The organism is Phenylobacterium sp. (assembly GCF_041913825.1).
Classification (GTDB): Bacteria; Pseudomonadota; Alphaproteobacteria; order Caulobacterales; family Caulobacteraceae; genus Phenylobacterium.
The window spans coordinates 110694-164874 of sequence record NZ_JAYSEO010000001.1 but is presented as its reverse complement, the minus strand read 5'-3'; the positions used below and the strand labels follow the sequence as shown (position 1 = coordinate 164874).

The 54181-nt window shown below is 70.7% G+C and carries 53 protein-coding genes and 1 tRNA gene (2 of these 54 only partly in view); 23 read left to right on the top strand and 31 right to left on the bottom strand.

Annotation, left to right across the window (positions count from 1 at the left end; translation table 11 throughout):
• A protein-coding gene (locus ACE3Q8_RS00790) for an Hsp20 family protein (protein ID WP_374468006.1) crosses the window boundary here: on the top strand, positions 1 to 194 show its 3' portion. 226 nt of this gene lie to the left of the window's left edge; only the last 194 of its 420 coding nucleotides appear in the window; its start codon lies beyond the left edge, outside the window; its stop codon occupies positions 192 to 194.
• Between the two features lie 98 nt (positions 195 to 292).
• On the top strand, positions 293 to 550 hold the full coding sequence (locus ACE3Q8_RS00785; protein ID WP_374468004.1) for a DUF1150 family protein: 258 nt from the start codon (positions 293 to 295) through the stop codon (positions 548 to 550).
• Positions 551 to 634: 84 nt separating this feature from the next.
• Here the strand turns inward: ACE3Q8_RS00785 and ptsN are convergent, their stop codons facing one another.
• The 5 genes from ptsN to ACE3Q8_RS00760 form a co-directional block, all read right to left on the bottom strand.
• Complete coding sequence (gene ptsN / locus ACE3Q8_RS00780; protein ID WP_374468002.1) at positions 635 to 1111, bottom strand: PTS IIA-like nitrogen regulatory protein PtsN; 477 nt, start codon at positions 1109 to 1111, stop codon at positions 635 to 637.
• A gap of 71 nt (positions 1112 to 1182) precedes the next feature.
• The gene (gene hpf / locus ACE3Q8_RS00775) at positions 1183 to 1803 is read right to left on the bottom strand and encodes a ribosome hibernation-promoting factor, HPF/YfiA family (protein WP_374468001.1); all 621 of its coding nucleotides are present in this window, start codon (positions 1801 to 1803) and stop codon (positions 1183 to 1185) included.
• A 31-nt stretch (positions 1804 to 1834) separates the two neighbouring features.
• Positions 1835 to 2458 (bottom strand): exopolysaccharide biosynthesis protein, encoded by a 624-nt coding sequence (locus ACE3Q8_RS00770; protein WP_374467999.1) that lies wholly within the window; start codon positions 2456 to 2458, stop codon positions 1835 to 1837.
• A 79-nt stretch (positions 2459 to 2537) separates the two neighbouring features.
• Positions 2538 to 4046, bottom strand: coding sequence for an RNA polymerase factor sigma-54 (gene rpoN / locus ACE3Q8_RS00765; RefSeq protein WP_374467997.1), 1509 nt, complete (start codon positions 4044 to 4046; stop codon positions 2538 to 2540).
• Between the two features lie 91 nt (positions 4047 to 4137).
• Positions 4138 to 4875 carry a glutathione S-transferase family protein gene (locus tag ACE3Q8_RS00760; RefSeq protein ID WP_374467995.1) on the bottom strand — a complete coding sequence of 246 codons (738 nt, stop codon included), beginning with the start codon at positions 4873 to 4875 and terminating at the stop codon, positions 4138 to 4140.
• A gap of 89 nt (positions 4876 to 4964) precedes the next feature.
• On the opposite strand from ACE3Q8_RS00760, the gene ACE3Q8_RS00755 reads away from it, so the two are divergent.
• Positions 4965 to 5699: a helix-turn-helix transcriptional regulator gene (locus tag ACE3Q8_RS00755; protein ID WP_374467993.1), complete on the top strand. Its 735-nt coding sequence runs from the start codon at positions 4965 to 4967 to the stop codon at positions 5697 to 5699.
• Positions 5700 to 5705: 6 nt separating this feature from the next.
• Here the strand turns inward: ACE3Q8_RS00755 and lptB are convergent, their stop codons facing one another.
• From lptB to ACE3Q8_RS00730, 5 genes are all read right to left on the bottom strand, one after another.
• The gene (gene lptB, locus ACE3Q8_RS00750) at positions 5706 to 6452 is read right to left on the bottom strand and encodes an LPS export ABC transporter ATP-binding protein (RefSeq protein ID WP_374468172.1); all 747 of its coding nucleotides are present in this window, start codon (positions 6450 to 6452) and stop codon (positions 5706 to 5708) included.
• 27 nt (positions 6453 to 6479) lie between these two features.
• Entirely contained in the window at positions 6480 to 7031 is a 552-nt protein-coding gene (locus tag ACE3Q8_RS00745) for an LptA/OstA family protein (protein ID WP_374467991.1), read from the bottom strand.
• Between the two features lie 10 nt (positions 7032 to 7041).
• Positions 7042 to 7665, bottom strand: coding sequence for an LPS export ABC transporter periplasmic protein LptC (lptC, locus tag ACE3Q8_RS00740; protein WP_374467989.1), 624 nt, complete (start codon positions 7663 to 7665; stop codon positions 7042 to 7044).
• A 9-nt stretch (positions 7666 to 7674) separates the two neighbouring features.
• Positions 7675 to 8292, bottom strand: coding sequence for a ribonuclease D (locus ACE3Q8_RS00735; RefSeq protein ID WP_374467987.1), 618 nt, complete (start codon positions 8290 to 8292; stop codon positions 7675 to 7677).
• Between the two features lie 47 nt (positions 8293 to 8339).
• Positions 8340 to 8425, bottom strand: a tRNA-Leu gene (locus ACE3Q8_RS00730).
• Positions 8426 to 8577: 152 nt separating this feature from the next.
• Here ACE3Q8_RS00730 and ACE3Q8_RS00725 point away from each other — a divergent pair.
• Positions 8578 to 9552: a complex I NDUFA9 subunit family protein gene (locus tag ACE3Q8_RS00725; protein WP_374467985.1), complete on the top strand. Its 975-nt coding sequence runs from the start codon at positions 8578 to 8580 to the stop codon at positions 9550 to 9552.
• Here the strand turns inward: ACE3Q8_RS00725 and ACE3Q8_RS00720 are convergent.
• Positions 9549 to 10352 (bottom strand): undecaprenyl-diphosphate phosphatase, encoded by an 804-nt coding sequence (locus tag ACE3Q8_RS00720; protein ID WP_374467983.1) that lies wholly within the window; start codon positions 10350 to 10352, stop codon positions 9549 to 9551. The genes ACE3Q8_RS00725 and ACE3Q8_RS00720 overlap by 4 nt on opposite strands.
• A 213-nt stretch (positions 10353 to 10565) precedes the next feature.
• Between ACE3Q8_RS00720 and ACE3Q8_RS00715 the strand changes: the two genes are divergently transcribed.
• The gene (locus tag ACE3Q8_RS00715) at positions 10566 to 12014 is read left to right on the top strand and encodes an NAD(P)-dependent oxidoreductase (RefSeq protein ID WP_374467981.1); all 1449 of its coding nucleotides are present in this window, start codon (positions 10566 to 10568) and stop codon (positions 12012 to 12014) included.
• A gap of 5 nt (positions 12015 to 12019) precedes the next feature.
• Positions 12020 to 16564 (top strand): glutamate synthase large subunit, encoded by a 4545-nt coding sequence (gltB, locus tag ACE3Q8_RS00710; RefSeq protein ID WP_374467979.1) that lies wholly within the window; start codon positions 12020 to 12022, stop codon positions 16562 to 16564.
• Here gltB and ACE3Q8_RS00705 read toward each other — a convergent pair.
• Positions 16561 to 17724, bottom strand: a complete 1164-nt coding sequence (locus tag ACE3Q8_RS00705) for a citrate synthase (protein WP_374467977.1) — start codon at positions 17722 to 17724, stop codon at positions 16561 to 16563. The genes gltB and ACE3Q8_RS00705 overlap by 4 nt on opposite strands.
• An 81-nt stretch (positions 17725 to 17805) precedes the next feature.
• On the opposite strand from ACE3Q8_RS00705, the gene ACE3Q8_RS00700 reads away from it, so the two are divergent.
• The 4 genes from ACE3Q8_RS00700 (at position 17806) to queG (ending at position 21805) form a co-directional block, all read left to right on the top strand.
• Complete coding sequence (locus ACE3Q8_RS00700) at positions 17806 to 18885, top strand: citrate synthase/methylcitrate synthase (RefSeq protein WP_374467975.1); 1080 nt, start codon at positions 17806 to 17808, stop codon at positions 18883 to 18885.
• A gap of 82 nt (positions 18886 to 18967) precedes the next feature.
• On the top strand, positions 18968 to 19900 hold the full coding sequence (locus ACE3Q8_RS00695) for a cation diffusion facilitator family transporter (protein WP_374467973.1): 933 nt from the start codon (positions 18968 to 18970) through the stop codon (positions 19898 to 19900).
• An 83-nt stretch (positions 19901 to 19983) separates the two neighbouring features.
• Positions 19984 to 20670: a glutathione S-transferase family protein gene (locus ACE3Q8_RS00690; RefSeq protein WP_374467971.1), complete on the top strand. Its 687-nt coding sequence runs from the start codon at positions 19984 to 19986 to the stop codon at positions 20668 to 20670.
• Complete coding sequence (queG, locus tag ACE3Q8_RS00685; protein WP_374467969.1) at positions 20651 to 21805, top strand: tRNA epoxyqueuosine(34) reductase QueG; 1155 nt, start codon at positions 20651 to 20653, stop codon at positions 21803 to 21805. Before ACE3Q8_RS00690 ends, queG begins: the two co-directional genes overlap by 20 nt.
• Here the strand turns inward: queG and ACE3Q8_RS00680 are convergent.
• Positions 21786 to 22829: a hypothetical protein gene (locus ACE3Q8_RS00680; protein ID WP_374467967.1), complete on the bottom strand. Its 1044-nt coding sequence runs from the start codon at positions 22827 to 22829 to the stop codon at positions 21786 to 21788. The two genes, queG and ACE3Q8_RS00680, sit on opposite strands and share 20 nt — an antisense overlap.
• Positions 22829 to 23383 carry a dTDP-4-dehydrorhamnose 3,5-epimerase gene (gene rfbC / locus ACE3Q8_RS00675; protein WP_374467965.1) on the bottom strand — a complete coding sequence of 185 codons (555 nt, stop codon included), beginning with the start codon at positions 23381 to 23383 and terminating at the stop codon, positions 22829 to 22831. Before rfbC ends, ACE3Q8_RS00680 begins: the two co-directional genes overlap by 1 nt.
• A 32-nt stretch (positions 23384 to 23415) precedes the next feature.
• Between rfbC and ACE3Q8_RS00670 the strand changes: the two genes are divergently transcribed.
• Complete coding sequence (locus ACE3Q8_RS00670; protein WP_374467963.1) at positions 23416 to 24447, top strand: glycosyltransferase family 2 protein; 1032 nt, start codon at positions 23416 to 23418, stop codon at positions 24445 to 24447.
• On the opposite strand, the gene argE is transcribed toward ACE3Q8_RS00670, so the two are convergent.
• The 3 genes from argE to ACE3Q8_RS00655 all read right to left on the bottom strand — a co-directional run bounded on the left by argE (position 24410) and on the right by ACE3Q8_RS00655 (position 27366).
• Complete coding sequence (argE, locus tag ACE3Q8_RS00665) at positions 24410 to 25579, bottom strand: acetylornithine deacetylase (protein ID WP_374467961.1); 1170 nt, start codon at positions 25577 to 25579, stop codon at positions 24410 to 24412. The two genes, ACE3Q8_RS00670 and argE, sit on opposite strands and share 38 nt — an antisense overlap.
• Before the next feature lie 85 nt (positions 25580 to 25664).
• Complete coding sequence (locus ACE3Q8_RS00660; protein ID WP_374467959.1) at positions 25665 to 26156, bottom strand: FKBP-type peptidyl-prolyl cis-trans isomerase; 492 nt, start codon at positions 26154 to 26156, stop codon at positions 25665 to 25667.
• Between the two features lies 1 nt (position 26157).
• Entirely contained in the window at positions 26158 to 27366 is a 1209-nt protein-coding gene (locus tag ACE3Q8_RS00655) for a threonine ammonia-lyase (RefSeq protein WP_374467958.1), read from the bottom strand.
• A 148-nt stretch (positions 27367 to 27514) separates the two neighbouring features.
• Here ACE3Q8_RS00655 and ACE3Q8_RS00650 point away from each other — a divergent pair, with 148 nt between their 5' ends.
• Positions 27515 to 28048 carry a D-glycero-alpha-D-manno-heptose-1,7-bisphosphate 7-phosphatase gene (locus tag ACE3Q8_RS00650; protein ID WP_374467956.1) on the top strand — a complete coding sequence of 178 codons (534 nt, stop codon included), beginning with the start codon at positions 27515 to 27517 and terminating at the stop codon, positions 28046 to 28048.
• Here the strand turns inward: ACE3Q8_RS00650 and ACE3Q8_RS00645 are convergent.
• From ACE3Q8_RS00645 to ACE3Q8_RS00635, 3 genes are read right to left on the bottom strand one after another with little or no spacing between them, the layout of a single operon-like run.
• On the bottom strand, positions 28045 to 29667 hold the full coding sequence (locus ACE3Q8_RS00645) for a cisplatin damage response ATP-dependent DNA ligase (RefSeq protein WP_374467954.1): 1623 nt from the start codon (positions 29665 to 29667) through the stop codon (positions 28045 to 28047). The genes ACE3Q8_RS00650 and ACE3Q8_RS00645 overlap by 4 nt on opposite strands.
• Before the next feature lie 38 nt (positions 29668 to 29705).
• A complete protein-coding gene (locus ACE3Q8_RS00640; RefSeq protein ID WP_374467952.1) occupies positions 29706 to 29924 on the bottom strand; it encodes a hypothetical protein in 219 nt (72 codons plus the stop codon).
• Between the two features lie 44 nt (positions 29925 to 29968).
• Positions 29969 to 30988: a ligase-associated DNA damage response exonuclease gene (locus tag ACE3Q8_RS00635; protein WP_374467950.1), complete on the bottom strand. Its 1020-nt coding sequence runs from the start codon at positions 30986 to 30988 to the stop codon at positions 29969 to 29971.
• A gap of 345 nt (positions 30989 to 31333) precedes the next feature.
• On the opposite strand from ACE3Q8_RS00635, the gene ACE3Q8_RS00630 reads away from it, so the two are divergent.
• Both ACE3Q8_RS00630 and ACE3Q8_RS00625 read left to right on the top strand, forming a co-directional pair.
• Complete coding sequence (locus tag ACE3Q8_RS00630; RefSeq protein WP_374467949.1) at positions 31334 to 31771, top strand: PaaI family thioesterase; 438 nt, start codon at positions 31334 to 31336, stop codon at positions 31769 to 31771.
• The gene (locus ACE3Q8_RS00625) at positions 31768 to 32184 is read left to right on the top strand and encodes a PaaI family thioesterase (protein ID WP_374467947.1); all 417 of its coding nucleotides are present in this window, start codon (positions 31768 to 31770) and stop codon (positions 32182 to 32184) included. The genes ACE3Q8_RS00630 and ACE3Q8_RS00625 overlap by 4 nt, the downstream gene beginning before the upstream one ends.
• An 18-nt stretch (positions 32185 to 32202) precedes the next feature.
• Here the strand turns inward: ACE3Q8_RS00625 and phnD are convergent, their stop codons facing one another.
• Together phnD and ACE3Q8_RS00615 are read right to left on the bottom strand one after the other, a co-directional pair.
• Entirely contained in the window at positions 32203 to 33189 is a 987-nt protein-coding gene (phnD, locus tag ACE3Q8_RS00620) for a phosphate/phosphite/phosphonate ABC transporter substrate-binding protein (protein ID WP_374467945.1), read from the bottom strand.
• A gap of 71 nt (positions 33190 to 33260) precedes the next feature.
• Complete coding sequence (locus ACE3Q8_RS00615) at positions 33261 to 33641, bottom strand: hypothetical protein (protein ID WP_374467943.1); 381 nt, start codon at positions 33639 to 33641, stop codon at positions 33261 to 33263.
• A 110-nt stretch (positions 33642 to 33751) separates the two neighbouring features.
• On the opposite strand from ACE3Q8_RS00615, the gene ACE3Q8_RS00610 reads away from it, so the two are divergent.
• Positions 33752 to 35431, top strand: a complete 1680-nt coding sequence (locus ACE3Q8_RS00610; protein ID WP_374467941.1) for a lysine--tRNA ligase — start codon at positions 33752 to 33754, stop codon at positions 35429 to 35431.
• Between the two features lie 4 nt (positions 35432 to 35435).
• Here the strand turns inward: ACE3Q8_RS00610 and ACE3Q8_RS00605 are convergent, their stop codons facing one another.
• Positions 35436 to 35855 (bottom strand): MAPEG family protein, encoded by a 420-nt coding sequence (locus ACE3Q8_RS00605; RefSeq protein ID WP_374467939.1) that lies wholly within the window; start codon positions 35853 to 35855, stop codon positions 35436 to 35438.
• 130 nt (positions 35856 to 35985) lie between these two features.
• On the opposite strand from ACE3Q8_RS00605, the gene ACE3Q8_RS00600 reads away from it, so the two are divergent.
• From ACE3Q8_RS00600 to ACE3Q8_RS00585, 4 genes are all read left to right on the top strand, one after another.
• A complete protein-coding gene (locus ACE3Q8_RS00600; protein WP_374467937.1) occupies positions 35986 to 36465 on the top strand; it encodes a MerR family DNA-binding transcriptional regulator in 480 nt (159 codons plus the stop codon).
• Between the two features lie 47 nt (positions 36466 to 36512).
• Positions 36513 to 38300, top strand: coding sequence for an acyl-CoA dehydrogenase C-terminal domain-containing protein (locus tag ACE3Q8_RS00595; RefSeq protein ID WP_374467935.1), 1788 nt, complete (start codon positions 36513 to 36515; stop codon positions 38298 to 38300).
• Entirely contained in the window at positions 38300 to 38776 is a 477-nt protein-coding gene (locus tag ACE3Q8_RS00590; RefSeq protein ID WP_374467933.1) for an OsmC family protein, read from the top strand. The genes ACE3Q8_RS00595 and ACE3Q8_RS00590 overlap by 1 nt, the downstream gene beginning before the upstream one ends.
• A 64-nt stretch (positions 38777 to 38840) precedes the next feature.
• Positions 38841 to 39407, top strand: a complete 567-nt coding sequence (locus ACE3Q8_RS00585; protein ID WP_374467932.1) for a hypothetical protein — start codon at positions 38841 to 38843, stop codon at positions 39405 to 39407.
• Here the strand turns inward: ACE3Q8_RS00585 and ACE3Q8_RS00580 are convergent.
• The 3 genes from ACE3Q8_RS00580 to ACE3Q8_RS00570 all read right to left on the bottom strand — a co-directional run bounded on the left by ACE3Q8_RS00580 (position 39404) and on the right by ACE3Q8_RS00570 (position 42072).
• On the bottom strand, positions 39404 to 39835 hold the full coding sequence (locus ACE3Q8_RS00580; protein WP_374467930.1) for a very short patch repair endonuclease: 432 nt from the start codon (positions 39833 to 39835) through the stop codon (positions 39404 to 39406). The genes ACE3Q8_RS00585 and ACE3Q8_RS00580 overlap by 4 nt on opposite strands.
• Positions 39832 to 40821, bottom strand: a complete 990-nt coding sequence (cysK, locus tag ACE3Q8_RS00575; protein ID WP_374467928.1) for a cysteine synthase A — start codon at positions 40819 to 40821, stop codon at positions 39832 to 39834. The genes ACE3Q8_RS00580 and cysK overlap by 4 nt, the downstream gene beginning before the upstream one ends.
• A 114-nt stretch (positions 40822 to 40935) precedes the next feature.
• Positions 40936 to 42072, bottom strand: a complete 1137-nt coding sequence (locus ACE3Q8_RS00570) for a DNA cytosine methyltransferase (RefSeq protein ID WP_374467926.1) — start codon at positions 42070 to 42072, stop codon at positions 40936 to 40938.
• Positions 42073 to 42128: 56 nt separating this feature from the next.
• Between ACE3Q8_RS00570 and ACE3Q8_RS00565 the strand changes: the two genes are divergently transcribed.
• Positions 42129 to 42605, top strand: coding sequence for a COG3650 family protein (locus ACE3Q8_RS00565; RefSeq protein ID WP_374467924.1), 477 nt, complete (start codon positions 42129 to 42131; stop codon positions 42603 to 42605).
• A 2-nt stretch (positions 42606 to 42607) separates the two neighbouring features.
• On the opposite strand, the gene ACE3Q8_RS00560 is transcribed toward ACE3Q8_RS00565, so the two are convergent.
• Complete coding sequence (locus tag ACE3Q8_RS00560) at positions 42608 to 42766, bottom strand: hypothetical protein (RefSeq protein ID WP_374467922.1); 159 nt, start codon at positions 42764 to 42766, stop codon at positions 42608 to 42610.
• 165 nt (positions 42767 to 42931) lie between these two features.
• Here ACE3Q8_RS00560 and ACE3Q8_RS00555 point away from each other — a divergent pair, with 165 nt between their 5' ends.
• The 3 genes from ACE3Q8_RS00555 (at position 42932) to recQ (ending at position 47115) form a co-directional block, all read left to right on the top strand.
• Complete coding sequence (locus tag ACE3Q8_RS00555; RefSeq protein ID WP_374467921.1) at positions 42932 to 44671, top strand: amidohydrolase family protein; 1740 nt, start codon at positions 42932 to 42934, stop codon at positions 44669 to 44671.
• Positions 44672 to 44741: 70 nt separating this feature from the next.
• Positions 44742 to 45203 carry a BLUF domain-containing protein gene (locus tag ACE3Q8_RS00550; protein ID WP_374467919.1) on the top strand — a complete coding sequence of 154 codons (462 nt, stop codon included), beginning with the start codon at positions 44742 to 44744 and terminating at the stop codon, positions 45201 to 45203.
• Positions 45204 to 45255: 52 nt separating this feature from the next.
• The gene (gene recQ, locus ACE3Q8_RS00545; RefSeq protein WP_374467917.1) at positions 45256 to 47115 is read left to right on the top strand and encodes a DNA helicase RecQ; all 1860 of its coding nucleotides are present in this window, start codon (positions 45256 to 45258) and stop codon (positions 47113 to 47115) included.
• Between the two features lie 49 nt (positions 47116 to 47164).
• Here the strand turns inward: recQ and ACE3Q8_RS00540 are convergent, their stop codons facing one another.
• The 4 genes from ACE3Q8_RS00540 to ACE3Q8_RS00525 all read right to left on the bottom strand — a co-directional run.
• On the bottom strand, positions 47165 to 49387 hold the full coding sequence (locus ACE3Q8_RS00540) for a TonB-dependent receptor (protein WP_374467915.1): 2223 nt from the start codon (positions 49385 to 49387) through the stop codon (positions 47165 to 47167).
• Between the two features lie 159 nt (positions 49388 to 49546).
• A complete protein-coding gene (locus ACE3Q8_RS00535) occupies positions 49547 to 50950 on the bottom strand; it encodes an efflux transporter outer membrane subunit (protein WP_374467913.1) in 1404 nt (467 codons plus the stop codon).
• Positions 50951 to 50961: 11 nt separating this feature from the next.
• Positions 50962 to 54132: an efflux RND transporter permease subunit gene (locus ACE3Q8_RS00530; RefSeq protein ID WP_374467911.1), complete on the bottom strand. Its 3171-nt coding sequence runs from the start codon at positions 54130 to 54132 to the stop codon at positions 50962 to 50964.
• Positions 54133 to 54171: 39 nt separating this feature from the next.
• Positions 54172 to 54181, bottom strand: partial view of an efflux RND transporter periplasmic adaptor subunit gene (locus tag ACE3Q8_RS00525; RefSeq protein ID WP_374467909.1) — the 3' end only. Its footprint extends 1178 nt past the window's final position; 10 of the gene's 1188 nt are visible here — the last part of the coding sequence; its start codon lies beyond the right edge, outside the window; its stop codon occupies positions 54172 to 54174.

Genomic DNA, 54181 nt, shown 5'->3' with positions numbered 1-54181 from the left:
ACGGCGAGGGCAAGCCCGAGGAAGCCTACCTCCACCGCGGCATCGCCGCCCGGGGCTTCGCGAGGAGCTTCGTGCTGGCCGACGGCATGGTGGTGGACGGCGCGACCCTGGAGCACGGCCTGCTCCACATCGACCTGGCCCGGCCGGAGCCGGAAAAGCGGATCCATCAGATCCCCATCCGCACCGCCGGCTGAGCTTAACAAATGAGGCGCGGGTTCAATTTCCCGCCGAATGCGCCGTCGGAAGGCTGAACCGGCTTCCGCCCGACGCGTTGGAGTTTTCGGAGGTGGTCATGATGACACCGGTATTGACATCTGAAGCGTTTGCTGCTCTCGGCGCGCCGAACCTCGTTTATGTTCGGCCGGTCAAGGCGGCGGAGATCCTGGCCAGCGTCCCGAGCGCCAGCATCCAGGGGTTCGAGCTCGATCCCGACCAGACCCTGTATGCGGTGCACCGCGCCGACGGCGAACGACTCGCCGTCCTGACCGACCGCGAGTCCGCGGTGGCCGCGGCCCTCGCCCACGAGCTGGCGCCCGTCTCGGTCCACTAAGCCGTACGCGCAGATGTCCCTCCCCTCGTGGGGAGGGGCGAAGCCGGCGACGCGCGCCGGCTTTTTCATGTCTTGTGGGTCGGCCTAGGCGGCGGTGGAGCGTGGCGAGGCGCCGGGGTCCTGCACCAACAGGGCATGGATCGCATCCGCCGTGCCCGCCTGGCGAAGCTGTTCGCGCAGGTTGGCCTGGCGCAGCATCCGCGACACGCGCGCGAGCGCGCGCAGATGCTCGGCGCCGGCGTCCTTCGGCGCAAACAGGGCGAAGATGAGGTCCACCGGCTTGTCGTCGACCGACTCGAACTCCACCGGTTCATCGAGGCGCACGAACACGCCGCGCATGCGGTCGAGACCCTCGAGGCGGGCGTGCGGAGCGGCGACGCCATGCCCCACGCCGGTCGAGCCGGCCTGCTCGCGCTCCAACAGCGCCTCGAGCACCTCGCCGGCGTCGAGCTTGAGGTTACGGGCGGCGATGTCGGCCACGACCTTCAGCGCCTGGCGCTTGTTGGCCGCGCTCGCGCGCAGGGAGATCGCGTTGCGATCCAGGAGTTCGCCGATATGCATCTGTCTCTAGTACGCCCGTGACTCTCTTGCCGGTCCCTAGCGGACCGGCATGACGGAATGGCGAAGCGCCTTCAGGCCGCGCCGGTTCCGTCGCCGTCTCCGTTCCCGTTCCTCGTCCGCTCAGGATCGATCCAACCGATGTTCCCGTCCGGCCGGCGATATACCACCGACAGTCCGCCGTGGGCAGCGTTGCGGAACACGATTGTTTGAGATTCGGTCAGGTCCAGCTCCATCACCGCCATGGAAACGGTCATCGTCCGCACCGGCTTCTCGGTCTCGGCGATCACCATCGGCTCGGGGAACCCGGCGGCCGAATCGTCCTCCTCCTCGTCCTCGTCCTCGGTGGGGCGGATGACGAAGTAGGCGGCGGTCTCCGCCTGCTTGGCATGGGCGGCCAGGGAGTGGTCGGTCAGGCGGCGCTTATAGCGGCGGATCCGCTTGTCCATCTTCTCGAGCGCCACGTCGAACGCCATGTGCGCATCACCGCCCACGCCGTGGGTGGTGAGCTGCTGGCCTGACGCCAGGGTGACCGCGCAGTCGACCTTGAAGGACTGGCCCTCTCGACTGATCACCACATCGGCGCCGCCGCCGCGTTCGAAGTACTTCTCAATGCTGGTGGAGAGCTGGTCGGCGACTCGCGAGCGCAGGGCATCGCCGACATCGACGTGTTTGCCGGTGACTTGGACTTGCATGCCCCATCAACGCGCCCGTCGCGAGATGGTGTCAACCTTGCGAAAATAGTCCGAGCAACTGGTGGAATCCGCGGGTGAGCAGGCTGCCGGCCAGGACCAGAACGCTCACGCTGACGGCGGTCAGCGCATAGCCGAACAGGGCCAGCAGGCCGTCGCGCTGGACCAGCGCCAGCGAAAGCAGGCTGACCGCTGCGGCGGGCAGGATGTTGCCCAGCGGGATCGGCAGGATCAGCACCACGGCCAGCAGGAAGCAGACGAGACCGATCAGCCGCTCGCCGACGCCCACGAACAGGAACGAGAAGCGCGGCCGCGACACGGCCTCCACACGCTCGATCCAGGGCAGCACCCGCGGCAAGCCTTTCTGGAGGTCGGCCGTGGCGATCGCGCCGCGCCGGACCTTGGCCGGCAGCCATGGATGGCGGGCTCCGATGACAAGCTGCGGCGCCAGCAGCAGGAGCGGAAACCCGAAGATCGTCGTGCCGCCGGGCGGCAGCGGCAGGGTGCAGGCGAGCCCGAAGATCAGCAGCAGGCCGCCCAAGGCGCGCCCCCCGAATCGGTCCACGAGCTGGGCGACAGAAATCTGCGGCTCCTCGTGGTGGGCGAGGTCCTTCAGGATGTCGGACAGCGATTGCTGAGTCTCTGGACGGTCGGGCATTCGACCGATCCATCTGGGGCCTGAGGGTCACCGCGCCAAGGCGTTTTTCGGCAACAGTGCCCAGGGAATGTGACCCAGGTTACACTGCGTCCTTCAGCATGCGCCGGCGCTCGACGGACGAAGGGATACGCATGGCTTCGCGGTACTTCGCCACCGTGCGCCGGGCGATGTCCACGCCGGCCTCCTTCAGGATCTCGACGATGCGGTCGTCGGAGTGGACGTCGGCCTCGCTGGCCTCGGCGTCGATGAGCTGGCGGATGCGGTGGCGCACGCTTTCGGCGGAGTGCGCCTCGCCACCTTCCGTGGACTGAATGGCCGAGGTGAAGAAGAACTTCATCTCGAACACGCCGCGGGGCGTGGCGATGTACTTGTTGGACGTGACCCGGCTGACCGTCGATTCGTGCATGCCGATGGCGTCGGCGACGGTCTTCAGGTTCAGCGGGCGCAGGTGCTCCACACCGTAAGCCAGGAAAGCATCCTGCTGGCGCACGATCTCGGACGAGACCTTCAGGATCGTGCGCGCACGCTGGTCCAGGCTCTTCACCAGCCAGTTCGCCTGGGCGAGGCAGTCGGAAACGAACACCTTCTCCTGATCCGACCGTGCGGCGGCGGAGACCCGGGCGTGGTAGCGCTGGTCGACCAACAGCCTGGGCAGGGTGTCGGCGTTCAGCTCCACGTGCCAGAGGCCGCCGAGCCCCTCGCGCACGAACACATCGGGCGCCACCGGCTGCACCGGCTCGCTGCCGAAGGCCGCACCCGGCCGAGGCGTGAGCCCCTTCAGCTCGGCGACCATCTCGCGCAGATCCTCGTCGTCGACCCCACAGGCCTTCTTCAGCGCCGCCATGTCGCGGCGCGCCAGCAGCGGCAGGTTGTCGAGCAGGGCCGCCATGGCTGGGTCGAAGCGGTTGCGGTCCTTGAGCTGCAGCATCAGGCACTCGCGAACGTCGCGCGCCCCGACGCCGGTGGGCTCGAAGCCCTGGACGACGCCCAGCACCTGCTCCACCAGCGCCGGGTCGCAGCCGAGCCGGTCGGCGACCTCCCACAGCTCCGCCCGCAGGTAGCCGCCTTCGTCGATGGCGTCGATGAGCACGCTGGCGATCGCCGACTCCGCCGGCGTCAGGCCGGCCACCGAGAGCTGGTCGTAGAGGTGCTCGGCCAGGGTCTTTTCGCGGGCGAGGGCGCCCTCAAGGGCGTCGAGGTCGCCGTCGAAGCCCACGGGCCCGCCCTTGCCGGCCCGCGACCAGTCTATGGCCCCGCCGGCGTCCGCCGCCCCGGCGTCGGGCGCATCGCCAGTGGCGCGCTCGCCCGGCGAAACCTCGTCGTGGCTGACGTCCAGTTCGGCGCGGGCGCCGGCGTCGTCGATCCGGTCGGTGGCGTAGTCGGTGGTCGCCGCGTCGGCCGGCGGCTCCGATTCGCCGTCGCCTTCGCGGTCCTCGCGCTGGAGGAGCGGATTGCGCTCCAACTCGCCCTCGACATAGGCCTCGAGCTCGATGTTGGAGAGCTGCAACAGCTTGATGGCTTGCTGCAGCTGGGGCGTGATGACCAGCCCCTGCCCCTGCCGAATCTCGAGACGTGCGCCGAGCGCCACCGAAAAGCCCCCTCTGGCCTGTTTCTTGCTGGGGAGGCTACGGTGACGTTCCCAACCGATTGGTTAATTGCCGGCCGAATTCGTTAAGGCCTCAGGCCGCGAGCGCCGTCTCCGGTTCCGCCTTCCACGGGAACTCCGGGTAGAAGAGGCCCATCAGCCGGTCCGTGTAGGCCACGAGATTGCCGAACGCCCGCGCCTTCTCCTGCAGGGCGCAGGGGAAGAAGGGCGTGTAGAGCGCCGCCAGCATGCAGAAGGCCGTCGCATCCGTTCCGCACGGTCGGTCGCCGAACAGGAACGGCTTGTCGCCCAGGATCTCCGAAAGTGCGTCAAGGGACCGCAGGCCAAGCTCGACGATATCCTCCACGGCGTGGCGCCCGACCCCCTGGGCGTGCATCGCCGCCCGCACCTCGGCAAGCACCTCGGCGCGGATCGCCGCCTGCGCCTCGGGCGGCGCGTGGTCGAAGAAGTGGGCAGGGCCGCGCTCGAAGTTCTCGGGCGTGAGCCAGCGGAAGTAGCCGATCACCCAGCCGAGCTGGTTCTCCAGCATCCGCTCCACCGCCCAGGCCTCGGCCCGCTGACGCGCGGTGAGCCCCTCGTCGAAGTCGACCCCATAGGTGCGCTCCAGGTGCCAGCGGATGAAGGTGGAGTCCGCCACGCGCAGCTCGCCGTCGTCGAGGAACGGGATCTGGCCCGTCGGCGAGTCCTCCGGAACCGCGTCGCACGGCGCGTAGGGAAGGCCGGCCATCTTGAGCTGCACTTCCGTCTTGCCGACGTACGGGCTGACCTGCGGCAGGCCGAAGCCCGCCTGGGCGCCAAAGAGGGTGATCATTGCGGCTCTCCGTCCGTGCGAGTTGACACGGAGGAACAGTAGGGTCCCTCTGCTGCCAGCATTCTGTCAGCAGCTTGGCGGGAGGGACCATGCGACGGGCCGACCGGCTGTTTCAGATCATCCAGGTGCTCCGCCGCCACCGCGGCCCGGTGACGGCGGACGTCATCGCCGAGGAGCTGGAGACCTCGAAGCGGACCATCTACCGCGACATCGCGGACCTGATCGGCCAGCAGGTGCCGATCCGCGGCGAGGCGGGCGTGGGCTACGTGCTGGAAGGCGGCTACGACCTGCCGCCTTTGATGCTGACGCCCGATGAGGTGGAGGCGGCGGTGCTGGGCGCCCAGTGGGTGATGAGGCGCGGGGATCCGGAGCTGGCGCGGGCCGCCCAGGACCTGATCGCCAAGATCGCCGTGGCTGTGCCCGAGCGCCTTCGACCGCTGATCGTCGAGCCTGCGACCCGGGCCGCTCCCAACTGGAACGCCCTGCCCGACCGGCTGGACATGGCAAAGGCCAGACGCGCGATCCACTCCGGGTGCAAGATCCGGCTCGTCTACCGCGACGAGCAGGAGCGGGAGACCGAGCGCACCATCTGGCCGATCGCCGTGGGCTACCACGAGACGGTGCGGCTGCTCATCGCCTGGTGCGAGCTGAGAAACGACTTCCGCAGCTTCCGGACCGACCGTGTGGCGGAGGCCGCGTTTCTCGAGGACCGCTATCCCGAACGGCCGGCGTCGCTGCGCGCCCGCTACCGCAAGTACGCAGCGGCCGAGGCGGAGCGGATGAAGAAGGCCTGGTGCGAACGGGAGGCGCGAGAGGCGAGCTGAGCGGCCTCAGGCGTTGAAGTGGTCGCCCAGGTACACGCGGCGGACCTCGGGGTTGTCGACGATCTCGTCGGGGCTGCCTTCGAACAGCAGTTCGCCCGCGTGGATGATCGAGGCGCGGTCGATGATGTCCAACGTCTCGCGGACGTTGTGGTCGGTGATCAGGATGCCGATGCCGCGCGTCTTCAGATAGCTGATCACCTCGCGGATGTCGGCGATCGCCAGAGGATCGATGCCGGCGAACGGCTCGTCCAGCAGCATGAATGACGGCTCGGAGGCCAGCGCGCGGGCGATCTCCACCCGGCGCCGCTCGCCGCCCGACAGCGAGATCGCCGGCGCGTTCCGCAGGTGCTCGATGTGCAACTCCTCGAGGAGCTGGGTGACCATGGCGCGGGCCTTCTTGCGGTCGCGCTCGCGCAGCTCGACCACGGCCATCACATTGTCGGCCACGGTCATGCCGCGGAAGATCGAGGTCTCCTGCGGCAGGTAGCCGACGCCCATGCGCGCGCGCTGGTACATCGGCTGTGCGGTGATGTTCTCGCCGTCGAGGTAGATCGCGCCGTAGTCCGCCGGGATCAGGCCGGTGATCATGTAGAAGCAGGTGGTCTTGCCCGCGCCGTTCGGGCCGAGCAGGCCGGCGACCTCGCCGCGGGCGAGCCGCAGCGACACGCCCTTCACCACCGGCCGCCCGCGATAGGACTTGCCGATGTTGTCGACGACGAGGCCCTGCCCCGCCTGGACGGGCGCCGCCTGGATGCGTTCCTGCTTCAAGGCCGCCACCTGCTACCGACGCGCCTGGTCGTTGGTCTTCTTGCTCGGGTAGAACACCCCGCGCACGCGACCCTGGGCGTTCTTGCCGCTCGCCTGGCCCACCATGTTGCCTTCGCCGGTGCGCGTGTTGAACACCATCTTCGTGCCGCGCAGGACGTTCTGGCCCTGCACCGCGACCACGTCGCCGGTCATGGTCAGGGTCTCGGTGGCCGCCACGTAGACACCGTTGTTCGCCCGCACGCGCTGGTTGGGGGTCACGTAGTAGACCTGCCCCTCGGCTTCGAGCCGCTCCAGCTCGCCGCAGTTGGCGCCGGCCTGAGCGCCACCCGTGGCCGCGCCCTTGGCGTTGAAGATCCGCAGCACCTGCGCGCGCAGCCGCGAGTCGCCCTGCAGCGCCTCGGCGTTGCCGCGCCAGATGGCGGTGCAGGCGTTGTTCGTCACCTCGAGCTCGTCGGCGGTCATGTCGATGGGCGCGTCCGAGTTGCGGGCGAGCTGGGCCGTGGCCGGAGCCGCCGCCAGCGTCAGCGCCGCCGCCACGATCGGGAAAATGAGCTTCGTCCGCATGCCTGTCGCTCTACTTCGTCTGGAGGCGCGCACGCACGCCGCCCTTGAACACCATCCGCTCGCCTTTGCCGTAAACGGCATAGGACTTCGCGCTGATTTCTCCAAGCGACCCGGAGCCCTGAATGGGACCTGAACCGACGAGTTCCCCGGTCTTGGTGTCGAACAGCGACTCGGCCGTCTCGAAGGACTGCTGAGCACTTGAGATGCGCACGCCGCCGTTCAGTTCAAGCTTACGATTGCCTTCGTGATAGACGCCCGAGCCGCTGGAGATCCGCATCGGGTCCGGCCCTTCCTCGTCCAGCACCAACGCGGGGCGCTCCAGGATAACCCGCTGATAGTCCTTCTGGTCGCGCGTCGCCGAGACCGCGGTGATCACGAAGGCCCGGCCGCGGTCGTCGCGGCCGACGAAGCGCGGGTTCACCAGCCGGATGGGGGCATCGGGGTCGCTGGACGCCTCCGGCTTGGTGCGCAGCGCATTCCACGCCACCGAGCCGGCCATCGCCAGGAGGATGATCACGATCAGCGCCGGGACGCCGATCCGCAGCCAGCGCAGCGCGCGCGACCGCCGGCGCCAGCGGTCCGCCGTGGGGCGGTGGGCTGTGCCGTCCGCAGTGGGGAGGTCCGGCGCGGCCATGCCCGTTCCTTAGGAATGCGCGAAGATGTCGACGTCTTCCCAGCCCGCCACGTCCAGCAGCGCACGGTGCGGGAGGAAGTCGAAACAGGCGCGGGCGAGATGGTCGCGGCCCTCACGGACGAGCATCTCGTCCAAACGCGCACGCAGGCCGTGCAGGTGCAGCACGTCGCAGGCGGCGTAGTTGAGCTGGTCCTGGCTCAGCGCCGCCGCACCCCAGTCGGAGCTCTGCTGGGCCTTCGACAGATCGACGTTCAGGAGTTCGCGGACCACGTCCTTCAGGCCGTGCCGGTCGGTATAGGTGCGCGCGATCTTCGAGGCGATCTTGGTGCAATAGACCGGCGCGGTGACCACGCCGAGGTGCAGCCAGAACATGGCGATGTCGAAGCGGCCGAAATGGAACAGCTTCAGCACGCCGGGATCGGTCAGCACGCGCTTGAGATTGGGGCAGTCGTAGGTGGTCCGGTCGAGCTGGACCACGTGGGCGTCGCCCCCGCCGTCCGAGAGCTGGACGACGCACAGCGGGTCGCGGCCGAGCCGCAGCCCCATGGTCTCGGAATCGATGGCGACCACCGCCGCGCCGGCCAGGGCGTCGGCCGGCAGATCGCCCTTGTGCAGGTGAGTGGTCACTTAGCCTCAACTCCGACGCCGTTTGCCCCACCCCCGCTTTCAGAGGGTGGTGCCCAGGAGAGGACTCGAACCTCCACGGCTATTAACCACTGGTACCTGAAACCAGCGCGTCTACCAATTCCGCCACCTGGGCCCGGTCCGTCGGATCGGGAGGCGGCTACATAGGGCGCCCGGTACAGCCGGTCAACACGGCCTTTTCATCGATCTGGAGTCGCATTGCGGCGCGGGGCCGCATCGTCTATCGGCAGGCGCAGTTACGACGTCTCCAGAGAACGCGCGCGCGCCATGCAGAACCTTGTCACCGTCTTCGGCGGATCCGGCTTCGTCGGTAAGCACGCGGTGCGGCAGCTCGCCCGCGCCGGGTGGCGGATCCGCGTCGCGGTGCGCAACGTGAACCTCGGCTACAACATGCGCATGCTGGGCGACGTGGGCCAGATCGACCTCGTCCAGGCCAATGTTCGCAACGAGGCGTCCTGCCGGCGGGCCCTGGAGGGCGCGACCGCCGCCCTGAACCTGGTGGGCGTCGGCCGCGAGGCCGGTCGCCAGGGCTTCCAGGCGGTGCACGTCATGGGCGCCCGCAACGTGGCCGAGGCCGCCCGCGCCGAAGGGGTGACCCGGATCGTGCAGATGTCGGCGCTGGGCGCCGACGCCAACTCTGCGTCCAAGTACGCCCGCACCAAGGCCGAGGGTGAACTGGCGGTGCGCGAGATCTACCCCGACGCCGTGGTCGCCCGGCCGTCGATCGTGTTCGGGCCCGAGGACGACTTCTTCAACAACTTCGCGGGCATGATGACCATGCTGCCGGCCATGCCGCTGTTCGGCGGCGGCGCGACCCGCTTCCAGCCGGTGTTCGTGGGCGACGTGGCCAAGGCCTTGGCCAAGATGGTCACCCTCGAGGAATGCGCCGGCCAGACGTACGAGCTCGGCGGCCCGGCGGCCTTCACCTTCCGAGAGCTGATGCAGATGATCGCCGCCGAGACGGGCCGCAAGCCGCTGCTGCTGCCGCTGCCGCACGCCGCCGCCGGCGCGCTGGGTTCGGCGTTCGACCTCGTGCAGGGGCTGATGCAGCCGCCGATCACCTCCGACCAGGCCAAGCTGCTGAAGGTCGACAACGTCTGCTCCGGAGCCTACCCGGGCCTGGAGGAGCTGGGGATCACGCCGACGACGCTCGAAGCCGTGCTGCCCACCTACCTCTACCGGTACCGCAAGGGCGGCCAGTACGCCGACCTCGACGAGCGTGAGATGGCGGCGCTCCGCTAGGCAAGCCGCAGGGCGATCAGCCCGCCCACGCCGATCACGATCCGCAGCCAGCCGAACGGCGCGAACCCGCGCCGGGTGACGATCGCCAGCATCAGCTTGATGACCACCACCGCCACCAGGAAGGCGGTGACGAAGCCGATGGCCAGGAGGCCGAGATTGTCGCCGGCCAGGAGTTGGTCGCGGCTCTCGATGGCGTCGAGCACGAAGGCTCCCAGCATGGTGGGGATGGCCAGGAAGAAGGTGAACTCCGCCGCGGCGCGCTTCTCCACCCGGTTCAGCATGCCGCCGACGATGGTGGAGCCCGAGCGCGAGACGCCCGGGATCATCGCCAGCACCTGGAAGAGGCCGATGACGAAGGCGGTCTTGAGCGGAAGCTGATCCGGCTCGCTGTGGATCGGCGCGGGCGCCTTGCGGTCGATGAGCAGCAGCACGACGCCGCCGATGATCAACGAGACACACTGGACCACCGGGCTGTCGAACAGCACACCCTTGATGAAGTCGTGCAGCAGCAGGCCGAGCACGATCGAGGGGATGAAGGCCACGATCACGGAGAGGGCAAAGCGGCGGGACGCGGGATCGCTGGGCAGGGTGATGACCGCGCGCCAGAGCTTGCGGAAATAGAGCACCACGACAGCGAGGATCGCGCCCAACTGGATCATCACCGCGAAGGTGTTCCAGAACGGGTCCGTCAGGCCCATGCCGTGCTTGGCGAGCAGCATCATCCCCGTGGACGAGACCGGGATGAACTCCGTCAGCCCTTCGATGACGCCCAGGATGACGGCGTAGACCCAATCCGGCACGGCGAACTCCAACTGCTCAGGGGATGGCGCAAAGGGGCGGCACTATGGCGAAGAACAGGTTCATCTCAAAATTGGACCAGTTTCGCGTAAGATGCAGGCGCCTCGCGCCACCCCAGCGATCATCTGGAGAATCCTAGTCCAATGATTGTACCATGAGCTTTTCCACAGGCGCGCCGTCGCTTACATGGGCCGCACTGGAAGGAGGCCTCGCCCATGGCCGAGCGCATGCTGAAGTTCACCGTCACCCCCCGCTCCACCCCGGAGAAGCGGGATGCGGCGGCGCGCAAGGGCGACTTCCACGAAATCTACGCCGACTTCATCGACGCCAAGGCGTCCGAGCAGGCCGCGCGCTGCTCCCAATGCGGCGTGCCCTTCTGCCAGACCCACTGCCCGCTCCATAACAACATCCCCGACTGGCTGCGGATGACCGCCGAGGGCCGACTGCAGGAGGCCTACGCCCTGTCGCAAGCCACCAGCTCGATGCCGGAGGTCTGCGGCCGCATCTGCCCGCAGGACCGGCTCTGCGAAGGCAACTGCGTCATCGAGCAGTCGGGGCACGGCACGGTCACGATCGGCGCCGTCGAGCGCTACATCAACGACAAGGCCTGGGAAGAGGGCTGGGTCCGCCCGCTGGTCGCCGGCCCGGACCGCGGCCAGTCGGTCGCGGTCGTCGGCGCCGGGCCGGCCGGCCTCTCAGCCGCCGAGCTGCTGCGCGAGATGGGCTACGCCGTCACCGTCTACGACCGGCACGACCGGGCGGGCGGCCTGCTGACCTACGGCATCCCCGGCTTCAAGCTCGAGAAGTACGTGGTCGAGCGGCGCGTGCAGCGCCTGGCCGACGGCGGCATCGCGTTCCGGCTGGGCTTCGAGGTCGGTCGCGACGCCACGCTCGCCGAGCTGCGCGAGCGGCACGATGCGGTTCTGGTCGCCACGGGCGTCTACAAGGCCCGCGACCTGGAGGTCCCTGGCGCCGGCTCGATGGGCGTGGTTCCCGCCCTCGAATACCTGATCGCCGAGAACCGCTGGGACTTCGGCGACGAGGTCGAAGGCTTCAAGGACGGCCGGCTGCACGCCGCGGGCAAGCACGTGGTGGTGGTCGGCGGCGGCGACACGGCCATGGACTGCGTCCGCACCGCCGTCCGCCAGGGCGCGGCCTCGGTGACCTGCCTCTACCGCCGCGACCGGGCGAACATGCCGGGCTCGGTGCGGGAGGTGGCCCACGCCGAGGAGGAAGGCGTGATCTTCGAATGGCTGGCCGCGCCGCGCGCCGTCACCGGCGAGGCGCTGAAGGCCGCGGGCCTGCGCGCCGCGCGCATGCGCCTGGGGGCGCCCGACGCCACCGGCCGCCAGGCCCCGGAGGAGATCGAGGGCGCCGACTTCGAGCTCAAGGCCGATCTGGTCATCAAGGCGCTGGGCTTCGATCCCGAGGACCTGCCGGGGAACTTCCAGGCGCCGGACCTCGGCGTCACCCGCTGGGGGACGCTGAAGACGGACTTCCGCTCGATGATGACCTCGGTCCCCGGCGTGTTCGCCGCGGGCGACATCGTCCGTGGGGCCAGCCTCGTCGTCTGGGCGATCCGCGACGGCCGCGACGCCGCCCAGGCCATCCACCGCTACCTGACCGCCCACGCCAGCGCCGACGCGCTGATGGCCGCGGAGTGACCGCCATGCCCGACTACGTCGAACACTATCTCTCCGAGCGCCAGCGTCTCATCGACGCCAACGGCGGCTACGACATCACCGAGCAGCACGACGCCTGCGGCGTGGGCCTGGTGTGCGCCATCGACGGCAAGCCGCGGCGCGAGGTGGTCGAGCTGGCCATCCAGGCGCTGAAGGCGGTCTGGCACCGGGGCGCGGTGGGGGCCGACGGCATCACCGGCGACGGCGCCGGCGTGCTGGTCTCGGTGCCCCAGGACTTCTTCGCCGCCCACGTGGAGCGGATCGGCCACCAGGTGCGGCCGGGTCCCATCGCGGTGGGCCAGGTCTTCCTGCCGCGCACCGACCTGACCGCCCAGGAGACGGCCCGGACCATCGTCGAGGCGGAGGCCCTGCGGTTCGGCTTCTACATCTACGGCTGGCGCCAGGTGCCGGTGGACACCTCGGTGATCGGCAAGGACGCCAACGCCACCCGGCCCGAGATCGAGCAGATCATGCTCTCCCCGCCCAAGGGGCTGGAGGGCGAGGCGCTGGAGCGCGCTCTGTTCCTCTGCCGCAAGCGGATCGAGAAGCAGGTGGCCGCCGCCAACATCCAGCACTTCTACCTGTGCTCCCTGTCGGCCCGCTCGCTGATCTACAAGGGCATGTTCCTGGCCGAGCACATCGACCAGTTCTACCCGGACCTCACCGACCCGCGCTTCAAGGCGGCGGTGGCGATCTTCCACCAGCGCTATTCCACCAACACCTTCCCGGAGTGGCGGCTCGCGCAGCCGTTCCGGATGCTGGCGCACAACGGCGAGATCAACACGCTGAAGGGCAACCGCAACTGGATGCGGAGCCACGAGATCCGCATGGCGGCCAACGCCTTCGGCGACTATCAGGACGACGTGAAGCCGGTGATCCAGCCGGGCGGCTCGGACAGCGCGGCGCTGGACAACACCTTCGAGGTGCTGGTGCGCGCCGGGCGCGACGCGCCGATGGCCAAGACCCTGCTGATCCCGGAGGCCTGGAACGCTCGCAACGACGACCAGATCAAGCCGGCGCACAAGGCGCTCTACGCCTACGCCAACGCAGTGATGGAGCCCTGGGACGGGCCCGCCGCGGTCTGCGCCACCGACGGCCGCTGGGTCATCGCCGGCAAGGACCGCAACGGCCTGCGCCCGCTGCGCGTCGCCGAGACCGCCGACGGCCTGCTGATCGTCGGCTCCGAGGCCGGCATGGGCCGGGTCGAGGAGACCCGTATCGTGCGCAAGTCGCACATCGCGCCGGGCCGCATGCTCGCCGTCGACCTCGCCGAAGGGAAACTCTACCGCGAGGAGGAGATCATCGACCGCCTCGCCGCCCAGCACCCCTACGACCGCTGGCTCGGCAACATGGTGGAGCTCGAGGAGCGGATCGGGCCCGGCGAGGAGCCGCGCCTGTTCGGCCGCGAGGAGCTCGTCCGCCGGCAGGCCGCCGCCGGCATGAGCCTGGAGGATCTCGAGCTGATCCTCGCGCCCATGGTCGAGGAGGCCAAGGAGGCGGTGGGCTCGATGGGCGACGACACGCCGCTCGCGGTGCTGTCGAACGAGTACCGGCCGCTCAGCCACTTCTTCCGGCAGAACTTCAGCCAGGTGACCAACCCGCCGATCGACTCGCTGCGCGAGACGGCGGTGATGAGCCTGAAGACCCGGTTCAAGAACCTCGGCAACATCCTGGCCGAGGACGAGACCCAGACCGACGTGTTCGTGCTGGACAGCCCCGTCCTCACCACCGGCATGTACGCCCGCCTGGTCGACTCGATCGGCGAGAAGAACGTGGCCGTGGTCGACTGCACCATGCCGCTGCCGGCCGGCGAGTCCCGGGCGGGCGACGCGCTGCGGGCCAACCTCGAACGGATCCGCATGGAGGCCGAGGACGCGGCCCTGCGCGGCTGCTCGACGATCGTGCTCTCCGACACCGCGACCGGACCGGACCGGGTGGCCCTGCCGATGATCCTGGCGACCGGCGGCGTCCACGCCTGGCTGGTCGCCAAGGGCCTGCGCAGCTATGTCTCGATCGTCGTCCGCTCGGCCGAGTGCCTGGACACCCACTACTTCGCGGTCCTGGTGGGCGTCGGCGCCACCGCGGTGAACGCCTACCTCGCCCAGGAGAGCTTCCTGGATCGCCAGGAGCGCGGGCTCACCGGCGAGCTGTCGCTGCGCGAGCTGTGCCTGAACTTCAAGAAGGCCATCGAGGGCGGCCTCCTCAAGATCATCGCCAAGATGGGCATCTCGGTGATCTCGTCCTACCGGGGCGGGCTGAACTTCGAGGCCGTGGGCCTGTCGCGCTCGCTGGTCGCCGAGTTCTTCCCGGGGATGCCGTCGCGCATCTCCGGCATCGGGCTCGCGGGCCTGGAGGCCAAGGCGGTCGAGCTGCACCGCCGGGCCTGGAACCCCGCGGCGCTCAGCCTGCCGGTTGGCGGCTTCTACAAGGCGCGCCGCGCCGGCGAGGCCCACGCCTTCGAGGCGCGGATGATCCACACCCTGCAGACCGCCTGCGACCGCGGCGACTACCAGGTCTACAAGCGCTTCTCGGACGGCATGCGGAAGATGCCGATCATCCAGTTGCGCGACCTGCTGGCCATCCGCACGGAGGACGCCAAGCCGGTGGGCCTGGACGCGGTCGAGAGCGTCAACGAAATCCGCAAGCGCTTCGTCACGCCCGGCATGAGCCTGGGGGCGCTCAGCCCCGAAGCGCACGGCGTGCTGAACATCGCCATGAACCGGATCGGGGCCAAGAGCGTCTCGGGCGAAGGCGGCGAGGACCGGGCGCGCTACCGGCCGCTGCCGAACGGCGACAACCCGAACTCGGCGGTGAAGCAGATCGCGTCCGGCCGGTTCGGCGTGACCGCCGAGTACCTGAACCAGTGCCGCGAGATCGAGATCAAGGTCAGCCAGGGCGCCAAGCCCGGTGAGGGCGGCCAGTTGCCCGGCTTCAAGGTGACCGAGCTGATCGCCAAGCTGCGCCACGCCACGCCCGGCGTGATGCTGATCAGCCCGCCGCCGCACCACGACATCTACTCGATCGAGGACCTCGCCCAGCTCATCTACGACCTGAAGCAGATCAACCCCGACGCCAAGGTCACCGTGAAGCTGGTGGCCATGACCGGCATCGGCGCGATCGCGGCGGGCGTGGCCAAGGCCAAGGCGGACGTGATCCTGATCTCCGGCAACGTCGGCGGCACGGGCGCCTCGCCCCAGACCTCCATCAAGTACGCCGGCGGGCCGTGGGAGATGGGTCTCAGCGAGGCCAACCAGGTGCTGACGCTGAACAACCTGCGCCACTCGGTGAAGCTGCGCACGGACGGCGGCATCCGCACCGGCCGCGACGTGGTGATCGCCGCCATGCTGGGGGCCGAGGAGTTCGGCATCGGCACGGCCAGCCTGATCGCCATGGGCTGCATCATGGTGCGGCAGTGCCACTCCAACACCTGCCCTGTGGGGGTCTGCACCCAGGACGAGGGGCTGCGGGCCAAGTTCACCGGCAGCCCGGAGAAGGTGATCAACCTCTTCACCTTCATCGCCGAGGAGGTCCGCGAGATCCTCGCCCTGCTGGGGGCCCGCTCCCTGCAGGAGATCGTCGGCCGCACCGACCTGCTGATGCAGGTGAGCCGCGGCGGCGAGCACCTGGACGACCTCGACCTCAACCCGCTGCTGGTCCGCGCCGATCCCGGCGACCACAAGCCCTACTGCACGGTGGAGGGCCGCAACGAGGTGCCCGACACCCTCGACGCCCAGATCGTGCGCGACGCGGGGCCCGTGTTCGAGCGCGGCGAGAAGATGCAGCTCACCTACACCGTCGCCTCGACCCAGCGGTCGATCGGCACCCGCACCAGCTCGCACATCGTGCGCAAGTTCGGGATGGACGGTCTGGCGGCGGGCCACCTGACCGTGCAGCTCAAGGGCTCGGCCGGCCAGAGCCTCGGGGCCTTCGCGGTCCAGGGCCTGCGGATCGAGCTGACCGGCGAGGCGAACGACTATGTGGGCAAGGGGCTGTCCGGGGCGACCATCGCCATCCGGCCTTCCCCGCACCTTCCGGCGCCCGAGAAGAACGCCATCATCGGCAACACGGTGCTCTACGGCGCCACGTCCGGGCGGCTGTTCGCGGCGGGCCTGGCAGGCGAGCGGTTCGCCGTTCGCAACTCCGGCGCCACCGCCGTGGTGGAGGGCGTGGGCGCCAACGGCTGCGAGTACATGACCGGCGGCACGGCGGTGATCCTGGGACCCGTCGGGTTCAACTTCGCGGCCGGCATGACCGGCGGGATGGCCTTCGTGTACGACGCCGACGACAGCTTCCAGCTCTCGCTGAACCGCGAGAGCGTGGTGACCTGCCGGATCGGCAACCCGCACTGGGAAGCCGTGCTGCGCGGCCTGGTCGAGGAGCATGCCCGGGAGACCGGGTCCCGGCTCGCCCAGGAGCTGCTGCGCGACTGGGGTCGGGCGGTGGAGCGCTTCTGGCAAGTCTGCCCGAAGGAGATGGTCGGCCGTCTCGACCACGGCCTCGAGGCCGAAGAGGCCGTCCACCTCCGGGCCTAGGCGAACTCCGGGTCGGGACCGACGTAGCGGGCGCGCGGGCGGATCAGCGCGTCCGTCTGCCCCTGCTCGATCGCGTGCGCGATCCAGCCGGCGCAGCGGGCGACGGCGAACAGGGCGAACGGCGCGTCCGCCGGCAGCCGCAGGGCCTCGCAGATCGCGACCAAGGCGAAGTCGATGTTCGGCGCCTGGCCCGTGACCGCGCGCACGGCCTCGGCGAGCGCCGCAAACCCGGCCGGCGGCTGGAAGCGCGCCAGGAGGGCGGCGGCGCGGGGATCGTCCTCGGGATAGAGCGGGTGTCCGAAACCCGGCAGAGCGCGGTCCTCCACGAGGCGGTTGGCGATCGCCTGGCGGGGCCCCTGCTGCGCCGCTTCGGCGGCGAAGGTGCGCACGGCGGCCGTGGCGCCGCCGTGCCGCGGCCCGGAGAGGGTGGAGAGGCCGGCGAGCGCCGACGCCGAGAGCGACGCGCCGGTGGAGGCGGCCACCCGCGCCGCGAAGGCCGAGGCGTTCAGCTCGTGGTCCGCGACCAGCACCAGCGTGCGGCGGACGAGGTCGGCGCCCGGGCCGCCCGGCCCCTGCCCCCACGCCAGCGCCAGCCGGTTGTGGATCGCACCGCCGCCCACCTCGCCGGCGACCGCGTCGGTCAGCACGTCCAGCAGGGTGGCGGCCTCCACCGCCAGCGCCATCGGATGGCGGCCCCGGGCCGGCGGGTCGGTTCCGGCGAGCGCGGCCAACGCCTGGAAGGCCCGCGTGCGCATGTCGGCGGCCTCCGGCGGCGGCGGCCGCTCGGTCCGCTTGAGCGCCGCGCCGTGGCCGCCCCGCAGCAGCCGCGCCACCGACTCCAGCGTCTCGGTCTCGGCGAGCCGGATGGCGTCTCGGCCGCGGTAGAACAGCCGCCCCCCGGCCACGGTGGTGATCGCGGACGCCAGCACCGGCTCGCCCCAGGCGATCGCGCCGGCCGCCACGTCGGAGACCTTGCGGCTGCGCGACTTCCGCTGCTGCAGGGCCGCGATGTCGGCGGCGCGATAGAGGCTGCGGCGGGAGTCCGCCGGATCGGGACGCACCTGGACGCGGCCGCGGCTGACGTAAGCGTAGAGGGTCTGAGGCCTGACCGACAGTCGGGCCTGGGCGTCTTCGGCGGAGATCCAGTCAGGCGCAGGCATGACATTGATCATATTGATCAAGATTGACCAGGGCAACGTGGAGGCATTTCGTCGGCCCGGCAAGTGCTGAAGGAGACCGCCATGTCCGATGGGCTCGAAGACGTCGTCGCCGCCGAAACCGTGCTGTCCGAAGTGGATGGCCAGAAGGGGCTGCTGATCATCCGCGGCCGCTCGCTCGACGAGCTGGCCGGCCGCACCCGGTTCGAGGACGTGGCCCGCCTGCTCTGGGACGGGTTCTTCGAGAACCTGCCGGACGACCTGACCGCACCGCTGGCGACCGCTCGCGCCGAGGTGTTCGGCGAGGTGGCGGCGCTGGACACCGGTCTGCTTGACCGCACGCCCGTGGAGGCGATGCGGGCGCTCACCGCCCGTCTGGCGGACGGCGACGACGTGGCGACCGCGCTCCGGCTCGCTGCCGCGCCGGCGGTGTTCACCGCCGCCGTGGTGCGCGCCCAGGCGGGCGAGGCGCCGGTGCGACCGGACCCCGCGCTCGGCCATACGGCCGACGTGCTGCAGATGATCACCGGCCGCCCCCCGGAGAAGGGCCACGCCGCCGCCCTCGACACCTACCTCGTGACGGTGAGCGACCACGGGCTGAACGCCTCGACCTTCGCCGCCCGGGTGATCGCCTCGACCCGGGCCGGCCTCACCTCCGCCGTGCTGGGCGGGATCTCGGCGCTGAAGGGACCCCTGCATGGCGGCGCGCCGGGGCCGGTGATCGAGATGCTCGACGAGATCGGCCATCCGGCCAACGCCCGGCCATGGCTGGAGGCGGCGATCGCCCGCGGCGACCGGCTGATGGGCTTCGGCCACCGGGTCTACCGGGTCCGCGACCCCCGCGCCGACGCGCTGAAGGGCGCGGTGCGGCGGCTGAGCGAGGGCGCGAACCCCGGCCGCCTGCAGTTCGCCGAAGCGGTGGAGGCCGCGGCGCTCGCGATCCTGAAGGAGAAGAAGCCGAACCGGCCGCTGGACACCAACGTGGAGTTCTACACCGCCCTCCTGCTCGAGGCCCTGGGCCTGCCGCCGTCGGCCTTCACCTGCGTGTTCGCCATGGGCCGCGTCGCCGGCTGGGTGGCGCACGCCCGGGAGCAGCTCGCCGGCGGCCGGCTGATCCGCCCGCAGTCGCGCTACGTGGGCCCGCTGCCGCTGCAGGCGGCGTGATCCGGCGCGGCGGCGGGGCCGCCGGCCCAGGGTGAGAGTCGTTCGCGCTGGCCTTGCCCGGTGGCCGGGCTAGTTTCCAGCCATGACTCCCGCGGGCCTCTCCCCTGCCGAATCCGCCGCCCTGACCCGGCGGGTCACCCTGCTGTCGGTGGCCACGGCCGCCATCCTGGTGACCCTCAAGGTGGCGGCCTGGTGGGCGTCCGGCTCCACGGCCATCCTCGCGTCGGCCGCCGACTCCGGCCTCGACCTGGTGGCCAGCCTGGTGACCTTCTTCGCTGTCCGCTACGCGGTGGCGCCGCCCGACGCCGAGCACCGGTTCGGCCACGGCAAGGCCGAGGCCTTCGCCAGCCTGATGCAGGCGGGCCTGGTGTTCGCATCCGCCGCCCTGGTGGCCCGGGAAGCCGTGGGCGACCTGCTCAGCCCCCACCCGATCCGGGCGGGCGGCTGGGCGATCGCGGTGATGGTGGTCTCGACGGCGCTGACCTTGGTGCTGATCACCGCCCAGACGCGCGTGTTGCGGCGGACATCCTCGGTGGCGGTCGCCGGAGACCGGGCGCACTACGCGTCGGACCTGGCTTCCAACGTCATCGCGCTGCTCGGCATCGCCGCGTCCGCGTGGCTGGGGGTGAACGGCCTCGACGCCGCCGCCGCCATCGTCATCGCCGCCCTGCTGCTCTGGGGCGCGGTGGGCGTGTTCCGCGAGGCCTCCGGCCAGCTCATGGACAAGGAGCTGTCCGACGAGGCCCGGGCGCGGATCGTCGCCCTGGTGACCGAGGACGCCCGGCTGAGCGACGTGCACCAGCTCCGCACCCGCGCCTCGGGGCCTTACGTGCACATGCAGATGCACGTGGACCTCGACCCGGATCTCAGCCTGGAGGCGGCGCACCGAGCCATCGTGGCGGCCGAGAAGCGCCTGCTGGCCGCCTTCCCCAACGCCGACATCATCATCCACGCCGATCCGCGGGGCCGCGCCGAGCCGCACGGCGGGGCTTTCGCAGAGAGCGCGGCAGAGTAAACGCCCCCTTAAGGGGTGCAGCGCCAGTAACGCGGATTGATTCCCCGCCCAAATCTTCATCACGCCTGGGGCGTTAGCCGGACATGAGCGTCGAACGCACCCTCCACCACTTTCCGCTGGATCCCGCCTCGCGGCAGGTTCGCCTGGCGCTGGGGGAGAAGCGTGTGCCGTTCACCGAGATCTCGGTGAAGTACTGGGAGCGCCCGCGCGAGCTCGCGGCGCTGAACCCCTCCGGCCTGGTGCCGGTGCTGGTGGTCTCGGACGGGGCCGACAGCCTGGTGCTGTGCGAGACCCGCGCCATCCTCGACTACCTGGAGGAGGCCCACCCGGAGCCGCCGCTGCTGGGCCGGGAGGCCGCCGAGCGGGCCGAGGCGCGCCGCCTGCTCCAGTGGTTCGACCGCAAGTTCGAGTTCGAGGCCGGCGGCTACATCCTCCACGAGAAGATGGAGAAGCGGCTGCTGGGCCTTGGCGCGCCCGAGCTCGCCAACCTTCGCCAGGGCCGCGAGGGGGTTAAGAACCACCTCTGGTACATGGACAGCCTGCTGCAGCAGCGCGACTGGCTGGCCGGACGCCGGTTGTCCCTGGCGGATTTCGCCGCGGCCGCCCATCTGTCGGTCATCGACTATTTCGGCGACGTGCCCTGGGCCGACTTCCCCGCGGTGAAGACCTGGTACATGAAGCTGAAATCCCGGCCGGCCTTCCGGCCGCTCCTCATGGACCGCTGGCCGGGGCTGACGCCGGCCCGGCATTATGACGATCTCGACTTCTGACGCGCCCGAAGACCTGATCCGCGCCGAGGCCCTGGCCCTCGGCTTCGACCTCTGCCGGTTCACCGACCTGGACGACGCCTGGCCAGCGGCCGGGCGGCTGGAGACCTTCGTGGGCGAGGGTCGGCACGGCGAGATGGGCTGGATGGCCGAGACCCTGGACCGCCGCCGCCACCCGCGCGCCATGTGGGCCGACGCCCGCTCGGCCATCGTGCTGGGAGTGAACTACGGCCCGGACTCCGACCCGATGCTGGCGCTGCAGGATCCGACGCGGGCGGCGATCAGCGTCTACGCCCGCGGCGACGACTACCACGACCTGATCAAGAAGCGGCTGAAGGCGCTCGCGCGGTTCCTGCAGGCCAGGTTCGGCGGGGAGCTGAAGGTGTTCGTGGACACCGCGCCCCTGCTGGAGAAGCCGCTGGCCGAGCGGGCCGGGATCGGCTGGCAGGGCCGGCACACCAACCTGGTCAGCCGCGAGTTCGGCTCCTGGCTGTTCCTGGGCTCGATCCTGACCACGCTGGAGCTCGAGCCGGACGCGGCGGAGCCGGTCCACTGCGGCTCCTGCACGGCGTGCCTGCAGGCCTGTCCGACCGACGCCTTCCCGGCGCCGTTCCAGCTCGATGCGCGGCGCTGCATCTCCTACCTGACCATCGAGCTGAAGGGGCCGATCCCGCGCGAGTTCCGCCCCGCGCTGGGCAACCGGATCTACGGCTGCGACGACTGCCTGGCGGTGTGCCCGTGGAACAAGTTCGCCCAGGCCGGGCGGGAACAGAAGCTCGCGGCCCGCGAGGCGCTGCGCAGCCCGGGCCTGGCCGAGCTCGCCCGCCTGGACGACGCCGCCTTCCGAGAGCTGTTCGCCAGGGGGCCGGTGAAGCGGATCGGCCGCGACCGCTTCGTCCGCAACGTGCTGTACGCCATCGGCAACTCGGGAGAGCCGGCGCTGGCGCCCGAGGCGGTGGCGCTGCTGGGAGACCCCTCGCCGCTGGTGCGCGGCGCGGCGGTCTGGGCGCTGTCGCGGCTGCTGCCGGACACCGCCTTCGCCGAGCTGCGGGCCCGGACGGCGGGGATGGAACAGGACCCTGAGGTTCTGGCGGAGTGGGCCGCCACCGGCGCGCCGCCTACGCCAGCGCGGCCCTGACGTCATCGACGACCGCGTGCCAGTTCCCGGCCGCCGGCTGCCGGAAGATGCGCATCGACGGATACCAGAGGCTGCGGTCGGGGGCGGGCAGCCAGCGCCAGTCCGGCCCCACGAAGGGCAGCAGCAGGAAGCACGGCTTGCCCATGGCGCCGGCCAGGTGCGCGCCGGCGGTGTCCACCGAGATCACGAGATCGAGGCCGGCCATGATCTCCGCCGTCTCGAGGAAGTCGCGCGCGCCGGTGTCCTCCGGCGCCAGGCTCGTCGCGCCCGGCAGCGCAAGGAGCGCCCGGGCGGCGTCGGCGGGCATGGAGCGGGCGGCGTCGTTGTGGTGCTTCGGGTTGCCGCGGGCGATCACCCCGATCCGCGCGCCCACCGGCCGCGGCGGCGCGGAGAGGTAGGGCGCGGCCAGGGGATCGTCGCTGGGGAATAGAGCCGGGAGCGAGGTCGAGCCCAGCCAGCAGTCCACCTGCGGCAGCGCAACCGAGCCCTCGGCGCGCAGCACCTCCACATCGAGGTTGGCCGCGAACAGGGCGGCGAGTTCGGGGGCGCAGTACCAGGTGGCGCGGACGCCCCGGGCGGCGAGCCGCCCAGCGTAGCGGGCGTACTGGATCTGGTCGCCGAAGCCCTCCTCGGGCCAGATCAGGACGTGCCGGCCTGTGACGTCCTCGCCCGACCAGCGAGGGAAGGGCAGCGGCGGCCGCGCCGCCCGTTGGGGAATGCGATGGCGCGCCTCCAGCAGCGGAAAACCCTCGGCGAGCCGCCCCTGGCCGAGCAGCGCCAGGCCCAGGCCGTGGGTGGAGACCGCACGGCCTGGCTCCAGCTCGAGCGCCTGCCGGAACGCCTGTTCCGCGCCGCGGGCGTCGCCCTGGCGCAGCCGGACGAAGCCGATCCAGTGGTGCGGGCCGGGGGCGTCCGGCGCGGCCGCGGCGACCTCGCGGTACGCGTCCTCGGCGGCGGCGAACTCGCCGGCGTCTCGCAGGCGGTGGCCCTGCTCGTAGAGCGCCTCGGCCGCCGCCCGGTCCATCAGAACGTCGCCTGCGGCATGTCCTTCAGGCGCGGCAGGACCTTGTCCTTGTCGGAGAGCACGGGCTCCACGTCGATCGGCCATTCGATGCCGATGTCCGGGTCGTTCCAGATCACGCCGCCCTCGGTCTGCGGAGCGTAGAGGCCGTCCACCTTGTAGAAGAGCTCGGTGTCGTCGACGAGGGTGCAGTAGCCGTGGGCGAAGCCGCGGGGCACGAAGAGCTGCTCGCCGCCCTCGGCGGTGAGCGTCGCGCCGGCCCACCGGCCGAAGGTGGGCGAGCCCGGGCGCACGTCGACGGCGACGTCGAAGATCGCGCCCTTGAGCACGCGGACGAGCTTGGCCTGGGGATGCGGGGAGGTCTGGAAGTGCAGGCCTCGCACAGTGCCCTTGCGGGCATTGAACGCCTGGTTGTCCTGCACGAAGTCGGCCTCGACGCCGGCGGCCGACATGGCCCGGCGGCTCCAGGTTTCGGCGAACCACCCGCGCGCATCGCCATGGCGCTTGGGCGTGATAAGCAGGAGTTCGGGAAGGGCGAGCGGCGTGATCGTGGTCATGGCGCCTGGGAACTGACGGAAACCGCCACCGCATGGACGAGCCCGCGCCGGAAGACAAGCCGCTGCTGACCGTTTGCGTGATCGCCTACAACTCCGGTCCGCTGCTGCGGCGCTGTCTGGAGAGCCTGGCGGCCCAGACCTTCCGCGGCTTCGAGATCCTCGTCATCGACAACGCCTCGCCCGACCCGGCGGACGCCGAGGTCGCCGCGGCGGCGGCGGGCGTGCGCCTGATCCGAAACACGGAGAACCTGGGCTTCGCCGGGGCGGGAAACCAGGCGGCGCGCGAGGCGCGCGGCCGCTGGCTGGCGCTGCTCAACCCGGACGCCTGGGCCGAGCCGGACTGGCTGGCCGAGCTGGTCGCCGCCGCCCGGCGTCATCCGCAGGTGCGCTCCTTCACCTCCCGCCAGCTCATGGCCGAAGACCCGACCCTGCTGGACGGCCTGGGCGACGTGATGAGCGGCTACGGCATCCCTTATCGGGGCGGCTACCTCGCGCCGGACCCGGGCGACACGGACGAGGCCGAGGTGTTCTCGCCGTGTGGGGCGGCGATGATGGTCGACCGCAGCCTGTTCCTGGAGCTTGGCGGCTTCGACGAGCAGTTCTTCTGCTACTGCGAGGACGTGGACCTGGGCTACCGGCTGCAGCTCGCCGGCGAGCCGACCCTAGTGGTCCCGCGCGCCGTGATCCGGCACGAGGGTTCCGCCACGAGCGGAGGGCGCAAGTCGGAGTTCGCAGTCTTCCATGGCACCCGCAACCGCTTCTGGGTGGTGTTCAAGGACACGCCCGCCCTGCTGCTGCCGGTCGTTCTGCCGCTGCATCTGGCCGCGGTGGCCTATATCTCTTCGCGCGGTCCGAACCGGCCCCACGCGGGCCTCGTCTGGCGCTCTTTCGTGGCGGCGCTGGAGGGCCTGCCGCAGGTGATGCGCAGCCGGGCGCGCGTGCAGCGCCGCCGACGGGTCTCGGCCCTGGCCATCGCCCGCGCCATGACCTGGAACCCGAAGGACCTGACCGCGCGCCGGCCGGTGCTCAGGCCTCTGCGGCCCACTCCACGAGCCGGCGCATGAAGGCCGCGCCGCGTTCGAGCTGCGAGCGCTCCAGGTACTCGTCCGGCTGGTGGGCCTGGGCGATCGACCCGGGGCCGCAGATCACCGTCGAGAAGCCGCCGCGCTGGAACTGGCCGGCTTCGGCGGCGAAGGCCACGACCCGCGGCGGTCCGTTGTCGCCGGCCAGCCGGCGGGCCAGGGCCTCGGCTGCGCCGTCGGGCTCCGGCGCAAAGGGCGGGACGTCGGTCTTCTTCTCCACCATCACCCCGGCCTCCGGCGCGCGGGCCTTCAGCGCGGCGTCCAGCGCGCGCGCCTCGGCGTAGAAGGGCGCCAGCACCTCCTCCACCTCGAAGCCCGGGGGGCAGCGCAGGTCGAAGGTGAAGCCGCACTCACGGGCGATGATGTTGTGGGCGGTGCCACCGCTGACCAGGCCGATGGTGAGCGTCGCGCCCTTCGGCGTGAACGGCGAAGCGGGATCGGCCTCCCGGTCGAGCCGCTGGGCCAGCTCGCCCAGGAAGCTCATCAGCTTCACGGCCTCCATGATCGCCGAGACGCCCTGCTGGGTCTGGCTCGAGTGGGCCTCCCGCCCGGTGACGGTGACCCGGAAGGTGGCGATGCCCTTGTGGCCGTTCACCGCCACCATATCGGTGGGCTCGCCGACCACGACGCATGCGGGCGCCGGCAGCTCCCGGCGGATCACCTCGATCATGGCCGGGGCGCCCAGGCAGCCGATCTCCTCGTCGTAGGAGAAGGCGAGATGCACGGGCTTCGCGGGCCCGGCGGCGACGAGGTCGGGCACCGCGGCGAGCGACAGCGCAAGGAACGCCTTCATGTCGCAGGTCCCGCGGCCGTAGAGCCGGCCGTCGCGCTCGGTGAGCGTCCAGGGGTCGGTGCTCCACGGCTGGCCGTCCACCGGCACCACGTCGGTATGGCCGGAGAGCACGACGCCGCCTTCCGCCGACGGGCCGACGGTGGCCAGCAGGTTCGCCTTGTCGCCATGCTCGTTCGGCACCCGGCGGTGCGGCACGCCGTGGCGGTCCAGATAGGCCTCCACCCAGGCGATCAGCTCGAGGTTCGAGCCGCGGGAGGTGGTGTCGAAGGCGACGAGCGTCCGGAGGATGTCCAGCGCGGCGGGGGTGAGGTCGCGGGCCATGGCGCAGTGGTAGACCGGCCCGAGGGCGCTTGCACGCCCTGTTGCGCGCTGGTCGGCGGTGGCGCCCGAACCTTGGGCAGGAAGCCTAGCCGAGGGCGGTGCGGCCGGGGCCTTCGAGGACGGCGATGAGCTCGACGCGGAAGATGAGCGCCGCGTTGGGCGGGATCTCGCCGCCGGCGCCCTCGGCGCCGTAGCCCTGCTCGGGCGGCACGTAGAGGACCCACTCGTCGCCCGGGCGCATCTGCTGGAGCGCCTCCTGCCAAGCGGGGATCAGGCCGCGCAGCGGCATGGCCGCCGGCTGCCCACGCTCGTAGGAGCTGTCGAACACCTTGCCGTCGATCAGCTTGCCCTCGTAGTGGACCTTCACCTCGTCGGAGAGCTGCGGCTTGATCCCGGTGGCCGGGCCCTGCCTGACCACCTTGTAGAGCACGCCCGACGGCAGGCGCTGGACGCCCGGCTCCTTGGCGGTCTTCTCGATGAAGGCCTTGGACGCCTCGGCCTGGTCCGGCAGGGCCTGACGGCCCTGGCAAGCGGCAAGCGACAGCGCCGCGGCGGCAATCATCAGAATACGGAACATTTCAGACAGCCCTCGGAGGATATCCGCGCTCGCGCAGCGCATCCATGATCTCCTGGGTGTGCTGCGCGTCGCGCGTCTCGATCATCAGGTCGAATTCGGCGCCCTTGGCCGGCACGTCGAGCGCCAGGCGGTTGTGGGCCACCTCGATTATGTTGGCGCCTAGCTGGCCGATGATCGCCGAGACATTGGCCAGCAGGCCCGGACGGTCGTCGCCGATGATCCGCAGGCTGACGATCCGCTGTTCGCGGACCAGCTCGCGCGTCAGGACGGACGCCAGGAGGCGGGTGTCGATGTTGCCGCCGGTGATGACGAGGCCGCACTTCTTGCCGCGGAACCGCTCGGGATAGGCGAGCAGCCCGGCGAGCGCCGCGGCGCCCGCGCCCTCGGTGACGGTCTTCTCGACGTTGCAGTAGAGGGCCACCGCCTTCTCGAAGTGCGGCTCCTCGATCAGCAGGACCTCGTCGATCAGCGGCCGGGCGACGCCATAGCTGATGTCGCCCACCTGCTTCACCGCGATGCCCTCGGCGATGGTCGCCCCGCCGGCCGCCGCGCCGGCGTTCACGCCGCGCATCTTCGCCGTGAAGGAGGGATACATGGCGGGCTCGAGGCCCACGACACGGATGTCGTCCTTGATCTGCTTGGCGGCCGTGGCCATGCCGGCGATCAGCCCGCCGCCGCCGATCGGGACCGGCAGCACCTCCAGTTCGGGCACGTCCTCGAGCATCTCCACCGCCACCGTGCCCTGGCCGGCCATGACGTCCAGGTCGTTGAACGGGTGCACGAAGACCAGGTCCCGCTCCTCGCAGAGCTTGCGGGCGAAGGCGGAAGCCTCGTCGTAGCCCTCGCCGTCGATGACCACCTCGGCGCCGTGGTTGCGCGTCTGCTGCACCTTCACGAAGGGAGTGCCGCGCGGCATGACGATGGTCACGGGGATGCCCAGGCGGGCGGCATGGTAGGCGAGGCCCTGGCTGTGATTGCCGGCGGACGCGGCGATCACGCCCCGCTTCTTCTCGGCCTCGGTGAGCTGCAGCAGCTTGTTGAGCGCACCGCGCTCCTTGTAGGCGGCGGTGAACTGCAGGTTCTCGAACTTCACCCAGACCTCAGCCCCGGTGATCTCGGACAGGGTCCGCGAACGGCGGCAGGGGGTGCGCTCGATATGACCCCGCAGCCGCTCTTCGGCCGCGCGGATGTCGTCGAGGGTCAGGGTCATGGGCGGGCTGCTGTGGCGAAAGGTCGGGCAACCTAACGGCGGGGGGGCCGGCGGGCAACTTGCGCTGTGCACGTGCGAGATGGCGCGGCGCGCGCAATCGGTTTTTGGACATCGCGCGGCCGGCGGGTTTGCTGTAACCGGCTCGTCCGTGCCCGCCGACCCGACGCCCCCGACCAAGCCCGCCCTGTTCCTCGACCGCGACGGGGTGCTCAACGCGGACCACGGCTACGTCAGTCGCTGGGAGGACTTCCAGTGGATCGCCGGGGCGCGGGAGACGGTGGCGGCGTTCAACCGCGCCGGCTGGATCGTGGTGGTGGTGACCAACCAGTCGGGCATCGGCCGCGGCTACTACACCGAGGACGACATGCACGGCCTGCATGCGCGCATGGCCGAGGAGCTCAAGGCGGCGGGCGCGCACGTCGACGCCTTCTACTTCGCCCCGCACCACCCGGACTCGAAGCTCGAGCGCTATCGGCATCCGGACCATCCGGACCGCAAGCCGAACCCCGGCATGCTGCTTAGGGCGATGCAGGACTGGCCGATCGACCGCGAGGCGTCGTTCCTGGTGGGCGACAAGCCATCGGACCTGGAGGCGGCGACCCGGGCGGGCGTGCGGGCGGTGCTGTTCGACGGCGGAAACCTGTACGAATTCCTGGCGGCCGAGGGCCTGCTGCCCGGCTAGCGGCGCTCCATCTTCTCCAGCAGGCGCTCCAGGGTGGAAAGCTCGTCCGCCTCCCCCGGCGGCTTGTCCCAGCGGATGCGGTTGATGCGCGGGAAGCGCATGGCCACGCCGGACTTGTGGCGGCCGGAGCGCTGCAGCCCCTCGAAGGCGACCTCGAAGACCAGCCCCACGTGCGGCTCAGCGCGCACAGAACGCACGGGGCCGAAGCGCTCAACCGTGTTGTCGCGGACGAACTTGTCGATCTGCTTCAGCTCCTCGTCGGTGAAGCCGAAGTAGGCCTTGCCCACAGGGGTGAGCATCCGCTTGCCGTCCGGCCCCTCCGTCCAGGTCCCGAAGGTGTAGTCGGAGTAGAAGCTGGAGCGCTTGCCGTGACCGCGCTGGGCGTACATCAGCACCGCGTCCACCAGGTAGGGATCGCGCTTCCACTTGAACCAGGGCCCCTTTGGGCGGCCGGCCTCGTAGATCGAGTCCCAGCGCTTGAGCATCAGGCCCTCGGCGATCTGCGGGTCGCCGGCCGGCGGGTCGGCGCGGAGCTCCGCCAGGCCCTGCCAGGTCTCGAACGGCTGCAGGGGCGACAGGTCGATGCGCGGGCTGTGCTCCTTGGCCACGAAGGCCTCCAGGCGCTTGCGGCGCTCGGCGAACGGCAGGGTGCGGGTATCCCCGCGCCCCTCGGCGAGGATGTCGTAGGCGCGGATGGCGGCCGGATAGGCGGCCATCAGCTTGGCGTCGACACTCTTGCGGTTCAGCCGCTGCTGCAGGTCGGCGAAGGGCGCCACCTGACCGTCGCGGATGACCAGAAGCTCGCCGTCGATCACGCCCTCGTCGGCCAGGGCGTCTAGGATGTCGGGGAAGGTGCGGGAGATGTCGTCGCCGGTGCGGGTGTAGAGCCGGCGGACTCCGCCCTCGTGCACCGCCTGGACGCGGATGCCGTCCCACTTCCACTCGGCGGCGTAGTCGGCGGGATCGAGCTTGCCGAAGTCGACCTCCTCGTCGATCGCCTGGGCGAGCATCACCGGTCGGAAGCGCCCCGGATTGTCGCTGGACGGCTTCTCGGACCGGCCCTCCAACCAGGCGAACAGGTCCTCGTAGGGCGGGTGGAGCGCGTGCCAGATCTCCTCGATTTCGGCTGGGTCGACGCCGCCCATCTCGGCGGCGGCGCGCTTGGCGAGCCTGGCCGTGAGGCCGACGCGCAGCTCGCGGGTCATCAGCTTCAGCAAGGCCCAGCGCTCGCGCGGCTCGTCCATGGCGTCGAGCCAGCCCTCGATCAGCCGCTGGACCTCGGCCCGGGTGGCGGTGCGCAGCCCGTCCACCACCTCGTTGAGCTCGGGCTCGCGGTTGGCGCCCGGCCGCCTCGGCCAGACCAGGGCGACGGTCTCGGCGAGGTCGCCCACATAGTCGTAGGACCACCAGAAGAGCTGGGGGTCCATCCGCTCCTCCACCGCCTTGCGGATGAAGGTGGGTTTGGCGGCGTCGAAGGTGAGGTCGCCGGTCAGCGCCGCCAGCGCCCAGCCACGGTCGGGATCGGGCGTGTCGCGCAGGTAGTCGCGCACGAGCGTCAGCTTGGCGTTTCGCGACGCCGTCAGCGACAACCGGTCGAGGAGCTCGGCGAAGGCCCGCATGATCTCAAGACGTAGGCGAGCGCCGGCCGAGCTTCAAATCAGCCCTCGCCGATCATGCCGCCGGCGTCGGGACCGATGTCGCCCTCGCCGCGGGTCCCGTCCAGGCCGGTGTCGACGCTGTCGTCGGCGCCCGGCGTGTGCATGCCGGTCCCGGTCTTCGGCGGCAGGCCATCCCCGGCGGGCCGCGAGGCGGGCCCGCCGAAGCCGTCGCCGCCGGTCATGCCGCCGGACGAGCCGGGGTTCAGGGGTTCGGACATGTTAAGCTCCTTTCCGCCGGCAACGTGCGGCCCGGGGCGAGGGTTCAGTCGTCGCCTTCTTCCTCGTAGCCGACCAGGGCGAGCGCGCGGGCGGGGACGCCGTGCAGCTCGGCCCAGCGGGCCAGCGCCTCCTCTCGGCCGTGGGTGATCCAGAGCTCGCCCGGGCGAATCTCGTCCACGGTGGCGGTGAGTTCGTCCCAGTCCGCGTGGTCGGAGATCACCAGCGGCAGCTCGCAGCCGCGCTGGCGGGCCCGGGCTCGCACCTGCATCCAGCCCGAGGCGAAGGCCGAGACGGGGTCGGGGAAGCGGCGGCTCCAGCGGTCCTGGGTCGCCGACGGCGGGGCGATGATGATCTGGCCGGCGAAATCGGTCTTGCGCCCCGTGGTGGCGGGCTCGAGCGGGCCGAGATCGACGCCGTGTTTCTCGTAGAGGGCGTTCAGCCGATCGAGGGCGCCGTGGACGTAGATCGGCCGCTCCCAGCCCGCCTCGCGTAGCAGGCGGATGACCCTCTGGGCCTTGCCGAGCGCATAGGCGCCGACCAGGTGGGCGCGGTCGGGAAACTGGGCCACCGAGCGCAGCAGGCGGGCGATCTCGTCCCCGTCCGGCGGGTGGCGGAACACCGGCAGGCCGAAGGTCGCCTCGGAGATGAACACGTCGCATGGGACGGGCTCGAAGGCCGGGCAGGTGGGATCGCGCCGGCGCTTGTAGTCGCCGCTGACCACCATGGTCAGCCCCTTCCAGCGCACCACGGCCTGGGCCGAGCCCAGCACGTGGCCGGCAGGCGCCAGCGTGATCTCCACGTCGTCGCGGGCGACCACCTCGCCGTAGGCGGCCGGCTGCATGGCGCGGGCGAACTCCAGCCCGTACCGCTCGCCCATGATGTCGAGCGTCTCGGGCGTGGCGAGCACCGCGCCGTGGCCCGAGCGGGCGTGGTCGGCGTGGCCGTGGGTGATCACCGCGCGCCCCACCGGCTGCACGGGGTCGATGTAGAAGTCGCCGGGCGCGCAGTAGAGCCCCTCGGGCTTCGGACAGAGCAGGTCCTGCGGTCGGATCATCGCCTTCATATAAGCGCGGCCGGCGCGGTGGCGATCCCGAACAAGGTGAGCAGAATATTACCGAGAATACATCTTGTTAATTCGGCGTCATGACTGCTGTTTAACGTGTACTCAAGATCGGCCTCTCATATACCCGCCCTCAACGAACGCGGCATTCCCGCCGCAGCACACAGACAGAATTGAGGGTCATCATGTCGAACAACATCACTCCGCTTCTCGGCGTCTTCAACATCGCCATGGCCGCCGTGCCGCTTACTGCCGTCATCGCCTGGATGGGCTCGCTCGCCCTCTAAGACTTGACGCCCTGGCCCCGCGGATTGACCGCGGGGCGGGTCGGGCCTACCCGCTAGGGGGATGAGCGCCGACCCCGACACCCTGCGCCAGATGGCCGAGATGATGGCCGTCGGCGCGCCCCAGGCCGCCGCCCTGGGTTTCCGCCTGGTTTCCGTGGAGCCGGCCAAGGGGGCGATCATGGTCCCCTGGCGCGAGGACCTGGTGGGCGATCCCGACAGCGGGATCATCGCCGGCGGCGTCGTCACCACCCTGCTGGACCACGTCTGCGGCCTCTCGATCATGAGCACCGCGGGCGAGCGCCTGCCGACCGCGACGCTGGACCTGCGGATCGACTACATGCGGGCCGCCAAGCCCCGCGCGGGGGTCACCGCCGAGGCGCACTGCTACAAGGTCACGCGGACCATCGCCTTCGTCCGCGCCCAGGCCTGGGACGAGGACCGCGCCGATCCCATCGCCACCGCCCAAGCGGCCTTCGTGCTGCAGGGAGCGCGGGCATGAGCGACGCCCCCCAGCGGCTCGAGGCCTTCCTCCAGCGCGTTCCCTACATCCGCTTCCTCGGCATGCGCGCCGAGCTGGCGGGCGACGAGATGACGGCGGTCCTGCCGTTCTCGGAGCACCTGGTGGGCAACGTCATGCTGCCGGCCTTGCACGGGGGCGTGCTGGGCGCCTTCCTGGAGACGACGGCGCTTGCCCAGCTCGCGGTGACCCAGAAGTCTTCCAGGCTGCCGAAGACCATCGATGTCACCATCGAATACCTGCGGCCGGGCCGCGCCATGACCACCTACGCCCGCGCGGACCTGCGCAAGGTGGGCCGCCGGATCGCCAACATCCACGTCGAGGCCTGGCAGGAGGCGCGGGCCCATCCCGTCGCGGCGCTGCGCGGGCACTTCCTGCTGGCGCAGGACGACTGACGGCTCCTTAGAGGCGCGTCACCCTTCGGCCGCCGCCTTCTCCTTCTGGATCTTCGCGAGCTCCGCCTTCGCGGCCGCTTCGGCGGCCGTGTCGCCCTTGGCCCGGGCCTGGAGCATGGCCCCGGTGGCCTCCATCTCGCGCACCGGGATCAGGTGGCGGTCGTCGGCGCGGGCGAAGGGCAGGGTCTGGATGCGGGCCAGGACGGCGCGCTGGCGCTGGGCCTCGGGGGTGTCGCCCACGCCATAGGTGAACATGAAGTCGGCGACCTTCTTCTTGATCGCCGGGTCGAGGTCCTTGCGCCAGACCATCGGGTCCTCGGGGATCCTGGGGCTGCGCCAGACGATGTCCACGCTGTTCAGGGTGTGGTTCGCCGCCTCGGTCCCCAGCATGCCCAACCGCTCCATGGAGGCGGTGTTGTTGGTGGCGGCGTCGAGCACGCCGTTGCCGACCGCGAACAGGTTGGCCTCGTGGTTCGCCGACTTCACGGTCTTGAAGCAGGCGTTCGGGTCGATGCCGCGCGGCGCGAACAAATAGGTCATGGGGGCAAGCGTGCCGGACGTCGACTTGGCGTCGCCCATGCCGAAGTCCAGGCTGCGGTCGCAGGCCAGCACCTTGTCGAGGGTGAGGCCGGAGCCCTTCTTGACGATGATCACCGCCTCGTAACCGTCGACGCCCGAGGGGTTCACCGAGCGGGCGAAGACCTCGCCACCGGCCCGCCGCACGGCCTCGAGCCCGGATTGATTGGTGAACCAGCCCACGTCCGTCTGCTTGAAGCGCATGGCCTCGATCAGGCCGGTGTAGTTCGTCCCGAAGAACGGCCGGACCTCCAGGCCCGTGGCCTTTGCCATGTCGTCAAGGAACGGCTGCCAGTCGGCCTCGGCGGACTGCCGGCTCTCGGCCGACAGGATCGAGAACTCCAGCACCTTGTCTTCCGGCTTCTGCTCGGCGCAGGCGGCCAGCGTCAGGGCCAGGGCGAAGGCAAGCGTCAGGCGGCGCGAAATCATGGCGGTCTCCCCCGGACCGGCAGCCTAGCCGGTCGCCGCCGGGCTTGTCGCGCAGCTCGATGACACTTCTGCTACGTGGCGGCCCGCGCGTTCTCGCGCTTGTCGAGCACCGACTGCACCGCGAGCATGGTGTCGACCACGGCGATGGCCGCGACCGTCAGGGCCACGAGGCCGGCAATGTGGCGCTTAGGGTTGTCCCGACCGAGCGCCTTGCCCACGGCGGCCAGGTCCATCACATCGCCGCCGACCCGCATCCAGAACCAGGGGCCGGGCTTCACCGGCGAGAGCAGGCCGGAGCCCGCGGCGATCTCCCGGGCCCCGAACGCGCTCACCGCCGCCTCGTCGGCCTGCAGGCCGAGGTGCTTCGACACCTGCCGTGGCGCGGCGACGGCCAGGATCCCGAGGCCGATGGAGACCAGGCCCAGAGCCCGCTTGGCGACGACGAGGTTCATGGGAGGGGCGTCCTTCTCCGTTCCGAACCGGCAAGACGCGCATGGCGCAGCTTGGTTCCGCGGGCGTTTCCCCTTGTGGCTCCGCCCTTTGGGCATTACCTGCGCCGCCCATGCTGCAAGGACTTTCCCAACAGGCCCGCGAGGCGAAGAGCTGGCCCTTCGAACAGGCCCGCATCCTGCTGGACCGCATCCTGCGCCTGCGCCTGACGGACGCCGAGCGCGACCTCGCCGCGGCGCTGATCGCCCAGGGCAAGTTCGACGAACTGGTCCGCACCCTGCCCGCGTTGACCGAGCCGGTGATCTTCCAGTGCGGCTACGGAGCCTCCGGGCTGCCACATATGGGCACGTTTGGAGAGGCCGCGCGGCCGACCATGGTGCGCAACGCCTTCCGCGCGCTCACCGAGGACGCCATCCCGACCCAGCTCATCGTCTTCTCCGACGACATGGACGGCCTGCGGAAGATCCCGGACAACGTCCCCAACAAGCAGATGCTGGAGGAGGACCGCGACAAGCCGGTGACCAGCGTCCGCGACCCCTTCGGCGAGCACGAGAGCTTCGGCGCGCACAACAACGCCCGCCTGCGCGCCTTCCTCGACGGCTTCGGGTTCGACTACACCTTCATGTCCTCCACCGAGACCTACAGGTCGGGCCGGTTCGACGAGGTGCTGCTGCGCATCCTCGAGCGCTTCGACGCGGTGATGGGCATCATGCTGCCGACGCTCGGCGAGGAGCGGCGGGCGACCTATTCCCCGTTCCTGCCGATCAGCCCGAAGACCGGCCGGGTCCTGCAGGCCCCAACTCTGGAACGCAACGTCGAGAAGGGGACGATCGTCTTCGCCGACGAGGACGGCGAGCGCACCGAGGTCCCGGTGACCGGCGGTCACGTGAAGCTGCAGTGGCGCCCCGACTGGGCCGCTCGCTGGACGGCGCTGAAGGTGGACTTCGAGGCCTCGGGCAAGGACCTGGTGGACTCCGTCCGTGTGTCCAACAAGATCGTCCGGGCGCTGGGCGGCGAGCCGCCGGAGGCGTTCCACTACGAGCTCTTCATGGACGAGAACAACCAGAAGATCTCGAAGTCCAAGGGCAACGGCCTGACCATGGAGGAGTGGCTGCGCTACGGCACGCCCGAGAGCCTGGCCTACTACATGTACCAGTCGCCCAAGTCGGCGAAGCGGCTGTTCTTCGACGTGATACCCAAGGCCACGGACGAGTACCTGTCGCACCTGGACGCCTTCCAGCGTACCACGGCGGAGAAGAACCAGCCGGCCATCGACAACCCGGCCTGGCACGTCCATCGCGGCGCGCCGCCGGCGAAGGGGTCGCCGGTCTCCTTCTCGCTGCTGCTGAACCTGGTGTCGGCGGCGGACGCCTCCACCAAGGAGATCCTTTGGGGCTTCCTGGAGCGCTACATCCCGGGCGCGACGCCGCAGAGCGAGCCGCTGCTCGACAAGCTCGCCGGCTATGCGCTGAACTACTACGAGGACTTCGTGAAGCCCTCGAAGACGTTCCGCGCGCCCACCGACCAGGAGCGCGCGGCGATGCAGGATCTGGTGGCGCGGCTGAAGGCCCTGCCGCCCGGTGTGGACGCCGAGGCCATCCAGAACGAGGTGTTCGAGGCCGGCAAGACGGGCGGATTCGAGCCGCTGCGCGCCTGGTTCGGCGCGCTCTACGAGGTGCTGCTCGGCCAGCCCACCGGCCCGCGCTTCGGCTCCTTCGTGGCGATCTTCGGCGTCGAGCGGACGATCGAGCTGATCGAGCGCGGCCTCTCCGGCGAGCTGGCGAGGGGCTGACCGGTCAGAACGCCGCCATTGCGGCGTGGACAGCGAGCGCCAGCAGCACCAGGGACGACACCATGAACACCGCCCAGCGGACCATGATGTTGTTGGTGGTCGCCTGGACCAGGCTGTGGACCACGCGCAGGCCCACATAGGCCCAGGCGAGCGTGGCGTTGAGGCCGGCGCCCTGCCCCATCACCGCCAGCGCGAGCGCCGTGGCGTAGAAGATGGTCGGCTGCTCCATCAGGTGGTTGTAGTTGTCGGCCTTCCAGCGAACGCTCGGCGGCAGGCGCTCGGCGAGGCTCGCCGCCGTCAGGCTCGGATCGGGCGTGACGCCAGCCTTGCGCATGGCCGGGATGCGGGTGGCGTAGAGCCACGCCCACATCACCAGCGACCAGAGCACCAGCACGATCACCGGCTGGAGAATGGGACTGTTCATGAGTGCTTCCCCCTGTTTCGAAGCGGCACCTTAACACGGCGCGATGCGACGGCGGTGTTGGGCTGACCTTGACGTAAACGGAAGGGTTCGCTTACGCTGTCAGCCATAAGGAAACGCCAGGGAGGCCAGCATGCCGACGGACCTGCGTCGACCCGCCCGAACCTTCACGATCCGGCAGCTTTGCCTGGAGTTCAAATGCACGCCGCGGGCCCTCCGGTTCTACGAGGACAAGGGCCTGCTGAACCCCGCGCGCGACGGGATGAACCGGGTCTACTCCTACAAGGACCGCGCCCGCCTTCAGTTGATCCTGCGCGGCAAGCGTGTGGGCCTGTCGCTGTCGGAGATCGGCGAGATCCTCGACCTCTACGAGGCCGACGAGAGCGGCGCCCAGCAGGCGGCCAAGAGCCTGCGGAAGTTCAAGGAGCGCATCGTGGCGCTCGAGAACCAGAAGGTCGACATCGACAACGCCATCGCCCAGCTCCAGCAGGGCGTGGCGATGATGGAGCAGCGGCTGGCGGAGACCCGTCCCGACCTGCTGCCCAGGGCGGCCGACTACGACCAGGTCTTGCGCCACCGCCTCGACGGGGTAGAGCACAGCGAAGCCAAGTAGCCCCGCGGGCGCGCCGCCCCGGGGACCTCAGACACACCGGAGCGTCCATGACCTTCCAGCCCCCCGTGCGGGACTACCAGTTCCTGCTGCGCGACGTCCTGCAGCTCGAGCGCTACGCCAACCTGCCGGCCTTCGCCGACGCCGCCATGGACACGGTCGACCAGATCCTGGAGGAGGCCGGCCGCTTCACCGCCGAGGTGCTCGCCCCGCTGAACGGCGTCGGCGACAAGGAGGGCTGCGCCTGGAGCCCCGACTTCACGGTGAAGACGCCCACCGGCTTCAAGGAGGCCTACGCCCAGCTCGTGGACGGCGGCTGGCCGGCGCTTGGCGCCGACCCGAACTACGGCGGCCAGGGCCTGCCGCACGTGGTCAACCTCGCCTTCTCGGAGATGAGCTCCTCGGCGAACATGGCCTTCTCGATGTACCCGGGCCTGACCCACGGCGCCTATTCGGCGATCCACGTCGGCGGCACGCCGGAGCAGAAGGCGCTCTACCTGCCCAAGCTTGCCTCGGGGCAATGGGCCGGCACCATGAACCTGACGGAGCCGCACTGCGGCACCGACCTCGGCCTGCTGCGCACCAAGGCCGTCCCGCAGGCGGACGGCACCTATAAAATCAGTGGGCAGAAGATCTGGATCTCCGGCGGCGAGCAGGACCTGACCGAGAACATCGTCCACCTGGTGCTGGCCCGCATCGAGGGCGCGCCGGCCGGGGTGCGTGGCATCAGCCTGTTCATCGTGCCGAAGTACATCCCCGACGCCGACGGCAATCCGGGCGGGCGCAACAGCGTGAAGTGCCTGGGCCTCGAGGAGAAAATGGGGATCCACGGCAACGCCACCTGCGTGATCAGCCACGAGGAGGCCACCGGCTGGCTGATCGGCGAAGAGAACCGCGGCCTGCCCATCATGTTCGTGATGATGAACGAGGCGCGGATCGGGGTGGGCCTGCAGGGCATCGCCCAGGCAGAGGCCGCCTACCAGGCCGCCGCGCAGTTCGCCAAGGAGCGCCTGCAGGGCCGCTCCCTCACCGGACCGAAGAACCCCGACGGCCCGGCCGACCCGATCATCGTCCACCCGGACGTCCGCCGGATGCTGATGGACGCGCGCGCCATCGTCGAGGGCGGGCGCGCCTTCCTGGCCTGGACCGCCCTGCACGGCGACCTCAGCCACGCCAGCCCCGACGAAGCCGTGCAGCAGAAGGGCCGCGACTACATGGCCCTCCTGACCCCGGTGCTGAAGGCGTTCCTGACCGACCGCGGCTTCAAGGTCTGCTCGGACGCCATGCAGGTGCACGGCGGCTCGGGCTTCACCGAGCACTTCCCGGCCAGCCAGTACCTCCGCGACGTCCGGATCGCGCTGATCTACGAGGGCACCAACGGCGTCCAGGCGCTGGACCTGGTCGGCCGCAAGCTGGCTGCCGACGGCGGCCGGGCGGTGATGAGCTTCTTCGCCGAGCTCGACGCCTTCATCGAGGCCAATGGCGGCGACGAGGGCCTTAAGCCGTTCGTGGCCGGCCTCGCCAAGGCCAAGGGCGAGCTGCAGGAGGCCACCATGTGGCTGATGCAGAACGGCCTGGCCAACCCCGAGAACGCCGGGGCCGCCTCCACCGACTACCTGCACCTCTTCGGCCTGACCGGGCTGGCCTACATGTGGACCCTGATGGCCAAGGCGGCGCAGGAGAAGATCGCCGCGGGCGAGAGCGACCCGCTCTACCCGCGCAAGCTGACCATCGGGCGCTATTACATCGAGCGAATCCTGCCGGAGACCTCGGGCCACCTGGCCAAGCTGAAGACCGGCTCGGAGCTGATGATGGCGCTGCCGGCTGAGGCCTTCTGATGGCGAAGCACCGCGCGACCGTGGAATGGGTCCTGACGGACGCCTCTCCCGAGGACTTCCTGAAGGGCCGCTACAGCCGCGGTCACGCGGTGCGTTTCGACGGAGGCCACGAGGTCCCCGCCACAGCCTCGCCGCACGTGGTGGGGAACCGCTGGGCCGTCGCCGGCGCCGTGGATCCGGAGGAGATGCTGGTGGCGGCGATCTCCAACTGCCACATGCTGAGCTTCCTGCATGCCGCACGGGAGGCGGGCTTCGTGGTCGCCCGCTATCTCGACCGCGCCGAAGGGGTGATGGAGAAGAACGCCGAGGGTCGGGTCGCCGTCACCCGCGTCGCGCTCCGGCCCGAGATCGCCTGGGAAGGCAAGGCGCCCACCTCCGGCGAGCTCGACCACCTGCATCACCAAGCGCACGAGATGTGCTTCATCGCCAATTCGGTGAAGACCGAGATCGTCGTGGAGGCGTCGGCGGCCGCCTAGGTTCTCTTTTCGTTCTTGACTCTCCCGGAAGCTTCACCTTGAGCTATCCGCAGGAGGAACGCGCATGGGATATTCCGTCGCTTGGATCGCGGTGAAGGGTGTGACGCCCGAAGCCCTCATGGAAACGCTCGGCCTCGAGCCGGCTGGGAGCGTACGGCGCAACCAGGCTCACGTCGGCGCATTGGCCGGCGGCTGGGCGCTCTACGTTGACGACAACATCGAGCGCGCCTTCGGGCAGCCGCTGGAACGCCTGGTAGCGCTCGGCGCAATGACTTTGGCGGCCCGGGAGGAAGACCACGTCATGTACTGCGAGGCTCGCGGCTACGAGGGCGGCCGCGAGACCTGGCGCGTCGTGCGGGACAGTTCGGAGGAGCCCTACATGCACGTCGCCGTCACGGGCCAGCCCCCGCCACAGTTCGAGGAGATCCGCGCCAACGCTTTCGCCGAGCAGGTGGCGGAAGGCGGCGAGGAGGCCGGCGTCGACATGATCTTCGATATCCCGCTCGAGCTCTCCCGCTCGCTGTGCGGCTACCGGCCGGATCTGGAGGACGGGCCGGAGCTGACCCCGACCCGCGCGATCGGTCAGGCAAAAGGCGGAGGATTCTTCGCGAGGCTGTTCGGCAAGGGCTAGGCCGCGTCAGGACCAGGCCCAGGGTGGAGGAGCGCGGTCAGCCTCGCCCGGAGCCCCGCCGCGTCCTTCAGCTCGCATTCCCAGATCGTCTCGACGCGCCAACCGAGCTCGGCGAGCTCGGCCTGGGTGCGCGCATCGCGCGCGACGTTGCGGCCGACCTTGGCCGTCCAGTAGTCGCGGTTCTGCTTCGGCACCCGACTCCCGCGGGCGCAGTCGTGGCCGTGCCAGAAGCAGCCGTGCACGAAGATCGCCAGGCGCCGAGCCGGCAGCACGATGTCGGGGCTGCCCGGCAGGTCCTTGCGGTGCAGCCGATAGCGGGCGCCGAGCGCGGTCAGCGCCCGGCGCACGGTCATCTCCGGCGAGGTGTCGCGCCCCTTGACGCGGCGCATGACCGCGGAGCGCTTCTCCGGCGGATAGACGTCGGTCAAAGCCCCTCGAACAACGCCGTGGAGACGTAGCGTTCGGCGAAGCTCGGGATGATGGCGACGATCAGCTTGCCGGCCATGTCGTCACGGCTGGCCACGTCGAAGGCGGCGGTGAGGGCCGCGCCCGAGGAGATGCCCACGGGGATGCCCTCCTCCGCCGCCGCGCGCCGCGCCATGGCGAAGGCGTCGTCGTTGGAGACCTGCACCACCTCGTCGATGACACCGCGATCGAGGATCGAGGGCACGAAGCCCGCGCCGATGCCCTGGATCTTGTGCGGCCCGGGCGTGCCGCCGGAGAGCACCGGCGAGGCCTGCGGCTCCACCGCGATCATCTTCACCGACGGCTTGCGGGCCTTCAGCACCGATCCCACGCCGCTGATCGTACCGCCGGTGCCGACGCCGGAGATCACCGCGTCCACGCGGCCTTCGGTGTCGTTCCAGATCTCGTTGGCGGTGGAGACCCGGTGGATCAGCGGGTTGGCCACGTTGTCGAACTGCTGGGGCATGACCGCGCCGGGCGTGGCCTCCACCAGCTCCTTGGCGCGGGCCACGGCCCCGGCCATCCCCTTCTCGGCCGGCGTCAGCTCGAGCTTGGCGCCCAGCAGCAGCAGCATCTTGCGCCGCTCCATGGACATGCTCTCGGGCATGACGAGCGTGAGTTTGTAGCCCTTGGCGGCGGCCACGAAGGCCAGCGCGATGCCGGTGTTGCCCGAGGTCGGCTCAATGATCACGCCGCCCGGCTTCAGCACGCCCTTGGCCTCGAGGTACTCGATCATGGCCACGCCGATCCGATCCTTCACGGAGGCGATCGGGTTGAAGAACTCCAGCTTGGCCACGACCTCGCCCTTGGGCTTCAGGGCGGCGGTGAGGCGCGGCAGCCGCACGAGCGGCGTGTCGCCGATGGTGTCGATGATCGAGTCGAAGATCTTGCCGCGGCCGGCCCGCTCGTAGCGGCTGGCGTCGTAGGTCTTGTCGGGGGTGGCGTCCATGGGCGGCCTCGGTGGCTTTCTCGCTGCGTCCGTTCGCCGCGAAACCTAAGCCTTCTGCTGGGGATTGGAAGCGCCCTCGCCCGCAGGAATCGTCAACTCGCCTTGAGGGCGGCTCTAGGCGGTGCGCGCCCGGGCCGGCGCGCCCGCCAGCAGCGGCTCCAGGAGCTGGGCGGCGAGCCAGCGCACCACCGGCACGGCTACGCCGTCGCCCGTCACGTGCAGGGCGGCGGTGGCCGCCGACGGCAGGCGATAGCTCTCCGGCAGGCCCATGAGCCGGGCGGCTTCCCGCGGGCTCAGCAGGCGCGAGCGCACCCCGCCCTGCCCCACGACCACGATGGACTGGCGCGAGGACCCGCCGCCGGGCGTCCTGAGGCAGCCGGCCACGCCGTCGAAGCGCACCTCGGCCCGCTGCACGCGACGGCCGTCCTCCTCCCGGGTGCGCCGGAAGACGGCGCCCACCGCCCGCTCGCCGCGGGCCTGCATGGCCTCCAGCCGCGCCCGGTGCAGGGGGGCCATCAGCTCGAGCAGGCGGGCCGTGCGCTCTGGCGGGTGCCACCCCACCGCCGCATCGGGCTCCAGCAGGGCGGCTAGGTCGGTGTTGCGCGACGGGGGCGCGGCCAGTCGCCACCAGACCCATCGCTCGGCGAGATGCGGCGGCAGCGCGAGGGCGGCGGCCCTGACGGCGCGCGTGTGGAAGGGGCTCTCGCCGGTGAGGTGCGCCGGCGGCGGCTCCCGCACGGCGAAGACGAAGACCCGCGGCCGCGACTGCGGCAGGAAGGCCTGGGCGTCGATCTCCAGCGCCCCGAAGCGATAGCCCTGGGCAGCCAGCGCCTCGCCCAGGGCCGCGAAGTCCGCGCCGCCGTGCGAGGTGAGGAGGCCGGACACGTTCTCGATCACGATACCGCGCGGCGCGCGTCCCTCGGCGGCGAGCCCCTCCATGAGCCGCCAGAAGCCGAAGAAGGCCGAGGAGCGCCCTCCGGCCAGGCCCGCGCGGGCGCCGGCGAGGCTGAAGTCCTGGCACGGACTCGACGCCCAGGCGAGGTCGGGGACGCCCGGCAGGTCGCCCGCGGCGAGCTTCCAGACGTCGCCTTCGTGGAAGTGGTCGGCCGCGTCGGGAAAGTTCGCCCGGTACGTTCGCGCCTTGACCGGGTCGAAATCGTTGGCGAAGGCGCAGGTCCAGCCGGCGGCGAGGCCGAGCCGCGCCATGCCGCCGCCGGCGAAGAATTCATAGAAGGCGAGGGGCGCGCTCACGGCGGCGAGGCTAAGCTGATTTGCCCGAAGCGCACGCCTGCTGTCATGCTACGGCCATGCGCGCCCTCCCGATCCTTCCGGTTCTGTTCCTCGTCTCGGCCTGCAATCCTCAGGCGCCCGACGGCGCCGCGGCGCCGCCCCCCGCCGACGCGCCCGAGGCTGCGGGACCGCTGCAGGCGGCCCCGCCGTCCACGATCATGGACTTGAGCCAGCCGCTGCTGGCCCGCGGCACGGAGCCGTTCTGGGCCGTGCGGATCGAGGGCACGAAGTTCACCCTGATGCGAGCGGGCGAGCCGGAGAAGGTGTTCGAGGCGCCGGGGGCGCAGATCACGCCGGGCCGCGCCACGTGGCAGGCCAAGGCGCCCGACGGCGACACCCTGGACGTGACCCTCTACGTCAGCGACTGCAGCGACGGGATGAGCGACCTGCGCTACCCGATGGCCGCGGAGGTGGCGAACCTCGGCCGCACCCTCAACGGCTGTGCGGCGAAGATCTCGGAGCTGCCGCGCGAAGGGGCGCAGCCGAAGGGATAAGGTCAGCCGTGGCCGAGTTCGAGCGTCTGGAGCTGCGACTGGGCCGCAGCCTCCGACTTGTGCGGCACGGGCAGCATCAGCCCCACGCCGACCGCGATGGCCGCGGCGGCGGCCAGAAAAGCCTTGAGCGGCATCCCGGGTCCCTCGTCCGTTCTGCGCATCGTGATCCTTGCAGCCTAGCCTGCCCTGGTTAATGGGCGCGCAGAGAACACGCTTAATTATCAGCGAGTTCCCACGGCCAAGCCTGCTGCGCCCTTGACCTGCCGCAGGGTCCGGCGGGCTTAATGGCGGCAACGACAGAAAAACGCCTTCAGGGAGGCGGCGCGATGGAAAGAGCCTACGATCTCGTGATCCGCGGCGGGACGGTGGTGGACGGGTCCGGCGCTGCGCCGGTGGAAGCCGACGTGGCGGTCATGGACGGGCGGATCGCGGCGGTCGGCCGGATCACCGGCGAAGGCCGCGAGGAGATCGACGCCCGCGGTCAGATCGTGACGCCGGGCTTCGTCGACATCCACACCCACTACGACGGCCAGGCGACCTGGGACGAGCGGATGCAACCCTCGTCCTGGCACGGGGTCACCACCGTCGTGATGGGCAACTGCGGCGTGGGCTTCGCCCCTTGCCGCCCGGAGGACCACGACCGGCTGATCCGGCTGATGGAAGGGGTGGAGGACATCCCCTTCCCGGTGCTGAGCCAGGGCCTGCCGTGGACCTGGGAGAGCTATCCCGACTACCTCGACCGGCTGGCTGAGCGACGGTTCGACGTGGACGTCGGCAGCCAGCTTCCGCACGCGGCGCTGCGGGTCTTCGTCATGGGCGAGCGCGGGGCGGACCGCGAGCCCGCGACCGAGGCCGATATCCACGCCATGGCGGCGCTGGCCAGGCGCGCGGCGGAGGCCGGCGCGCTGGGCTTCGCAACCTCGCGGACGCTGAACCACCGCACTTCGGACGGCCAGCCGACGCCCACCCTCACGGCGGGCGAGGACGAGCTGACCGGCATCGCGCTGGGCCTGGCCGCGGCAGGCCGCGGGGTGCTGCAGGTGGTCTCCGACTTCGCCGACCCGGAGGCCGAGTGGGCCATGCTGCGCCGGATCGTCGAACGTTCGGGCCGGCCCCTGTCCTTCAGCCTGGTGCAGAGCCCCCGCGCCCCGGAGAGCTACCGCTACCTGCTGGATCGCCTCGCCGAGGCCACGGCGGCGGGCCTGCCGATGCGGGCGCAGGTCGCCAGCCGGCCGGTGGGCGTGCTGTTCGGCTTCGAGCTGACCATGAACCCGTTCAGCCAGCACCCGGCGTACCGGGAGATCCGCGACCTGCCGCTGGCGGGCAAGGTGGAGCGGCTGCGCGAGCCTGGGTTCCGGGCGCGTCTGCTGCACGAGGAGAGCGAGGCGCAGCGCGGCTTCGCCGGGACCCAGCCGCGCGCCTGGGGCAACATGTTCCTGCTGGGGGAGGAGCCCGACTACGAGCCGACCCGCGACACCACCGTCGCCGCCATCGCGACCCGCACGGGCCGGGATCCGGCCGAGGTTGCCCTCGACCACATGCTGTCCCGCGGCGGCCGCGGCATGCTCTACCTGCCGTTCCTGAACTACGCCGACGGCAGCCTGGACCCGGCCTACGAGATGCTGAGCCATCCCGACTGCGTGCCCGGCCTGTCCGATGGCGGCGCGCACGTGGGGATGATCTGCGACGGCAGCTTCCCGACCACGAACCTCGTCCACTGGACGCGCGACCGGACCCGTGGGCCCAAACTGTCGCTGGAGCACATGATCGCCGGCCAGACACGGCGGACGGCCGAGACGGTGGGCCTGTTCGACCGGGGCCTGGTGGCGCCCCGGTACCGCGCCGATCTCAACGTGATCGACTACGGCCGGCTGTCGCTGAGGGCGCCCGACGTGGCCTATGACCTGCCGGCCGGCGGGCGGCGGCTGATCCAGCGGGCGGACGGCTATACGGCGACCGTCGTGGCCGGCGAGGTCACCTACCGCGACGGAACGCCCACCGGCGCCCTTCCAGGCCGGCTGCTGCGGGGGGCGCGAGGCGCGCCCGCGGCGATGGCGGCGGAGTAGGCCCGCCGTTAGGCGAACCTCAACCTCTGGCCGGTTAGCCGGATAGGCTTACGACCACGCGAGACCTCCCATGACCCGCGCCGGCAGCCGCACGCTCCACCAGCTCGTCTACGCCAGCCGGATCCGGATCCCCTGGCCCGACCAGGCGCGCGAGGTGGACCAGATCGTCCGCGCCTCCATCGAGAACAACCGGCGGGCCGACGTGACCGGCCTGCTGCTGGTGCACGACGGCTGGTTCGTCCAGGCCTTGGAGGGGCCGGCCGAGGCGGTGCTCTCCGCCTACGGCCGCATCCGCGACGACGCGCGACACGAGGATTGCCGCGTGCTGCACGCGGGCCCGGGCGAGAGCCGCAGCTTCGAGGACTGGAACATGTGCGCCCGGCACATGACGCCGGCCGACGAGGCGATCCTCGACACCCTGCACATGCGCGGCGCGTTCGAGCCGCACAAGCTCACCGGCAAGCAGGCCCTGCGGCTGCTGAAGGCCGTGCGCGGCGTCCAGCACAGCACCCAGCTCCGCGCGCTGGGGTAAAAACGAGAACGCCGCATCGCCATCGGCGCGAAATCCCGCCATAAGCCGCGGGATGCCGTCCGCCGTCGCCGAAGCCGAACACGCGCCGCTCGACCGCGCGCGCGCGATCCTGCGCCGCACCTTCGGCCACCAGGACTTCCGCGGCCTCCAGGCCGAGGTGATCGCGGAGGCGCTGGCCGGCCGCAGCGCCATGGCCGTGCTGCCGACCGGCGGCGGCAAGAGCCTCTGCTACCAGATCCCCAGCCTGATGCGGCCGGGCCTGGGGCTGGTGGTCTCGCCGCTGATCGCGCTGATGTCGGACCAGGTGGCCGGGCTGATCCAGTCCGGCGTGGCGGCGGCGCGGCTGGATTCCAACATCGAGCCGGCGGAGAAGGCCGAGACCTGGCGGCGGATCGAGGCCGGCGAGCTCGACCTGCTGTACGTCTCCCCCGAGGGGCTGATGCAGCCCTGGATGCTGGACCGGCTGGCGCGGACGCCGCTGGCGCTCATCGCCATCGACGAGGCCCACTGCGTGAGCCAGTGGGGCCACGACTTCCGCCCCGAATACCGAATGCTGGGGCGGCTGGCCGAGCTGTTCCCTGACGTCCCGCGCCTCGCGGTCACCGCCACCGCCGACGCCCGGACCCGTGAGGACATCCGCGCCGAGCTTCGCCTGGAGGACAGCCGCGAGTTCGTGGCGAGCTTCGCCCGGCCCGAGCTGATCCTGTCCGCCGAGCGGAAGCGGGGCGGCAAGGAGAAGCGGGTCGTCGAGCTGGTCACCGCCCGGCCGGACCGCTCGGGCGTGGTCTACGCCGGCTCGCGCGACGGGACGGAGAAGCTGGCCCAGGCGCTGCGGGACGCCGGCGTGCCGGCGCTCGCCTACCACGCCGGGCTCGAGCGGCGGCTGCGCACCGAGCGGCTGGAGCAGTTCCTGGAAGCGGACGCGGCGGTGATGGTGGCGACCATCGCGTTCGGCATGGGGGTCGACAAGCCGGATGTCCGGTTCGTGATCCACGCCGATCCGCCCTCCTCCATCGAGGCCTACTGGCAGGAGATCGGACGGGCGGGCCGGGACGGCGACCCGGCCGAGGGGATCACCCTCTACGGCGCCTCCGACATGGCCTGGGCGCTCCGCCGCATCGCCGAGCGCGACATGGACGAGGCGGTGAAGCAGGTGCAGGTGCGCAAGGTGCGCCAGCTCTACGCCCTGCTGGATGGCGTCGGCTGCCGGGCCGCCGCCGTGCGCCGCTACTTCGGCGAGACCGGCGTGAAGGCCTGCGGCCAGTGCGATCTGTGCACGGGCGCCGTGGAGACGACGGACGCCACCGAGGCCGCCCAGAAGGCGCTGTCGGCGGCCCACCGGCTAGGCGGCCGCGTCGGTCGCGGGCGGCTCGTGGACCACCTGCTCGGCAAGACCAAGGACCCGAGCGCCTTCGAACAGGGACTGTCCACCTGGGGCATCGGGACCGAGTTCAGCCCCGCCCAGTGGCGGGACCTCACCGAGCAACTGATCTTCGAGGGCCTGCTGCGCGAGGACCCGAACGACGGACGGCCGCTGGTGGGCATCGGCGACGCGGACGCGGTGCGCCAGGTGTTCCGCGGCGAGCGGCGTGTGGCCATGCGCAAGCCGGCCGAAGGCTACGACGCCGGCACGCGCTCGGGACGTGCCCGCAAGCGCAGCCGCGACGCCATGGCGGCGCTTTCCCCGGCCGACCAGCCGCTGTTCGAGGCGCTCAGGGCCTGGCGGAGCCGTGAGGCCAAGGCGCAGCACGTGCCGCCCTACGTGATCTTCAACGATCGCACCCTGGTGGAGATCGCCGCCGCCCGGCCGGGCGGCCGCGCCGCGCTCGCACGGCTGAACGGCGTCGGCGAGGCCAAGCTCGCCCATTACGGAGAGGCGGTGCTGGAGGTGGTCCGGGGCTTCGAGGCCTGAGGGCCGTTCCTCCCCCGCCCCCGCGGGAGAAGGGGAGGAACTTGGCGGCCTAGAACCCGGCCTTGACCTCGACGCCGATGATCCGCGGGTCGTTGACGAAGCCGGTCAGGTTGTTGAAGTCGATGCCGCCTTCCAGCGACTTATCGTTGGTGATGTTGCGGCCGAACACCGCCACCTCCCAGGTCTGCGGCGCGCGGTAGCCGAGGCGGAAGCCGCCCTCGAGCAGGCGGTCGTCGCCGTATTCCGCCGACTGGTAGAGGAAGAAGTTGACCTTGGAGCGGTAGGCCCAGTCCGTGAACACGAAGAGCTCGCCCGCGCCAACGGGCCAGGAATAGCCGGCGGTGACGTTGGCGATCCACTTGGGCGCGTTCGGCAGGCTGTTGCCGTCGATGCGCACCGTCCCGGGCAGCGGGCCGGCCGGGTCCAGCACCGTGCAGCCGCTGCCGCAGGGCTGGGTGAACAGGTCGGAATCCTTCAGCTCGGTCTTGTTGTAGGAGAGGCCGGCGGTGAGCCGCAGGCGGTCGATCGGCTCGGCCTCGGCGTTGAACTCGAAGCCGTAGCCCACCGCCTCGTCGGCGTTGAGCAGGCGGTTGAAGTTGGCGCCGCCGCCGACGGCGGTGATCTGCATGTCCTCGACCTGGTAGTAGAAGACCGTGGCGTCGAAGCGCGCGCGGCCGCCGGGAGCGTCGCCCTTCACCCCGGCTTCGTAGGACATCACCGTCTCCTTCTCGGCGATCGACAGCGTGTCGCCGAACACCAGGCGGCCCTGGATCGAGGGCGCGCGGTAGCCGCGGGAGACGCGGGCGTAGAGGTTCAGGTCGTCGCTCGCGGCGTAGGTCGCGCTGAGGTTGAAGCTGACTTCGCTGGAGTCGGGGCTGGCCCGGAGGATCGGGGTCGGCGGGGCGCCGACCGGCGACTGGGTGCGCTGGGCCAGGAAGTCCTTCTTGTCGTCGGAGTAGCGGATCCCGCCGCCGATCCGAAGCGCGTCGGTAAGGTCGTAGTCGAGATTGGCGAAGACGGCCCAGCTCTCGGTCTTCTGGTTCTGGTAGGCGTAGCCGTCCTGGGCCCCGCCCACGAGGGTGTTGAAGCTGTAGCTGTCGATCTTGATGCTTTCGCGGAAGTAGAAGGCGCCCAGCGTGTAGGCCAGCGCGCCGCTGTCGCCGGCCAACCGCACCTCCTGGGTGAACTGGCCGTGGAACGGCACGCCGTCGGCGCTCTCCGACGGGAACGGGATCAGGCCGGGGCCCGACGGCGGGGCGAAGACCGCCCCGAAGCCGCCGTCGATGTCGGCGCGCGAATAGGTGTCCACCCGCTCGTAAGCGGTGATCGAGGTGATCTCCGGCCCGCCGAGATCGTACGTCAGGAGGAGGTTGGCGCCCGAGGACTCCACCTTCTGGATCGAGCGGGGCTCCGCGTCGTGGAAGACGGTGTCGCGGTCGAAGCCGTCGACGAAGTTGTTCGTGCCCTTCTCGATGATGTTGGCGCGGAACACCCGCGGCGTGCCGTCGAGGTGCTGGTAGTGCAGGTTCAGGAGGGCGGAGAAGGCCTCGGTGGGCGTCCAGAGCAGTTGGCCGCGGACGGCGAACTGATCGTAGCCCTCCAGCACGTTCTTCTCGCCGGTGAAGCCGTTGTCGACCCAGTTGTCGCGGTGCTGGTAAAGCGCCGAGAGGCGGCCGGCCAGGGCGCCCGGGATGATCGGGCCGGAGATCGCGCCCTCGGCGTTGATGGTCGAGAAGGTGGCGTAGGAGGCCTGGGCGTAGCCCTCGAGGTCCTGGGTCGGACGGGCGCTGGCGAACTTCAGCACACCCGCCGGCGTGTTGCGGCCGAACAGGGTGCCCTGCGGTCCCTTGAGCACTTCCACCTGGTCGATGTCGAACAGCGGGAAGCCCTTCAGAACCGGGTTCTCCAGCACCACCTCGTCGTAGACGAAGCTCACCGGCTGGGAGGCGTTCAGGTCGAAGTCGGTGTTGCCGAGGCCGCGGATGTAGGGGCGCGGGAAGGTCCGGCCGAAGCTGGACTCCATCGTCAGGCTGGGCACGCGGGCCGAGAAGACGCGGATGTCGCCGCCGGACGAGCGGATGGCGTCCAGCTTCTCGCCGCTGACCGCGGTCACCGCCACCGGCACGTCGTTGATGTTCTCCGCCCGCTTCTGGGCGGTGACGATCACCTCGCCGATCTCGGTGTCCTGCGCGGCCGCACCGCCGGCCGCCGCCAGCACCGCCATAGCCGCACCCGCCGCCAGCGCCGTGCGCCGCGTCCATGCCCTCTTCATCGAGCGCCCCTTGGATTGTTGATCACGAAGCGGCCGCCCGACTCGCCGGCCGCGACACCGAAGCTACACCGCCGGGTCGCGGCGGTGTCATTCCGGCGGCCCGGAAGCCACGCTTCGGGGCGTCAGCGTGGTTCCTGGGCAACAGGCGGGCGCGGGCGCCTAGGCGACGGGCGCGGCCTCCCAGCCTCCGCCCAGCGCCTTGTAGACCGCCACCACCCAGGTGTTCAGCTCCGTGCGCGCCGCGCTGGCTGCGTCCTCGGCGGCCAGCAAGGAGCGCTCGGCGTCGAGCAGGGTGAGGAAGTCCGTCGTGCCCTCGCGGTAGCGGATCCGGGCAAGCTCGGCGGCGCGCCGGGCGGCCGTGGCCCGGTCGGCCAGGCTGCGGAGGCGGGCCTGCTGCTGGGCGTAGCCCACGAAGGCGTTCTCCACGTCCTCGAGGGCGACGAGCACCGTGCGCTCGTAGTCCGCGAGGGCGGCGTCGCCGCGGGCCTCCTGCGCCCGCAGCCGGGCGCGCGCGCCGGCGAAGTCGAGCGCCGGCCAGCTCACCGTCGGCGTGACGCTCCAGGCGCGGCTGTCGCCGTCGCCGAGCGCGCCGAAATCGCCGGCGAGGAAGCCGAGGAAGCCGCTGACCCGGACGCGCGGGAAAAGGTCTGCGGTGGCGACGCCCACCCGAGCCGTCTGGGCGGCCAGCCGGCGCTCGGCCGCTTGGACGTCAGGCCGGCGTCGCAGCAGGTCGGAGGCTTCGCCGATGGCGAGCGCCTGGACTCGGGGTGGCACGTCCCGGGCCGGGGTCAGCAGGGCGTCCAGCGCCCCCGGACGCTCGCCCACCAGCACGGCGAGCCGGTGGGCGGCGCTCTGGGCCTGGATGGTGAGCGCGGGGATGGTCGCCTCGGTGGCGCTGAGCTCGCCCTGGGCGCGGGCCACGTCGACGGCGTCGCCGGAGCCCACGTCGAAGCGGGCGCGGGTCAGGCGCAGGGTCTCGCGCTGTGTGTCGAGGTTGCGACGGGCGACCTCGAGCCGGTCCTGGGCTCCGCGGAACTCGAGGTAGGTCCGGGCAACCTCCGCGGCGACGGTCACCTGCGCTGCGCGCAGCTCGGCGCGGGCGGCGCCGGCGTCCGCGGACGCCGCCTGGACGCCGCGACGGACTCGGCCGAACAGGTCGATCTCCCAGGCCGCATCGAAACCGGTCTCGAAGGTCTCGTCGGTGAGCGGCGGCCCGCCGGGCTGGGGCGTGCGCCCGTCGCTGTAGGCGGCGGCGGCGGTGACTCGCGGAAGCTGGTCGAGCCGCACGTCGCGGAAGATGGCGCGGGCCTCGCGCACCCGGGCCTCGGCGATCCGCAGGTCGAGGTTGCCGGCCAGGGCCCGGCCGACCAGGTCGTCCAGCACCGGGTCTCCGAACTGCCGCCACCAGGTCGTCTCCACCTGCGCCGAGGTGAAGGCGGCCGGATCGGCCTTGCGGAACTCGGCGGGCGGCGTAGCCGGCGCCTCGTAGCGGGGGCCGACCGCGCAGGCCGAGAGGGAAAGGGCGGCGAGCGGAGCCGCCCACAGGACCTTGGAAGTACGCATGGTGCCTGTCCTCATTCCGCCGGCGCCGGCGCGGGTGCGGCGCCCGCCGACTGGAACCGGCCGCTGAGCTTGCGGATGACCAGGTAGAAGACCGGGGTCAGCATCAGCCCGAAAAGGGTGACGCCGAGCATGCCGGAGAACACCGCCACGCCCATGGCGCGGCGCATCTCGGCGCCCGCACCGTGGGACCAGACCAGCGGCGCCACGCCCATGATGAAGGCGAGCGAGGTCATCAGGATCGGCCGCAGGCGCAGGCGGCAGGCCTCCAGCACCGCGTCCCAGGTGGGCACACCGTGGGCCTCCCGGTCGCGGGCGAATTCCACGATCAGGATGGCGTTCTTGCAGGCCAACCCCACCAGCACGATCAGGCCGATCTGGGTGAAGATGTTGTTGTCGCCGCCGGCCAGGTTCACCCCCACCAGCGCCGAGAGCAGGCACATGGGGACGATCAGGATCACGACGAGCGGCAGGCTCCAGCTCTCGTACTGCGCGGCCAGCACCAGGAAGGCCAGCAGCACGCAGAGCGGGAAGATGTAGATCGCCGTGTTGCCCGCCAGGATCTGCTGGTAGGTCAGGTCGGTCCATTCCCAGCTCATGCCGTTGGGCAGGTTCGCATTGGCGATCCGCTCCATGGCCTTCTCGGCCTGACCGGACGAGAAGCCAGGCGCGGCGCCCCCGTTGATCTCGGCGGACAGGTAGCCGTTGTAGTGGGGCACCCGGTCGGGCCCGGTGGTCTCGTCGAGTGTCACGAAGGCGCCCAGTGGGATCATCTGGCCGCTGCCGTTGCGGGTCTGCAGGCGCAGCACGTCCTCGGGGTCGAGGCGGAAGCGCTGGTCGGCCTGCACATGCACCTCGTAGGTCCGGCCGAACCGGTTGAAGTCGTTCACGTACAGCGAGCCCAGATAGACCTGCATGGTCTCGAAGAGGTCCGTCAGGTTCATGCCCTGGGCCCGGGCCTTCTCCCGGTCGATGTCGGCGCGCACCTGGGGCACGTTGATCTGGAAGCCGGAGAAGACGCCGGCCAGCGCGGGCTCCTTCTGGGCGGCCGCCACCAGGTTCTGGGTCTGGCGGTAGACCTCCTCCGAGCCGAGGCCGGCGCGGTCCTCGATCTGCATCTTGAAGCCGCCGATGGTGCCCAGGCCCATGACGGGCGGCGGCGGGAAGACGGCGATGTTGGCGTCCTGGATCGCGCCGAACTTGCCGTTGAGCTGGCCCGCGATGGCGCCCGCCGACAGCTCGTGGCTGGTCCGCTCCTCGAAGGGCTTCAGCGCCACGAAGACGATCCCGGCGTTGGGCGCGTTGGTGAAGCCGTTGATCGACAGGCCTGGGAACGCCACGGCGCTTTCGACGCCGGGGGTCTTCAGCGCGATGTCGCTCACCTGGCGGATCACGGCCTCGCTGCGGTCGAGGGACGCCGCCTCGGGGAGCTGCGCCGCCGCGATCAGGTACTGCTTGTCCTGGCTGGGCACGAAGCCGCCGGGGGTCTTCATGAAGGCCAGCGCCGTGATGGCGATCAGGCCGGCATAGATCACCAGCGCCACGCTGGAGCGGCCGAGCAGCCGGCTGACGCCGCCCACGTACCGGTCCGAGCTGCGCCGGAAGAAGCGGTTGAACGGCACGAACAGCCAGCCGAACAGCCGGTCGATCAGGAGCTGCAGGCGGTCCTTCGGCGCGCCGTGCGGCTTCAGCAGCACGGCGGCCAGGGCCGGCGAGAGGGTCAGCGAGTTGAACGCCGAAATCAGGGTGCTGATGGCGATGGTGAGCGCGAACTGGCGGTAGAACTGGCCGGTCAGGCCGCTGATGAAGGCGGTCGGCACGAAGACGGCGCAGAGCACCAGGGCGGTGGAGACGATGGGACCCGTCACCTCGTGCATGGCTTGGCGGGCGGCGTCCGGCGGCGAGAGCCCCAGCTCGATGTTCCGCTCCACGTTCTCGACCACCACGATGGCGTCATCGACGACGATCCCGATGGCCAGCACCAGGGCGAACAGGGTGAGCGTGTTGAGGCCGAAGCCCATCATCAGCATCACCGCCAGCGCGCCCACGAGCGACACCGGCACGGCGATCAGCGGGATCACCGAGGCTCGCCAGGTCTGCAGGAACAGCACCACCACGAGGACGACCAGCAGGATGGCTTCGAAGAGGGTGTGCACCACCGCGTCGATGGAGCCGCGCACGAAGACCGTGGGGTCGTAGGCGATCCGGTAGTCGACGCCTTCCGGGAAATCCTTCTTCAGCTCGGCCATGGTGGCCCGCACGTCGGCGGAAAGCTGCAGGGCGTTGGAGCCCGGACGCTGGAAGATCGGCAGGGCGACCGCGGGGCGGTTGTCGAGCAGCGAGCGCAGCGCGTAGCTGTTGGAGCCGAGCTCCACGCGCGCCACGTCGCGCAGGCGGGTGACCTCCCCTTGCTCGCCGGTGCGGATGATGATGTCGCCGAACTCCTCCTCGGTGGAGAGGCGGCCCTGCGAGTTGATGGCCACCTGGAAGTCGGCGGCGCCCGGCGCCGGCGGGGCGCCGAGCTGGCCGGCCACCACCTGCACGTTCTGCTCGCGCACCGCGCGGATCACGTCGCCGGCCGTCAGGCCGCGGGCGGCGACCTTCTCGGGATCGAGCCAGATGCGCATGGCGTAGGGGCCAGAGCCGAACATCTGCACGTCGCCGACGCCGTCGATCCGGGCGAGCTGGTCGCGGACGCGGAGCTGGGCGTAGTTCGACAGGTAGAGCATGTCGTAGCGCTGATCCGGCGAGATCAGGTGCACGACCATGGTGAGGTCCGGGGAGGCCTTGTTGGTGGTGACGCCGGCGCGCTGCACCTCCTGAGGCAGGCGGGGCAGCACCTGGGCGACCCGGTTCTGCACCTGCACCTGGGCCTTATCCAGGTCGACGCCCAGGCGGAAGGTGACGGTGATCGTCACCACACCGTCGGCGGTGGCCTGGGAGGACTGGTACAGCATGCCCTCCACGCCGTTGATGGCCTGCTCGATGGGCGAGGCGACCGTGTCCGCGATGGTCTCGGGGTTGGCGCCGGGATAGACGGCGCGCACCACGACGGTGGGCGGCACCACTTCCGGGTATTCGCTGATCGGCAGGCGCGGCAGGGCGATCAGCCCGACCACGAAGATGATGATCGAGAGCACCGCCGCAAAGCGCGGGCGGTTCACGAAGAACTGCGAGAAGTTCATGGGGACTCGTCCGGGGAGGGGGGACGAGGCCGCCCGGCGCTATTGCGCC

What these genes read in the sequence shown, in the direction of transcription:
- ACE3Q8_RS00700 (WP_374467975.1), top strand. Translation starts at nt 17,806, where the DNA reads ATGTCCGATGGGCTCGAAGACGTCGTCGCCGCCGAAACCGTGCTGTCC.
- ACE3Q8_RS00555 (WP_374467921.1), top strand. Translation starts at nt 42,932, where the DNA reads ATGGAAAGAGCCTACGATCTCGTGATCCGCGGCGGGACGGTGGTGGAC.
- ACE3Q8_RS00655 (WP_374467958.1), bottom strand. Translation starts at nt 27,366, where the DNA reads ATGACCCTGACCCTCGACGACATCCGCGCGGCCGAAGAGCGGCTGCGG.
- hpf (WP_374468001.1), bottom strand. Translation starts at nt 1,803, where the DNA reads ATGCAAGTCCAAGTCACCGGCAAACACGTCGATGTCGGCGATGCCCTG.
- ACE3Q8_RS00595 (WP_374467935.1), top strand. Translation starts at nt 36,513, where the DNA reads ATGACCTTCCAGCCCCCCGTGCGGGACTACCAGTTCCTGCTGCGCGAC.
- recQ (WP_374467917.1), top strand. Translation starts at nt 45,256, where the DNA reads ATGCCGTCCGCCGTCGCCGAAGCCGAACACGCGCCGCTCGACCGCGCG.
- ACE3Q8_RS00615 (WP_374467943.1), bottom strand. Translation starts at nt 33,641, where the DNA reads ATGAACCTCGTCGTCGCCAAGCGGGCTCTGGGCCTGGTCTCCATCGGC.
- ACE3Q8_RS00670 (WP_374467963.1), top strand. Translation starts at nt 23,416, where the DNA reads ATGGACGAGCCCGCGCCGGAAGACAAGCCGCTGCTGACCGTTTGCGTG.
- ACE3Q8_RS00605 (WP_374467939.1), bottom strand. Translation starts at nt 35,855, where the DNA reads ATGAACAGTCCCATTCTCCAGCCGGTGATCGTGCTGGTGCTCTGGTCG.
- ACE3Q8_RS00680 (WP_374467967.1), bottom strand. Translation starts at nt 22,829, where the DNA reads ATGGACCGGGCGGCGGCCGAGGCGCTCTACGAGCAGGGCCACCGCCTG.
- ACE3Q8_RS00635 (WP_374467950.1), bottom strand. Translation starts at nt 30,988, where the DNA reads ATGAAGGCGATGATCCGACCGCAGGACCTGCTCTGTCCGAAGCCCGAG.
- ACE3Q8_RS00705 (WP_374467977.1), bottom strand. Translation starts at nt 17,724, where the DNA reads ATGCCTGCGCCTGACTGGATCTCCGCCGAAGACGCCCAGGCCCGACTG.
- phnD (WP_374467945.1), bottom strand. Translation starts at nt 33,189, where the DNA reads ATGATTTCGCGCCGCCTGACGCTTGCCTTCGCCCTGGCCCTGACGCTG.
- queG (WP_374467969.1), top strand. Translation starts at nt 20,651, where the DNA reads ATGACGATCTCGACTTCTGACGCGCCCGAAGACCTGATCCGCGCCGAG.
- ACE3Q8_RS00550 (WP_374467919.1), top strand. Translation starts at nt 44,742, where the DNA reads ATGACCCGCGCCGGCAGCCGCACGCTCCACCAGCTCGTCTACGCCAGC.
- ACE3Q8_RS00660 (WP_374467959.1), bottom strand. Translation starts at nt 26,156, where the DNA reads ATGTTCCGTATTCTGATGATTGCCGCCGCGGCGCTGTCGCTTGCCGCT.
- ACE3Q8_RS00755 (WP_374467993.1), top strand. Translation starts at nt 4,965, where the DNA reads ATGCGACGGGCCGACCGGCTGTTTCAGATCATCCAGGTGCTCCGCCGC.
- ACE3Q8_RS00540 (WP_374467915.1), bottom strand. Translation starts at nt 49,387, where the DNA reads ATGAAGAGGGCATGGACGCGGCGCACGGCGCTGGCGGCGGGTGCGGCT.
- ACE3Q8_RS00690 (WP_374467971.1), top strand. Translation starts at nt 19,984, where the DNA reads ATGAGCGTCGAACGCACCCTCCACCACTTTCCGCTGGATCCCGCCTCG.
- ACE3Q8_RS00535 (WP_374467913.1), bottom strand. Translation starts at nt 50,950, where the DNA reads ATGCGTACTTCCAAGGTCCTGTGGGCGGCTCCGCTCGCCGCCCTTTCC.
- ACE3Q8_RS00760 (WP_374467995.1), bottom strand. Translation starts at nt 4,875, where the DNA reads ATGATCACCCTCTTTGGCGCCCAGGCGGGCTTCGGCCTGCCGCAGGTC.
- ptsN (WP_374468002.1), bottom strand. Translation starts at nt 1,111, where the DNA reads ATGCATATCGGCGAACTCCTGGATCGCAACGCGATCTCCCTGCGCGCG.
- ACE3Q8_RS00770 (WP_374467999.1), bottom strand. Translation starts at nt 2,458, where the DNA reads ATGCCCGACCGTCCAGAGACTCAGCAATCGCTGTCCGACATCCTGAAG.
- gltB (WP_374467979.1), top strand. Translation starts at nt 12,020, where the DNA reads ATGCCCGACTACGTCGAACACTATCTCTCCGAGCGCCAGCGTCTCATC.
- ACE3Q8_RS00695 (WP_374467973.1), top strand. Translation starts at nt 18,968, where the DNA reads ATGACTCCCGCGGGCCTCTCCCCTGCCGAATCCGCCGCCCTGACCCGG.
- lptC (WP_374467989.1), bottom strand. Translation starts at nt 7,665, where the DNA reads ATGGCCGCGCCGGACCTCCCCACTGCGGACGGCACAGCCCACCGCCCC.
- argE (WP_374467961.1), bottom strand. Translation starts at nt 25,579, where the DNA reads ATGGCCCGCGACCTCACCCCCGCCGCGCTGGACATCCTCCGGACGCTC.
- ACE3Q8_RS00585 (WP_374467932.1), top strand. Translation starts at nt 38,841, where the DNA reads ATGGGATATTCCGTCGCTTGGATCGCGGTGAAGGGTGTGACGCCCGAA.
- ACE3Q8_RS00630 (WP_374467949.1), top strand. Translation starts at nt 31,334, where the DNA reads ATGAGCGCCGACCCCGACACCCTGCGCCAGATGGCCGAGATGATGGCC.
- ACE3Q8_RS00785 (WP_374468004.1), top strand. Translation starts at nt 293, where the DNA reads ATGATGACACCGGTATTGACATCTGAAGCGTTTGCTGCTCTCGGCGCG.
- ACE3Q8_RS00715 (WP_374467981.1), top strand. Translation starts at nt 10,566, where the DNA reads ATGGCCGAGCGCATGCTGAAGTTCACCGTCACCCCCCGCTCCACCCCG.
- ACE3Q8_RS00625 (WP_374467947.1), top strand. Translation starts at nt 31,768, where the DNA reads ATGAGCGACGCCCCCCAGCGGCTCGAGGCCTTCCTCCAGCGCGTTCCC.
- ACE3Q8_RS00590 (WP_374467933.1), top strand. Translation starts at nt 38,300, where the DNA reads ATGGCGAAGCACCGCGCGACCGTGGAATGGGTCCTGACGGACGCCTCT.
- ACE3Q8_RS00640 (WP_374467952.1), bottom strand. Translation starts at nt 29,924, where the DNA reads ATGTCCGAACCCCTGAACCCCGGCTCGTCCGGCGGCATGACCGGCGGC.
- ACE3Q8_RS00745 (WP_374467991.1), bottom strand. Translation starts at nt 7,031, where the DNA reads ATGCGGACGAAGCTCATTTTCCCGATCGTGGCGGCGGCGCTGACGCTG.
- rfbC (WP_374467965.1), bottom strand. Translation starts at nt 23,383, where the DNA reads ATGACCACGATCACGCCGCTCGCCCTTCCCGAACTCCTGCTTATCACG.
- ACE3Q8_RS00725 (WP_374467985.1), top strand. Translation starts at nt 8,578, where the DNA reads ATGCAGAACCTTGTCACCGTCTTCGGCGGATCCGGCTTCGTCGGTAAG.
- ACE3Q8_RS00530 (WP_374467911.1), bottom strand. Translation starts at nt 54,132, where the DNA reads ATGAACTTCTCGCAGTTCTTCGTGAACCGCCCGCGCTTTGCGGCGGTG.
- ACE3Q8_RS00560 (WP_374467922.1), bottom strand. Translation starts at nt 42,766, where the DNA reads ATGCGCAGAACGGACGAGGGACCCGGGATGCCGCTCAAGGCTTTTCTG.
- cysK (WP_374467928.1), bottom strand. Translation starts at nt 40,821, where the DNA reads ATGGACGCCACCCCCGACAAGACCTACGACGCCAGCCGCTACGAGCGG.
- ACE3Q8_RS00610 (WP_374467941.1), top strand. Translation starts at nt 33,752, where the DNA reads ATGCTGCAAGGACTTTCCCAACAGGCCCGCGAGGCGAAGAGCTGGCCC.
- ACE3Q8_RS00565 (WP_374467924.1), top strand. Translation starts at nt 42,129, where the DNA reads ATGCGCGCCCTCCCGATCCTTCCGGTTCTGTTCCTCGTCTCGGCCTGC.
- ACE3Q8_RS00600 (WP_374467937.1), top strand. Translation starts at nt 35,986, where the DNA reads ATGCCGACGGACCTGCGTCGACCCGCCCGAACCTTCACGATCCGGCAG.
- ACE3Q8_RS00645 (WP_374467954.1), bottom strand. Translation starts at nt 29,667, where the DNA reads ATGCGGGCCTTCGCCGAGCTCCTCGACCGGTTGTCGCTGACGGCGTCG.